Source organism: Flavobacterium sp. DW-iso2 (assembly GCF_058725285.1).
This window is the reverse complement of the sequence record NZ_JBZXDY010000004.1, coordinates 57,672-115,342: the sequence shown is the minus strand read 5'-3', so window position 1 is coordinate 115,342 and position 57,671 is coordinate 57,672. Positions and strand designations below refer to the sequence as shown.

At 34.3% G+C, this 57,671-nt stretch carries 46 protein-coding genes (2 of these 46 cut by a window edge); 42 read left to right on the top strand and 4 right to left on the bottom strand.

Translation table 11 applies throughout. The features are described 5' to 3' along the window. From AC4PRO_RS04385 to AC4PRO_RS04335, 11 genes are all read left to right on the top strand, one after another. Positions 1 to 317, top strand: the end of a protein-coding gene (locus tag AC4PRO_RS04385) for a Na/Pi cotransporter family protein (RefSeq protein WP_492116461.1). It extends 1,366 nt beyond the left edge of the window; the window shows 317 of its 1,683 coding nt (coding positions 1,367–1,683); its start codon lies beyond the left edge, outside the window; it ends in the stop codon at positions 315 to 317. Between the two features lie 215 nt (positions 318 to 532). Then, positions 533 to 5,497, top strand: coding sequence for a translocation/assembly module TamB domain-containing protein (locus AC4PRO_RS04380; protein ID WP_492116460.1), 4,965 nt, complete (start codon positions 533 to 535; stop codon positions 5,495 to 5,497). A gap of 22 nt (positions 5,498 to 5,519) precedes the next feature. Continuing rightward, the gene (gene tamL, locus AC4PRO_RS04375; RefSeq protein WP_074724655.1) at positions 5,520 to 7,808 is read left to right on the top strand and encodes a translocation and assembly module lipoprotein TamL; all 2,289 of its coding nucleotides are present in this window, start codon (positions 5,520 to 5,522) and stop codon (positions 7,806 to 7,808) included. Between the two features lie 229 nt (positions 7,809 to 8,037). Further along, positions 8,038 to 9,465 carry an L-serine ammonia-lyase gene (locus tag AC4PRO_RS04370; protein ID WP_074724654.1) on the top strand — a complete coding sequence of 476 codons (1,428 nt, stop codon included), beginning with the start codon at positions 8,038 to 8,040 and terminating at the stop codon, positions 9,463 to 9,465. A gap of 298 nt (positions 9,466 to 9,763) precedes the next feature. After that, positions 9,764 to 10,270, top strand: a complete 507-nt coding sequence (locus AC4PRO_RS04365; RefSeq protein WP_074724653.1) for a GNAT family N-acetyltransferase — start codon at positions 9,764 to 9,766, stop codon at positions 10,268 to 10,270. Between the two features lie 435 nt (positions 10,271 to 10,705). Then, positions 10,706 to 12,550, top strand: coding sequence for a PLP-dependent aminotransferase family protein (locus AC4PRO_RS04360; RefSeq protein ID WP_492116459.1), 1,845 nt, complete (start codon positions 10,706 to 10,708; stop codon positions 12,548 to 12,550). Between the two features lie 114 nt (positions 12,551 to 12,664). After that, positions 12,665 to 13,075, top strand: coding sequence for a hypothetical protein (locus AC4PRO_RS04355; RefSeq protein WP_074724651.1), 411 nt, complete (start codon positions 12,665 to 12,667; stop codon positions 13,073 to 13,075). Positions 13,076 to 13,123: 48 nt separating this feature from the next. Continuing rightward, positions 13,124 to 13,522: an NUDIX hydrolase gene (locus AC4PRO_RS04350; protein ID WP_492116458.1), complete on the top strand. Its 399-nt coding sequence runs from the start codon at positions 13,124 to 13,126 to the stop codon at positions 13,520 to 13,522. Positions 13,523 to 13,661: 139 nt separating this feature from the next. Beyond that, a complete protein-coding gene (locus AC4PRO_RS04345; RefSeq protein ID WP_492116457.1) occupies positions 13,662 to 15,233 on the top strand; it encodes a GMC oxidoreductase in 1,572 nt (523 codons plus the stop codon). An 18-nt stretch (positions 15,234 to 15,251) separates the two neighbouring features. Continuing rightward, positions 15,252 to 16,253 carry an alpha/beta fold hydrolase gene (locus tag AC4PRO_RS04340; protein ID WP_492116456.1) on the top strand — a complete coding sequence of 334 codons (1,002 nt, stop codon included), beginning with the start codon at positions 15,252 to 15,254 and terminating at the stop codon, positions 16,251 to 16,253. Positions 16,254 to 16,286: 33 nt separating this feature from the next. Beyond that, positions 16,287 to 16,817, top strand: coding sequence for a CIA30 family protein (locus AC4PRO_RS04335; RefSeq protein ID WP_492116455.1), 531 nt, complete (start codon positions 16,287 to 16,289; stop codon positions 16,815 to 16,817). 111 nt (positions 16,818 to 16,928) lie between these two features. Here the strand turns inward: AC4PRO_RS04335 and AC4PRO_RS04330 are convergent, their stop codons facing one another. Next, positions 16,929 to 17,255 (bottom strand): winged helix-turn-helix transcriptional regulator, encoded by a 327-nt coding sequence (locus AC4PRO_RS04330; protein ID WP_492116454.1) that lies wholly within the window; start codon positions 17,253 to 17,255, stop codon positions 16,929 to 16,931. A gap of 139 nt (positions 17,256 to 17,394) precedes the next feature. Here AC4PRO_RS04330 and AC4PRO_RS04325 point away from each other — a divergent pair, with 139 nt between their 5' ends. From AC4PRO_RS04325 to AC4PRO_RS04310, 4 genes are all read left to right on the top strand, one after another. Continuing rightward, positions 17,395 to 18,393 carry a YhdH/YhfP family quinone oxidoreductase gene (locus AC4PRO_RS04325; protein ID WP_492116453.1) on the top strand — a complete coding sequence of 333 codons (999 nt, stop codon included), beginning with the start codon at positions 17,395 to 17,397 and terminating at the stop codon, positions 18,391 to 18,393. Between the two features lie 155 nt (positions 18,394 to 18,548). Further along, on the top strand, positions 18,549 to 19,589 hold the full coding sequence (locus AC4PRO_RS04320) for a serine hydrolase domain-containing protein (RefSeq protein ID WP_492116452.1): 1,041 nt from the start codon (positions 18,549 to 18,551) through the stop codon (positions 19,587 to 19,589). A gap of 103 nt (positions 19,590 to 19,692) precedes the next feature. Further along, the gene (locus AC4PRO_RS04315) at positions 19,693 to 20,685 is read left to right on the top strand and encodes a phosphotransferase (protein ID WP_492116451.1); all 993 of its coding nucleotides are present in this window, start codon (positions 19,693 to 19,695) and stop codon (positions 20,683 to 20,685) included. Positions 20,686 to 20,934: 249 nt separating this feature from the next. Next, positions 20,935 to 21,333, top strand: coding sequence for a DoxX family protein (locus tag AC4PRO_RS04310; protein WP_492116450.1), 399 nt, complete (start codon positions 20,935 to 20,937; stop codon positions 21,331 to 21,333). A gap of 135 nt (positions 21,334 to 21,468) precedes the next feature. Here AC4PRO_RS04310 and glmM read toward each other — a convergent pair whose 3' ends face one another. Next, positions 21,469 to 22,857 (bottom strand): phosphoglucosamine mutase, encoded by a 1,389-nt coding sequence (glmM, locus tag AC4PRO_RS04305; RefSeq protein ID WP_492116449.1) that lies wholly within the window; start codon positions 22,855 to 22,857, stop codon positions 21,469 to 21,471. A 98-nt stretch (positions 22,858 to 22,955) separates the two neighbouring features. Here glmM and AC4PRO_RS04300 point away from each other — a divergent pair, with 98 nt between their 5' ends. The 7 genes from AC4PRO_RS04300 (at position 22,956) to uvrA (ending at position 33,702) form a co-directional block, all read left to right on the top strand. Further along, positions 22,956 to 23,540, top strand: a complete 585-nt coding sequence (locus AC4PRO_RS04300) for an acyl carrier protein phosphodiesterase (protein WP_492116448.1) — start codon at positions 22,956 to 22,958, stop codon at positions 23,538 to 23,540. Positions 23,541 to 23,671: 131 nt separating this feature from the next. Continuing rightward, a complete protein-coding gene (gene ggt, locus AC4PRO_RS04295; RefSeq protein ID WP_492116447.1) occupies positions 23,672 to 25,357 on the top strand; it encodes a gamma-glutamyltransferase in 1,686 nt (561 codons plus the stop codon). A 39-nt stretch (positions 25,358 to 25,396) separates the two neighbouring features. Then, positions 25,397 to 27,082 carry a gamma-glutamyltransferase gene (ggt, locus tag AC4PRO_RS04290; protein ID WP_492116446.1) on the top strand — a complete coding sequence of 562 codons (1,686 nt, stop codon included), beginning with the start codon at positions 25,397 to 25,399 and terminating at the stop codon, positions 27,080 to 27,082. Beyond that, entirely contained in the window at positions 27,060 to 27,761 is a 702-nt protein-coding gene (locus AC4PRO_RS04285) for a DNA alkylation repair protein (RefSeq protein ID WP_492116445.1), read from the top strand. The genes ggt (AC4PRO_RS04290) and AC4PRO_RS04285 overlap by 23 nt, the downstream gene beginning before the upstream one ends. 35 nt (positions 27,762 to 27,796) lie before the next feature. After that, positions 27,797 to 29,581, top strand: coding sequence for a chloride channel protein (locus tag AC4PRO_RS04280; RefSeq protein ID WP_492116444.1), 1,785 nt, complete (start codon positions 27,797 to 27,799; stop codon positions 29,579 to 29,581). Positions 29,582 to 29,649: 68 nt separating this feature from the next. Next, on the top strand, positions 29,650 to 30,603 hold the full coding sequence (locus AC4PRO_RS04275) for a Fic family protein (protein ID WP_492116443.1): 954 nt from the start codon (positions 29,650 to 29,652) through the stop codon (positions 30,601 to 30,603). Between the two features lie 267 nt (positions 30,604 to 30,870). Next, on the top strand, positions 30,871 to 33,702 hold the full coding sequence (gene uvrA / locus AC4PRO_RS04270) for an excinuclease ABC subunit UvrA (protein ID WP_492116442.1): 2,832 nt from the start codon (positions 30,871 to 30,873) through the stop codon (positions 33,700 to 33,702). Between the two features lie 313 nt (positions 33,703 to 34,015). Here uvrA and AC4PRO_RS04265 read toward each other — a convergent pair whose 3' ends face one another. Beyond that, positions 34,016 to 35,620, bottom strand: coding sequence for a hypothetical protein (locus AC4PRO_RS04265; protein ID WP_492116441.1), 1,605 nt, complete (start codon positions 35,618 to 35,620; stop codon positions 34,016 to 34,018). Beyond that, positions 35,610 to 36,614 (bottom strand): hypothetical protein, encoded by a 1,005-nt coding sequence (locus tag AC4PRO_RS04260; protein WP_492116440.1) that lies wholly within the window; start codon positions 36,612 to 36,614, stop codon positions 35,610 to 35,612. The genes AC4PRO_RS04265 and AC4PRO_RS04260 overlap by 11 nt, the downstream gene beginning before the upstream one ends. A gap of 392 nt (positions 36,615 to 37,006) precedes the next feature. Between AC4PRO_RS04260 and AC4PRO_RS04255 the strand changes: the two genes are divergently transcribed. The 20 genes from AC4PRO_RS04255 to AC4PRO_RS04160 form a co-directional block, all read left to right on the top strand. Then, the gene (locus AC4PRO_RS04255) at positions 37,007 to 37,735 is read left to right on the top strand and encodes an LOG family protein (protein WP_492116439.1); all 729 of its coding nucleotides are present in this window, start codon (positions 37,007 to 37,009) and stop codon (positions 37,733 to 37,735) included. A gap of 192 nt (positions 37,736 to 37,927) precedes the next feature. Continuing rightward, positions 37,928 to 40,675, top strand: a complete 2,748-nt coding sequence (locus AC4PRO_RS04250) for a gluzincin family metallopeptidase (RefSeq protein WP_492116521.1) — start codon at positions 37,928 to 37,930, stop codon at positions 40,673 to 40,675. 186 nt (positions 40,676 to 40,861) lie between these two features. Next, positions 40,862 to 43,270: an alpha-ketoacid dehydrogenase subunit alpha/beta gene (locus tag AC4PRO_RS04245; RefSeq protein ID WP_492116438.1), complete on the top strand. Its 2,409-nt coding sequence runs from the start codon at positions 40,862 to 40,864 to the stop codon at positions 43,268 to 43,270. Positions 43,271 to 43,383: 113 nt separating this feature from the next. Then, positions 43,384 to 43,650, top strand: coding sequence for a hypothetical protein (locus AC4PRO_RS04240; RefSeq protein ID WP_492116437.1), 267 nt, complete (start codon positions 43,384 to 43,386; stop codon positions 43,648 to 43,650). A 98-nt stretch (positions 43,651 to 43,748) separates the two neighbouring features. Continuing rightward, entirely contained in the window at positions 43,749 to 44,429 is a 681-nt protein-coding gene (locus tag AC4PRO_RS04235) for a peptidoglycan DD-metalloendopeptidase family protein (protein WP_492116436.1), read from the top strand. Between the two features lie 2 nt (positions 44,430 to 44,431). Beyond that, complete coding sequence (locus AC4PRO_RS04230; RefSeq protein ID WP_492116435.1) at positions 44,432 to 44,944, top strand: hypothetical protein; 513 nt, start codon at positions 44,432 to 44,434, stop codon at positions 44,942 to 44,944. A gap of 747 nt (positions 44,945 to 45,691) precedes the next feature. Then, positions 45,692 to 45,985, top strand: a complete 294-nt coding sequence (locus AC4PRO_RS04225) for a putative quinol monooxygenase (protein WP_074724234.1) — start codon at positions 45,692 to 45,694, stop codon at positions 45,983 to 45,985. A gap of 178 nt (positions 45,986 to 46,163) precedes the next feature. Then, positions 46,164 to 46,319 carry a hypothetical protein gene (locus AC4PRO_RS04220; RefSeq protein ID WP_175460301.1) on the top strand — a complete coding sequence of 52 codons (156 nt, stop codon included), beginning with the start codon at positions 46,164 to 46,166 and terminating at the stop codon, positions 46,317 to 46,319. Between the two features lie 884 nt (positions 46,320 to 47,203). Further along, the gene (locus tag AC4PRO_RS04215; RefSeq protein ID WP_074724235.1) at positions 47,204 to 48,568 is read left to right on the top strand and encodes an NAD-dependent succinate-semialdehyde dehydrogenase; all 1,365 of its coding nucleotides are present in this window, start codon (positions 47,204 to 47,206) and stop codon (positions 48,566 to 48,568) included. A gap of 108 nt (positions 48,569 to 48,676) precedes the next feature. Then, on the top strand, positions 48,677 to 49,675 hold the full coding sequence (locus AC4PRO_RS04210; RefSeq protein WP_492116434.1) for an NADP-dependent oxidoreductase: 999 nt from the start codon (positions 48,677 to 48,679) through the stop codon (positions 49,673 to 49,675). A gap of 346 nt (positions 49,676 to 50,021) precedes the next feature. Further along, positions 50,022 to 50,588 (top strand): helix-turn-helix domain-containing protein, encoded by a 567-nt coding sequence (locus AC4PRO_RS04205; RefSeq protein ID WP_074724237.1) that lies wholly within the window; start codon positions 50,022 to 50,024, stop codon positions 50,586 to 50,588. 14 nt (positions 50,589 to 50,602) lie between these two features. Beyond that, positions 50,603 to 53,605: a PAS domain S-box protein gene (locus AC4PRO_RS04200; RefSeq protein ID WP_492116433.1), complete on the top strand. Its 3,003-nt coding sequence runs from the start codon at positions 50,603 to 50,605 to the stop codon at positions 53,603 to 53,605. Then, positions 53,605 to 54,039, top strand: coding sequence for a response regulator (locus tag AC4PRO_RS04195; protein WP_074724239.1), 435 nt, complete (start codon positions 53,605 to 53,607; stop codon positions 54,037 to 54,039). Before AC4PRO_RS04200 ends, AC4PRO_RS04195 begins: the two co-directional genes overlap by 1 nt. A 213-nt stretch (positions 54,040 to 54,252) precedes the next feature. Beyond that, entirely contained in the window at positions 54,253 to 55,074 is an 822-nt protein-coding gene (locus AC4PRO_RS04190; protein WP_492116432.1) for an ice-binding protein, read from the top strand. Positions 55,075 to 55,249: 175 nt separating this feature from the next. Further along, a complete protein-coding gene (locus tag AC4PRO_RS04185; protein ID WP_317040297.1) occupies positions 55,250 to 55,417 on the top strand; it encodes a Thivi_2564 family membrane protein in 168 nt (55 codons plus the stop codon). Between the two features lie 61 nt (positions 55,418 to 55,478). Beyond that, positions 55,479 to 55,673 carry a hypothetical protein gene (locus AC4PRO_RS04180; RefSeq protein ID WP_074724241.1) on the top strand — a complete coding sequence of 65 codons (195 nt, stop codon included), beginning with the start codon at positions 55,479 to 55,481 and terminating at the stop codon, positions 55,671 to 55,673. A 322-nt stretch (positions 55,674 to 55,995) separates the two neighbouring features. Continuing rightward, positions 55,996 to 56,208: a hypothetical protein gene (locus AC4PRO_RS04175; protein ID WP_074724242.1), complete on the top strand. Its 213-nt coding sequence runs from the start codon at positions 55,996 to 55,998 to the stop codon at positions 56,206 to 56,208. Positions 56,209 to 56,318: 110 nt separating this feature from the next. Then, the gene (locus tag AC4PRO_RS04170; RefSeq protein WP_074724243.1) at positions 56,319 to 56,792 is read left to right on the top strand and encodes a Dps family protein; all 474 of its coding nucleotides are present in this window, start codon (positions 56,319 to 56,321) and stop codon (positions 56,790 to 56,792) included. 125 nt (positions 56,793 to 56,917) lie between these two features. Beyond that, complete coding sequence (locus AC4PRO_RS04165) at positions 56,918 to 57,361, top strand: hypothetical protein (RefSeq protein WP_492116431.1); 444 nt, start codon at positions 56,918 to 56,920, stop codon at positions 57,359 to 57,361. 286 nt (positions 57,362 to 57,647) lie between these two features. Continuing rightward, a protein-coding gene (locus tag AC4PRO_RS04160; protein ID WP_492116430.1) for a YihY/virulence factor BrkB family protein crosses the window boundary here: on the top strand, positions 57,648 to 57,671 show its 5' end (the start). Its footprint extends 879 nt past the window's final position; 24 of the gene's 903 nt are visible here — the first part of the coding sequence; it begins with the start codon at positions 57,648 to 57,650; its stop codon lies off the right edge, out of view.

Here is a 57,671-nt window from a genome sequence, read left to right as displayed (position 1 = left end):
TTTTCATCCATCACAGACAGGAAACGGAAGCACTATACCAGCAGTTTAATGCGCTTATGACCAAAGAAACAGCTGCCAGTTTTGAAAACCTGCAGGATGTTTTTAATTCGATAGAAGCCAACTATACTTCGGCACTTAACAACTTCTATTCAGAGGTACAAAATGCCCCTTTAGAAAAAATTGATATTACTACGGTTATTAATTTTAACAGGGAGCTATTTACGTCTAACAAAGCGATGCTGATGGCCGTAAAAGATTTTTTATTGAAAGAAAAACAAGCTCAGGAATTTAATGAAGTTCCAGTCTATAAAACGTAGAAAAGGAACTTAGTATGCTAACCTTACTGCAATTTGCGACTATAGCAAAAAACGTACAAAAGGAAAATTCTGTTTCCTATTATAAAAATCCAATAATTTTATAATATAAACTTACTTTTTTATTAAATAGTGCGGATATAAATTTTCATCTTTGTAATTAATTCAATTTTGAGTTTAGCATTTATTGCGTTTTTTGATAATAAAAACAGTACCATTTGAAAGAATATTTTAAAAAAGGTTTGAAAATTTTCCAGTGGACAGTAGGAACAATCATCGTATTATTCTTGCTGCTTTTACTGCTTATCCAAATCCCTTACGTACAGAATTACGCAAAGGATAAGGCAGTAGTATATATTCAAAATAAAATCAAAACTAAGGTTGTCATAGCTAAAATTGACATTGGGTTTCCAAAGAAAATAATCCTAGAAGGTGTATACTTTGAAGACCTAAAAAAAGATACCCTGTTAGGTGCTAATAAACTAGCCGTTGACATTAGTATGTTTCAATTGATCAATAATAAAATAGAAATCAATTCCATCGATTTTCAGGGAATTACGGCAAATATCAACAGAGATTCCACCTCCGTATTCAATTTTGATTACATCATAAAAGCTTTTGCGTCCCCTGATAATCAAAAGCCAGACACGGCCCCAATGACGTTTTCAATTGAAAATATCAATCTGGATACGATAAATCTGAGATATACCGATTCATTTTCCAAAAATGATCTGTATATCAAACTGAACCATCTGGAAACCCGAATAAAAACTTTTGATTTAGATGCCTTAGATTTCGAAGTACCCAAGATTAAAATAAAAGGTTTGAACCTTAAATTTAAACAAGGCATTACACAGATTAAAACTCAGGAGGACAATACTCCACAAAGTACTTATAAACTTCTGTTGGGTGAAATCGACCTTTCTAAAATAGCGTTGGATTATCAGGACGAAGTCAATAAATTAAGCGCTACTATTTCATTAAAAAAGGGACTAGCTAAATTTGACAAAACCGACTTTTACAACCATTTTTTCCTGATTGATGTCCTTAATTTATCGGATGCAAACGGAAAAGTAGCCTTTGGTAAATCAGAAAAAAAACCGAAAAAAAAAGAATCAGCCTTAACTGAGAGCAGGTACTGGGATTTTAAAGTCAGAGAATCCAATATCAAAAGGGTTGATTTTAACTATGACAATAACAATATTGCTCCGATAACAAAAGGATTTGATCACAACCATTTAAAATTACAATCGCTAAGTTTTAACGCTCAAGACATCCATTATAGTTCTGTAAGTACCTCCGGAAAAATAAGTGCTTTTAAAGCAAAAGAACACAGTGGTCTCGACGTTCTATCCTTTAAAGCAGATTTTTTCTATGGAAAAACGAATTCTTTTCTCAAAAACTTATACTTAAAAACACCACAGACTTTAATAAAAGACGAAATCCTTATCGGTTATCCCTCTATTGCATCCATTAGTGATAATTTAGAAGAATTAAGCATTAATGCCACTTTGAAAAAAAGTAGCGTAGGATTTAAAGACATTTTGCTTTTTGTTCCGAATTTAGCTAATACCGTGCCTTTTAAGGATAATCCAAATGCTATACTTCAGATAAATAGCAAAGTGTTTGGTAAGTTAGGAGCGATTGAAATTCCGAGTTTAGAAATCAGCGGCATAGGCAATACAAAAATTGTGGGTAGCGGAACCATCACCGGTTTACCAAACACCCAAAAAGCGTATTTTGATTTGGACATAAAAGAATTTGCATCGACCGCAACCGATTTTAATGTCTTCCTACCAAAAGAAACGATTCCAAATTCGATTAGTTTACCTGCAGCATTTACTGCCAAGGGAACTTTTAAAGGAACTATAAATAACTTCGCTACTGATTTGGTTTTAGGAAGTAGTTTTGGTCCTGCCAAAATCAATGCTCTATTTGATCAACGAATAAAGAACAAAGAAAAATACGATGTTAAAGCAACCCTCAAAAATTTCGATCTCGGAAAACTAATTAAGAATAATTCGATAGGAAAAATAAGTGGGAGTGCAACTATAAAAGGAACTGGATTAGATGCAAAAACAGCTGATGCCAATTTAAAAGGAACCATAGGAAAAATTAATTATAATAAATACAATTATAGCAACCTCGACCTTACAGGAACAATCAACAAGAGTATGTTCCAAGCCACTGCTAATAGTAACGATCCTAATTTAACGTTTGACTTAGTAAGCAGCGGGAGTTTTAAAGACAAATACCCTAGCGGGAAAATAAAGTTAAATGTCGATGTTGCCGATCTTGAAAAACTGAATCTACATGCAGGACCTATGAAGATACGAGGAGTACTAGATGCAGATATTCAGGCTGTTGATCTTGATTATCTTAATGGGAAATTTAATATTGTCAATCTTACTATTGCCGATGAAAAAGAGCAGTTTGTAATGGATTCCATAAGTATGATTGTTACTTCTGGAGCAGACAAAAATACGCTGTCGTTTAAGTCTCAATTTTTAAATGCTGAAATAGAAGGAAAATACAAGCTGACAACAATCGCAGATGCACTATCAAATTCAGTAGCAAATTATTATAATCCTACTCCATCTCGAAAAGCAAGTGCTGCTGAAAAACAACAATTAAAATTTAAAATTGGAATTGCAGACAGTCCTATTTTAGTAAAATTAATTCCTGAACTAAAGAGTCTTGAACCTATTTCCATAACCGGAATATACAATACGGTCAATGATTCCATCATATTGAATGGTGCAATTCCTAAATTAGTCTATGGCGGCAATACAATAACAAATGGAGTTTTAAAAATAGACACAAAAGACAATGCTTTAGTGTATACTCTTGTGGTAGATGACATTCAAAACAGCCAATTCCAATTGCCTTACACTTCTATTTCTGGAAAAGTGCAAGACAATACGGCCGATTATACCTTGCAATTAAAAGATTTAAAAGACAAAGAAAGATACCTAATTTCTGGAAAGCTAAAAGGGTCAGCGGGAAATAATGAACTTTGGTTTGACCCGAAAAATCTACTACTAAATTATGAATCTTGGAAAGTGGATGCGGATAACCTAGTTCGTTTTGGAAAAAAAGGAATTAATGTCAATAACTTTGAATTAAGCAACGCAGAAAGTAGCATTAAAATCCAGTCACAGTCTGAACAAGCAAATGCACCTTTGGCAATTGACTTCAAAGACTTTAAAATTGAGACCATCAGCAATATTGCCGTAAAGGGAGACATGGAAATAAGCGGAAACATCAATGGTAATGCAGTAGTTAAAAACTTGAATCAATCCCCTCTTTTCACTTCTGATTTGATTGTGGATCATTTTTCATTCAAGAAAGACACTGTGGGTACCATTACCGTACATGTTGACAATAACGTAGCTAATACTTACAATACCAGAGTTTCCTTAACCGGACAGGACAATCTTGTTGATTTAAACGGAACCTACAAAACAGCTGATGGAAATCTGAATATGAATTTGGATATTTCGAGATTAAATCTCAAAAGCATCCAGGGTTTCACATTAGATAACGTAAAAGAAAGTACTGGTTTTTTTACCGGAAAATTTAAAATTTCAGGAAATGTAGAGCAGCCAAAAGTAGTTGGTGATTTGCTTTTTAATGACATAGGGTTTAAGGTAACCCCACTCAATTCTACCTTTAAATCCCTCAACGATAAAATTGCCTTTACCGGTAATACCATCGTTTTCAATCATTTTATCATAAAAGATGAAAAAAACAATGATTTAGATATCAACGGAAAAGTCAATACTCAAAACATCAGCAACATCGGCTATGATTTAACGCTAGATGCCGTGAATTTTAAAGCCATCAATTCTCAGGAAAAAGACAATGATTTGTATTATGGCGAATTGTATTTAGACAATCATTTGAGAATTGGCGGTACATTCAACAATCCTGTTGTGGACGGGAATATCAAAGTGAACAAAGACACTAAGTTCACGATTGTTATGCCACAGTCTGATCCTTCGATTGCAGATAGAGAAGGTATTGTTGAATTTATAGACCAAGATAACCCACCGATGATCCATAAGACGTTAAGAGCCGATGAAGCATTAAGCAATCTTGAAATTACAGGCATCAATGCCTCTGTAAATATCGAAGTGGATAAGGACGCTGAATTATCAATTGTCATCGACAAAGCCAATGGCGACTTTCTCCAATTAAAAGGCGAAGCCCAATTAACCGGTGGTATTGATCCATCCGGAAAAACAACTTTAACTGGAAGGTATGAGTTGAAAGAAGGATCCTATGAAATGAATTTTAATTTGATTAAACGCAAGTTTAACATTAAAAGCGGTAGTTATATTCTATGGACTGGAGAACCAACGGCAGCTGATATAAATATCACAGCAGTTTATAAAAATGAAGCTGCACCGATTGATCTTGTGGGCGACCAATTAATCAATGTTACGGCTTATGTGAGAAACACGTACAAGCAAAAAATTCCTTTTGAAACCGAATTGAAAATGAAAGGCGAACTGATGAAGCCTACTATATCTTTTGATATTATCCTACCAGAAGGAAACAATAGTGTTTCTACAGAAATTATCAATACCACCCAATCTAAACTAACCCAATTACGTCAGCAACCAGATGAGTTGAACAAACAAGTGTTTGCTCTACTCCTACTGAACCGTTTTATAGGTGAAAATCCATTTGCCAGCGAATCCGGAGGAACTACCGTTTCGTCTCTCGCCAGAGAAAGTGCTAGTAAAATCCTGTCACAACAATTAAATAACCTAGCTGGTGATTTAATAAGCGGTGTCGAACTGAATTTTGATTTAGCTTCCTCACAAGATTATACCACGGGACAACTGGAAAATAAAACCGATTTAAATGTTGGGATTTCTAAAAAACTGCTAAATGATCGCCTGAAAGTTACTATAGGAAGCAGCTTTGGCCTAGAAGGACCACAACAACAAAATCAGGATGCCAATACCATTGCAGGTGATGTTACGATAGAATATCAACTCTCTAAAGACGGAAGATATAAATTAAAAGCGTATCGCATCAATAAATACCAGGTAGCACTTCAAGGCCAGGTGGTTGAAACTGGAATTGCTTTTGTAATTACTTTAGATTATAATGAATTTAAAGAGTTATTTAAAAAAGTAAATACAGAAAGAAAGAAAAATAAAGTCAAATAAGAACTTTCCAAACAGCAGTCTGATGAATAAAAATTCCATACTCTATCTTCTTTTTATATTGTTTGCAGTGAGCTGCAGCGGTACAAGAAATTTACCTGAAGGCGAATTTTTGTACACGGGTGCCAAAATAAAAGTGGAAGGCGATGCAACCCCAAAAAAAGAACGCAAAGCATTGAAAGCAGAATTTCAAGCGATTGTCAGACCCAAACCTAACTCTTCTTTTTTGGGCTTTAGACCCAAATTATTTATTTATAAAATTGCTGGTACTCCAAAAAAGCAAAAAGGATTTCGCTATTGGCTAAAAACTAAAGTTGGAGAAGCTCCAGTCTATTATAGTAAAGTAGATCTGGAATACAACAAATTAGTTTTACAAAACAATGCAGAAAACAACGGTTACTTCAACACCAGATCAACAGCTGACTCTACACGTAATGGTAAAAAAGTGAAGGCCGAATATACCGTAAACCCCAAAAGACAATACCGTATTAGAGAAATTAAATTCCCTCAGGATTCCGCAATACTTTCCACTGCGGTACTAGATACTAAGGACAGGACGTTACTAAAAAAAGATAATGGCTACAGTCTTACCACCATTAAAGAAGAACGACTGCGCATCGATGCGAGGCTTAAAGAAAAGGGATTCTACTATTTCAACGCTGACTATCTTAAAGTTCAGGTTGATAGCACGGTTGCAGACCATCAGGTTGATTTAATTGTCAAGGTAAAACAGGAAACCCCAGAATTAGCGCAAACGCAGTACAGAATCAACGATATCATCGTTTACCCCAATTATTCCATTAATGCAGATAGTCTGGTTGCTAATCCAAATACCGCGGTAAAACACAACGACATCACGATTATAGATAATGAGAATTTGTTTAAACCTAGAATTTTTGATCGCACCTTATATTTCAAAAAGGACGATTTTTACAACCGCACCAATCATAATTTATCCCTAAACCGATTAGTCAATTTAGGGACGTTTAAGTTTGTGAAAAATGAATTTAAAGTCGCTGATACCATAGGCAATTATCTCGATGCCTATTACTACCTCACGCCACTGCCTAAAAAATCGATTCGTGTGGAAGTATTGGCCAAAACCAATTCGGCTAATTATACAGGTACAGAACTTAATCTAAACTGGAGCAATAGAAACGTCTTCAAAGGCGCCGAATTGCTAACTATCTCTGCATTTGGCGGACTAGAAGTACAAGTCTCAGGTGTAAATAACGGTTTTAATGTATACCGTTTTGGTACAGAGGCTAATTTAATTTGGCCCAGAATTATAGCTCCATTCCATTTTGTGTCCTCTAGCGGTTTTGTCCCTAAGACCAAAGCGACTTTGGGATATGAATTCCAAAACAGAACCAAACTGTATTCGCTACAAACATTCAAAGGGTCGTTTGGCTATTTATGGAAAGAGAATGAACGCAAAGAACATCAGTTTAACATCACTGAAATCACCTATGCCAGTCCGCAAAACGTGACGCCTTTGTACCAAGAGCAAATAGATGCTAATGCCTCACTTGGAAAAGTAATCGAAAAGCAATTGATTTTTGGCCCTACCTACTCTTATACGTACACCAACACTATGGATAAAAGAAGGAAAAACACCTTTTATTATAAAGCTGGATTAGATTTAGCTGGAAATATAACTGGATTAGCAACTGGAGCCAACTTGAAAAAAGGAGATCCTGTAAAAGTATTTAGTGTGCCGTTCAGTCAATTTGTAAAAGTAGAAAGCGAGTTTAGACATTATTTAAAATTGGGTGGCGACAAGCAATTAGCCAGCAGAATTATTGCCGGTGCAGGATTTGCCTATGGAAATTCGAATGAAATGCCTTTTATAAAACAATTTTTCAACGGGGGAACTAATAGTATTAGAGCGTTTAGGGCGCGATCCATAGGTCCAGGAAGTTTTAATGGAAATACAACTATCAATACGTTTCTCGCCGATCAATCTGGAGATTTAAAACTAGAATTCAATACAGAATACCGAGCGAAGATTTATGATATCGTAAAAGGCGCCTTATTTGTCGATGCCGGAAACATCTGGTTGCTCAAGGACAATCCTGAAAAACCTGGAGCCCAATTTTCTAAAGACTTCTTAAAAGAAATTGCCGTGGGTGTGGGTGCTGGATTGCGATTTGACTTTTCTTTTCTGGTGCTAAGAACAGACCTCGCTTTCCCTATCCGCAAACCGTATTTGCCGGAAGGAGACCGTTGGGTACTGGATCAAGTAAGCTTTGGAAACAGCAGCTGGCGAAAAGAAAATCTGGTTTTTAATCTCGCCATTGGCTATCCATTTTAGTACTTTATTAAAATTATTTCAATTTGACTGCCTACTCCTGTTATGAATTCGAACCAGAGAATCACTGGGTATAAGGGAATTATAATTTATATAACAATGGCAACCTTACTTATCATTACATAATTATTAAAATTCAATACCAAATTCTATCATATAACTAACATTAGTCCACTTTTAGGATAAATCATTGCTAATTTCGGTTATATTTGTGGCATAAACGACTCTATTTATGGAAGAATGTATCTCTGTCTTTGACATGCTGAAAATTGGTGTTGGCCCATCTAGTTCACACACATTAGGTCCTTGGCGTGCTGGAGAACGCTTTCTTAAAGAATTGAGAAAGAAAAATATAATTGAGTCTGTTGTAAGAGTAAAAACAGATTTATATGGCTCTCTATCCTTAACCGGAATAGGTCATGCCACTGATTTAGCTGTAATGTTAGGCTTAAGCGGTCAGGATCCTGAGTACATTCCGGTAGAAAGTATAGATGGAATTATCAAGACTATCAAAGAGGAAAACCAAATCCATTTAGGAAATGAGTTTCTAGTTCCATTCTCCTTTTCAGAAGATATCGTTTTCAATAAAAAGTTCCTTCCTTTTCATTCTAACGGAATGAGATTTACCGCTTTTCTAGCTAATGGAAAAAAACATATCGCTACCTTCTACTCTATCGGTGGTGGATTTGTAGTCAAAGAAGAACGAATGAACGCTAAGAAGAAAATCGAAATAAAATGCGCTTTTCCCTTCCCTATAGATAAAGCAGTCGACGTCTTAGCGTACTGTAAAGCCGAAAACAAGAAGATATCTGAAATCGTTTATGAAAACGAAAAATCCATGCGTACCCCAGAAGTAATTGACCACGAGTTGATGCGCATCTGGAACACCATGCTAGAGTGCATGTACATTGGTTGCCATACAGAGGGAATCCTTCCGGGTGGTTTAAATGTTCGTCGTAGGGCTTTTGACATGCATCAAAATTTAATTGGATTATCAAATTACAGCGACCCACAAAGCTGGTTAGAACAAATCAGACTGACCGAAGTGAAATTTCGCCAAATCCTGAAATGGGTGAGCTGTTTTGCCTTGGCGGTAAATGAAGTCAATGCCGCTTTAGGACGAATTGTAACCGCGCCTACGAACGGCAGCGCCGGAGTAATTCCGTCCGTGTTAATGTACTATTTGGTGATTGAAAACCATCAAGCTGGTGAAAAAGAAATCAAACAATTCCTGCTAGTTGCTGGCGAAATAGGCAGTATATTCAAGAAAGGATCAACAATATCAGCGGCAATGGGTGGATGTCAGGCAGAGATAGGTGTTTCCTCCTCGATGGCTGCAGCGGCGTTGTGTGAGCTGATGGGCGGAACCCCAGAACAGGTTTTAATGGCCGCTGAGATTGCCATGGAACATCACCTAGGATTAACCTGTGACCCTATTGGCGGATTGGTACAAATTCCTTGTATCGAGCGCAATACTATGGGCGCTATAAAAGCCATCCATGCTGCAGAACTAGCCTTGGAAACTGATCCTAAACACGCCAAAGTCCCTTTAGACAAAGTAGTTGATACGATGTGGCAAACGGCTAAGGATATGAACAACAAATACAAAGAAACTTCTGAAGGTGGACTCGCCGTAGCGGTAAATATGTCTGATTGCTAAGACGGAACTTGTTTCAGTATCTCGCAATTTGTTTAATTATTCCTGTTATTGTTCAGTTGTTCCGATATCTTTAATCATAAGGGCATCTCCCGCTTAACAAAAACTATGGCCAAAAGCTATGTTCTTGTTAAGCGAAAGATTTTGCTGCTTTCTTTTACGCAAAAAATAAAACTTAATCGATATTATTTCATGACAACCACAAGAAATAGTACGACACAATAGAAATAAACCAACTAAGACCTACACTCACTTTAGTGCTTATTGTAAAGATCACCCATGTATAAATTGACAACCCAAAATGATGGAAACCGAACGACTTATTTTAACACCCCTAACCTGCGACCAACTCATAAAATATAGCAAGGCAGACAACTCTTTGGAAAATGAATTAAATCTAAATGAGACATCGAGGACAATTTCCGCTGAACTTAAAGAAGCTTTAGAAAAAACAATTTTACCGAACGTAGCAGATACAACCAAAGACTATTTATACTCAACACTTTGGACAGTAATTTCAAAGCAGGCAAACAAAATGGTTGGTGACATTTGTTTCTTTGGAGAACCTAATTCAGAGGGGGAAATTGAAATTGGATATGGTACTTATACCGAATTTCAAAAAAAAGGATTTATGACAGAAGCCGTTGGAGGAATAATAAATTGGGCAAAATCTCAACCCAAAATATTTTCAATACTTGCTTCTACTGAAAAAGAAAATATTGGTTCATTTACAATCTTATTGAAAAATAATTTTCTTAAAATTGGAGAAACGGAAACATTATTCAACTGGAAACTACAAATAAAATAATTCACAACTGTAACAGGCACAGCTCACTAAAGAGCATTTTTACATGGAAATCGTAAGCACTATTTCTATAGATACTTAATAATCTTATTTTTTTAAGTAATGATTAGTAATTATAAATTTAACAATCCGAATGTTTTGTGCTTTGTGCTTTTTACAATTTTAGAATGTTTATATGTATGTATCGGCACGGAGTACAAAGATTTGTTTATTGAAAGAGTATAATTATTTTTAATAAAGTAAACTAGTAGAAATTCATGCATGTTATATGTGGTGTTATCGTCTAATTTGTATTTTCGTTTTCCTTAAAATACTTTGCTTTAAAATCAACAAATTTGGTAAAGCTTGCGAATGCCAGCAAGAATCGAACAAAAATGCTGGCGACCCTCTTAAATAAATCTATTTACGTAAATTGCAGACTTATCTAAAGGTAAAATCATGAAAGACACTAAAATGCTACATTATATAAAAGAGGTAATAGAAAATATGCCAACTGGCTGGTTGAGCATAACAACACATCGACTAGATATTTATGATGAAAGATTGGCTAAAACGCAGTTCTTAGAACAGTTTGAGACCTTATTTAATGACAATAATTCTGAATCATCTGCTCTAAACGAATTACCCACTGCTTATGACTATATTCGATTAGGTCATCCGTTATCTTGTATACTAGAATGGGGAATTGCTAAGATAAATAATCTAAAACCAGAAAATGTAATTAGTTTTTCATCAAAGACGATTCCTATTTTGGCAGTTCTAAGAAAAAATTTACTAGATAATAAAAATAGCCACATAGTTTATACTGGCGAATTACCTGATTGTTTTAATGCTGAAGTAGTAAAAAACATTTATGGTTATCATTTTGATTTGAAGAAAGTTGAAAATATAGAAGCTATTCCAGCATTTGATGGTAGTACCGTCTTCATTTTACAAGAAGAGAAATTTGGCACAATTAATATCCCTAATGGAGTTGACTTTGTTATTAGTCTTCATGAGCACTTAGGAAGTGTTTTAGTTGTAAATGGAGAGCAAAACGAAAGTTATATTTCAGATATTCAACATGTAAGAAGAAGAGAAACTATTGCAATGACACCTGCTGATTCTCTTACAGCTTTGAGATCTCTAGTAGCGCAATCTCCCATTGATGTAACACAAAGCAATTTACAAGCAGATAAAAAAGAAGTTTTAGATGCTATTAAAACAATTACTAATACGAGTACAAATCCACTAGTTGCTTCTAGCGGACTCTCTATTCAGTATTCGATTTTAATGGGGCTAATTCATGATGCCGTTGAAAAACACAAGGGAAAAGCAATCAAAATTATCGTTCCTCCAAATTGTTATGGCGGTACAAATGATCAAGCAAGACGAGTTGCTGCTTGCATTGACAATGTTGAAATAGTTGATTTATTAGTTGATGGCGATAACGACATGGTTCAAAGCATTGATACCGTTTTAGCACAAATGGCTAATGAAGATGCTGTTCCTTATATCATTGCTGAGATTCCAACCAACCCAAGAGTTGAAGTTCCAAATCTGATAGATTTAAAAAATGTTTTAAGTAAACAACGTAAAACTACAACGGGTGCAATGGCGATAGATCCTGTTTTTATTTTAGATCAAACCTTTTGCCCTAATGTGCATTTTTTGGGCAAAGAGGACATACTTGCAACGGTTAGAACGATTTCATTTGCTAGTGGCTCGAAATTCCCAAGTGGTGGTCAATGTACTGCGGGCTACTGTGTAGGAAATAAAAAAACGGAAGCTTTGATGGAAAAAATAGCCATGCATCTACAACTTTGCGATAATGAGGCTACAGCTCTCCAATATGAAATATTAGCCAAACAATTGCCTTCAATGAATCAAAGAATTATTAATGCTTATAAAAACACACGTGATTTTGTAAATTTCATCCACGATACTTTACCAGAAGCAAAAATCAATTTTGTTTCTGAAGAACTGGCAAAACAAGGATTTACCCCATCTGTGTTTTCATTAGACCTACCTACTAAAGGGAATACTGCTGAAGAAAAAGAAGCACATAAGAGAGACTTAAATCTTAAATTAATCAATTTAATGATTACAGAAATTCCTAATGAAAGCAAGTTTTGTGTGAGCTATGGTCAGTTAAAAGGATGTTACTGGACAATCCCTGCAACCTCTACTCAAGGAACGACTAAAGAAGGAGACAAAGATTACATAGTGCGTGCATCGCTTTCTGCTACTATGGATCTTGAACTTCATAAAAAAGTCTTTTTAAAATTTATTGAAACTATCTAACGTTATCGATAATTCGACCTATAGTGTTATTGTATCTCGAATTTTGCGAAATGCGCTAAACCCTCAAAAGTATGTAGCAAGCCAACAAAATCTAAGTAATAAATTAATAGAAATATGTCAATAAAAAGTACAGCAATTACTAAAGGATTTATTATTTCTGGATTAATGAACGCATCAGTTTTAATTTTTTCAAGATTATTTACTAATGCCACAATTCCTGAATTTGATCCCACAGTAATGTCAAATTTTGGGTTATTAATGATTCTAATATGGGGACTAGCCTATATATCTGTTGCAAAAAAGTATCATGAAGTTAGATGGCTTGTTGGAATATTCGCCATTGAAAAATTAATTTACGGGCTTGTTTGGATAAATTGGATGCTAAATAATGATATTGCTGCGGTTTATGAAAAAGACCTAATGGCCGGAGTATTTTACTCGATTTATGGAATCAATGACTGGGTATTTTTCATCTTCTTTATATTAGTCTTCATACGTCTATCTAAATCGAAAAAAAATGGTTAAGTACTATAGATATCAGCGTAATGCGCTTGACCAAACACTATCTAAACTATGACCACAATCGACAAAATAGCTTTTATTGAAATCCAAAAAGGAAAAATATTGAGTACAAAATCTATAGGAAAAACTAAATATTACATTCCTGGAGGAAAACGTGAAAGCGGGGAAAGTGATGAACAAACGCTAATACGAGAAGTAGCAGAAGAATTAAGCGTTACTATAATCCCAAATACAGCTGAATATATTGGAACATTTTCAGCACAGTCTGACGGAGCACAAGAAGGAATAAATGTAATCATGACTTGCTACAAAGCAAAATATTCTGGAACTTTAAAAGCAAACAGTGAAATTGAGGAAATAAAATGGTTGACTTACAAAGACCTTGATATTATTTCTGAAGTTGATAAAAAAATATTCTCCTTTCTTATTAAAAAAGGAGAACTGAAATAAAAAATGAATTATAAAAACTGTTTGCAGATTCTTTGGTAAATATGAACATTAATTTTCATAACTTCGGTTTTTTCTAGGCGAAAAAAATAGCTTTGATCAGCGACAACATGTTACGGTAAATAATAATTGAATATCAAGAATGGAGTACGATTATATCATAATAGGAAGTGGTTTTGGTGGTTCAGTTAGCGCCTTAAGATTATCGAAAAAGGGCTATACCGTTTTGGTAATTGAAAAAGGAAAATGGTTCAAGGCTGAAGATTTCCCTAAAACTAACTGGAATTTTAGAAAATGGCTTTGGATGCCAAGTCTCCGTTTCTTTGGGATCATGAAATTAACCGTTTTTAAGCATGTTGCAGTTCTTTCTGGAACTGGTGTAGGTGGTGGCTCTTTGGTATATGCCAATACATTGCCCATTCCTAAATCCACATTTTTTAAAACTGGTAGCTGGAGTAAACTTAACGACTGGGAAAAGGAACTAGCTCCTTATTATCAGGAGGCACTAAGAATGCTTGGTGCAGCTAAGAACCCCAAATTGTTTGACGGAGATATTGGGCTCAAAAAAGTAGCTCAAAAATTAGGCATGGAAGATAAATTTGATGCTACCACTGTTGCTGTCTATTTTGGAGAAGAGAATGTTACAAAAGAGGACCCCTATTTTGAAGGCATGGGGCCAGAAAGAACCGGTTGCAACTTTTGCGGTGCCTGCATGACAGGGTGTAGAAATAATTCTAAAAACACACTGGATAAAAACTATTTATACTTGGCACAAAAATATGGAGCAGTAATCATGGCCGAACAGGAGGTTTATGATGTTAAACCTATAAACACAGAAAATGGTTCTAATGGTTATGAAGTTTCGATAAAAACAAGTACAAAATTATTTTCGAAAAAAAGTAAAATTAAAAGCAAAGGAGTCATTTTTTCTGGGGGTGTATTAGGAACGATTAAATTACTACTACAATTAAAGACTAAATCATTACCTAATATCTCTGATCGATTAGGGCAAGACATAAGAACTAATAATGAAACTTTAGTAAGTGTTTCTAGTCTTGAAAAAGATAAAAACTTTTCGAAAGGTGTTGCTATCGGAAGTATTTTAGATACTGATGAGAATAGTCACCTAGAAATATGTAGATATTCTGAAGGTTCTAATGCCTGGAAACTAATTCATTTCCCGTATGTTACGGGAACTAATGTTTTCATTCGTTTAGCAAAAGTTCTAGTATCATTAGTAAAATCTCCTGTCAAATATTTCAAAATTTATTTTGTGAATAGTTGGGCAAAAAAAACAGTTGTACTGCTTTTTATGCAAACCCTAGATAGTACGCTTAGATTTAAGATCAATATTCTTGGGTTTATGAACTCAACAATAAGTACAGGTAAAAAACCTACCCCTTTTATTCCAGAGTCAGTTAAACTGATTAAAGAATACAGCGAAGCTGTTAATGGTGTGAGTACCTCATTTACCCTAGAAACAATTGCAGGAATACCTTCAACAGCTCATATTTTGGGTGGTGCTGTGATGGGAGAAAATCCTTCAGAAGGGGTGATTGATAAAAATAACAAAGTTTTTGGATACGACAATCTTTATATTATCGATGGTTCCATGATATCAGCAAATCCAGGAGTGAATCCATCCTTATCAATAACTGCCATTGCGGAGCGAGCTATGGATCAAATTCCTACCAAAACAACTTTCGATACTTAAAATAAATAATATCCGTCAATGAAGTATTTAACTAAAAGTTTTAAAATAATTTTAAGCTTTGCCGCACTAATCATCATAGGTATTATAGTTTTTTTTGGACATCGAGATATTCCATTGAATGAATTAAAAGCAAAGTACACCAATACAGCTTCTTCCTTTATTGCTGTGGACAGAATGGATGTTCATTTTCGTGATGAAGGAGATCAAACCGACACTATTCCCATCGTACTTATTCATGGCACAGCATCCAGTTTACATACTTTTGACACCTGGACTGATAGCTTGAAAAAATCAAATCGAGTAATCAGAATGGATCTTCCTGCCTATGGCTTAACGGGTCCGTTTCCAGATCGCAATTATTCGATGGCGCATTACACACAATTCTTAAAAAACTTTTTGACAGCTTTAAAAATCAAGCAATGTGTGCTAGCTGGGAATTCCTTAGGTGGAGAAATAGCATGGAACTTTACGCTAGAGGAACCAGAAATGGTGAAAAAATTGATCTTAATAGATGCCGCAGGATATCCTCTAAGTTCGAAGAGTGTACCAATTGCTTTTAAAATAGGTAGAACTCCGTTGCTAAATAAGGTCCTTACTTATATAACTCCTCGTTTTATTGTGAAAGCTAGTGTTGAAAATGTATATTTCGATAAGTCGAAAGTAACTGAATCATTAGTTGATCGTTACTTTGAACTCACACTTAGAGAAGGCAATCGTCAAGCCTTTGTAGATAGATTCAAGATGGCAAAGGATACGAGTGCTTATAAAAATATAAAACACATTCAACAACCTACACTTATACTATGGGGAGCAAAAGATTTATTAATCCCAGCAGAAAACGCCAATAAATTTCATAAAGATTTACCAATTAATACTCTAGTTATTCTGGATAATAATGGTCATACTCCAATGGAAGAAAGCCCAATGGAAAGCCTAAAACCAGTACTTGACTTTTTAAAAAATAGCAAACAAGTTGGAATGAATATTAATGCGGAAAAGACTTTAAAACTTACTATATAGAAACCTTAAGCTGTAATTAAAAGCCGAGTTACTATGAAACACTCAATTTATATGATACTATTATTTTCTCTACTGACTCCAAAAGTAATTTTTGATTTTAACAAAAATTCAGATATTCAAAACTGGATGATTGTTGATGATGTGGTAATGGGCGGCGAATCAGCTGGGACTTTTAAATTAAATGCTGAAGGTTTTGGTGTTTTCGAAGGAAATATATCACTGGACAATAATGGAGGATTCTCTTCTGTGCGTTATCGATTCCCAAAAATAATAGTAAAGGAGTTCACTACCATAGTTATTAAACTTAGAGGTGATGGTAAAAAATATCAATTCAGAATGAAAGCTGCTTATGGAGATTACTACTCCTACATAGCACCCTTTTCTACCTCAGGAGAATGGCAAGAAATAGAAATTCCTATACAAGATATGTACCCTTCGTTCAGAGGAAGAAGACTTGAGCAACCTAATTTCAACAAAGAACATATTGAAGAAATTGCTTTTTTGATTGGGAATAAAAAAGCGGAAAAATTTAAACTCTTGATAGACAAAATAGAGTTAAAATAACACTACCCGGCGCAACAATGAAAAGCTCCGTCGCTGCTGCGAGCATACCGTCCGCAGCCGTAAATATTGTATTGGTTGTATCTTCGAATAAAATAAAAAAAACCTGAATAATCAGCTTTCGAAACTATCAATAACATTTTCAAAAAGCAATCCTCCCTTGTACATTCCTTTTAAAAAAGGGTGTATTAATTTTCCTAATTCGGTTAAGCTGTACTCTACCCTAGGTGGAACTTCAGGGAATACTTCCCGGTTGATCAAACTATCTTTCTCTAACTCTTTAAGTTGTTTAGTAATCATACGCTCGCTGATATCAGGTATTAGCTTTACTAATTCACTATATCTCTTATTGCCTTGAAAAGGATGTAAAATAATGGTACCTTTTCGTTTTCCTTTAATGGCATTTATAAAAGTATCAATCGGACAGTAACTTTTTTTCATCTTTTTTTATTTAAATCCGCACTGAATATACAAAACAGCACAAAATGTTCGTATGTGAATTATTTGTAAGTTGTTGTATATCAATATATTTTAATCGAAATTTGTCACAAAAGTAATCATATCATATAAAACATATACAATGAATAATCAATCAACATTTAAGGCTTTTCGAGTAGAAGAAAAAGACGGCAATTATATTTCTACAATTAAGGAAATGCCATTTAATGCTTTAGCTCAAGGCCAAGTACTTATCAAAGTACATTACAGCTCATTGAACTACAAAGATGCGTTATCTGCAAGTGGAAATAAAGGGGTCACTAGAAATTATCCACATACACCCGGTATTGATGCTGTTGGAACAATCGTTTCGTCTGAATCAAATAAATTTAAAGTGCAAGACAAAGTTATTGTGACAAGCTATGATTTAGGAATGAATACCGATGGAGGTTTTGGGCAATACATCCAAGTCCCAGAAGACTGGGCGGTTAAGTTACCTGAAAACCTAAGCATGAAAGAGGCCATGATTATTGGAACAGCGGGATTAACAGCAGGAATTTCTGTATTACGACTGACTGAAACTGTAAAACCTGAAGATGGACCAATCGTTGTTTCTGGTGCTACTGGTGGCGTGGGATCTTTGAGTATCGCTATTTTAAAAAAAATAGGTTATAAAACAGCGGCAATCACAGGTAAAGAAACGGAGCGTGACTTTTTAATAAAAATTGGAGCAGATGAAGTTATTATGCGACAAGATTTTGAAGAACCAGAGAAAAGACCATTGTTAAAACCAGCTTTTGCCGGAGCTATTGATACCGTGGGTGGAGTTATTCTTGAAAATATTATAAAATCCATTAGTCCTATGGGCGTGGTAACTTGCTGTGGTAATGTAGCCTCTCCAAAACTTGATTTAACCGTGTTTCCGTTCATTTTAAGAGGAATATCCTTAATAGGCATAGACTCTCAAAATTATCCAATGAATTATAGAGAGAAAGTATGGGACAAATTATCCAACGATTGGAAAACAGCTACATTAACTGAAACTTGTACTGAAATAACTCTAAATGAATTAGATAAAAAAATTGATTTAATGCTTAAAGGAAAATTAAAAGGAAGAACCGTGGTTAAGATGGATATTTAAAAATAGGTCAAACAACAGCTAGTAAAAAAGATTGCTTAATTGTATAAAAAAGAATATTTTTAAGATCTCAATTTAAATAGTAGAAAGTTGCGCTTTTAAAAACGCGGCTTTCCTGCCCAAAACTGTGAGTCTTCATTCAAAACCAGATACAATTAATGAAATTTAGTATTCTAATTTTAGCATTTGCTTTTTTAACCTCTTGTCAAACATTTGGACAGCAAAAAAACAAAAATTACGCAGACTTAACTACAAATATCAATTCCATTATTGCTAATAATAGCTTTAATGGAGTTGTTTTTTTAACGGAAGATTCGACAACACTATACTCTAAAGCCATTGGTTATTCTGATTTAAAAAATAAAACGCCACTTACGATTAACGATCAATTTGTTATTGGTTCGATAAGCAAACAAATAACAGCCGTATTAGTACTAAGAGAATATGAAAAAGGCAAAATTAGACTTGAAAATAAAATAAATGACTATCTGATCGATAGTAAACAACCTTGGTCAAAAGAAGTCACTATTCATCAACTGCTTACTCACACTCACGGAATTGTAGCTTTAGATGCGCCTTTAGAATTTAAGCAAGGTTCTCAATTTCATTATTCGCAATTAGGCTATGAATTACTTGCGCAGATTCTTGAAAAAGTAATGGGTAAAACATTCGAAAAGCTAGCAACAGAGCTCTTTAACGAATATGAATTAAAAAACACCTTCCACCCTAAAAACAAAAGGTATAAACATCTGGTAAAAGGATATGAGGAAAATGAAAATGGGGTTTTAGAATTCACGCCAAACAGTTTATCTAATTATGCCGCAGCAGGCGCATTCATCTCTAACGTTGCCGATTTAAATAAATGGAACCACCTACTCTACTCTGGAAAACTTGTCAAAAAAGAGACATTGGAACTAATGAAAACAAAATATGCTACGCGTATCCATCCTGTTTTTGGGACAATCGACTATGGATATGGATTACTATTTAAAGATGGCGAACAAAATTTACAAATTGGTGCTTTCGGTTATGCTCCAGGTTTTGTTTCTGCTTGTTATTTTTATCCTCAAACAAACAGGAACTTAATCATTTTGGAAAATACAGGCAATAATTTAGATGATTTCAAAAAGACATTTAAAGTGCATACTGAAATAATGGAATTAATAAAAAAACAAACGCCCAGCGCTGGCAATAAGTAATGATGTATCGTCATTTACTTTAAAAATATTGACCGATATTCGATTACCCATTTTTCGCAAAGCAAAATAAAAATAGTAAGCCATTCCAAAAATAAAAGAATAGATGACAAAAGAATTTCCAGTTACAAATTCAACCCTTTCTGCAACTAAACTTGGGGAATTATTACAAGAGAAATATAATTTAAGTGAGAATACGGAATGCAAACTTTTCAGAGCCGGAATGAACCACGTTTACATCGTTACTGATAATAATACCAAATATGTTCTTCGCATCTATACTTTTGATTGGAGAACAAAAAAAGAAGTTGCCGAAGAAGTACGACTGCTTATCCATTTGAACAAAAACAAAACTCCTGTTTCCTTCGCCATTGCTGATAATTTAAACGAATACATTCAAGAATTAAACGCTCCCGAAGGATTACGGTATGCTGTATTATTTTCGTTTGCAGAAGGCACAAAATCCGCAAAATTCACAGCTGAAACCAGTTTTTGTATTGGGCAAGCTTTGGCCAAAGTTCATAAAGAGACAGAAAGTTTTGCATTAAACAGAATCACATACAACAATGAAGTTTTGCTTATTGATTCCGTTAAACGAACACGGGAATTCTTTAAGAAAGAAACTGAAGAGACGCTATTTTTAGAAAAGCTGGCTCGTTTTCTACGAAAGGAATTTAGTACTGTAGCTAACGAACAAATACGTTTTGGAGCCGTTCATCTCGACGTATGGTTTGATAATATGCACTTTAATGAAGACAATAAAGTAACCCTTTTTGATTTTGATTTCTGTGGTAATGGCTGGTTGTGTTTAGATATTTCCTATTTTCTATTTCAGCTATTCTCTACAAATCTAAACGAGAATGATTACAAAGTGAAAGCAGCAAGTTTTCTTGAAGGTTACGAAACGATAACTGTAATTACTAAAGAGGAAAAACGAATTCTACCGCTCGCCTGTTTAGCAATTATGACCTATTATATCAGTATGCAATGTGACAGATATGATTATTGGACCAATGTTTTCTTGAATGAAGACCACTTAAAAAGGTTTGTAGGCAATTTAAAACGATGGATTATTTTTAATAAAATTGAATTAGAGTAGGACGAACTACTGGCTAAGAACCATGCTAAAAATATTAAAATTTCAAGTACTCATTCCGTTTTCCAAATAACAATAAACCACTTTTTAAATCAACTTTGAAAGGGCTTTAGTTCTAGTACGAAAGAGCAGCATTGTAATTTAATAAGTAAATGATTATATCTGCATTAAAAAATAGAATATATTTGAGATACAAAATTGTAGTGTTTGGTATAGCGTAATTATACTGAATGTTAACTTAAAACAAAAAATATGAATAAAAACACTGATTTAGGATTGTTAATCCTTCGTATTGCAGTTGGCGCCTTGATGTTGCTTCACGGAATTGCTAAATTAGGAGATGTCTCTTTTATTGAAGGCATGCTATCTGCAAAGGGACTTCCTTCTATTCTTGCCTATGGCGTTTATATCACTGAAATTGTTGCTCCGCTACTAATCCTTGCTGGATACAGAACCCGAATAGCGGCTGGTGTATATGTTTTTGGTACTTTATTTGCTTTTTTCTTAGTACACACAGCAGACCTGTTTACTTTAAACGAAAATGGTGGATGGCAATTAGAATTATTGGGCTTATACCTATTTGGTGCACTAACACTTTTCTTTACTGGCGGTGGAAAAATGGCCGTTTCTTCTTCCAATACATGGGATTAACTTTTGACAATACGAAATTAAAAAAAGTACGAAGCCTAATTTTTAATTTGGATTTTTAAGTACAAGAACCTAAAAGCAAAACCCCCTTTCAAAATCAAGTTTGAAAGGGGGTTTTATATTTTAGAAAACGCTGTTTTAGATTCCAGCTACTGCTTTTATTTCATCAATAATTCGCAAAGCTAGCGTATCAGCCTGCGCTTGTGAAGGTGCTTCAGTATAGATTCTAATAATAGGCTCTGTATTTGATTTTCTCAAGTGTACCCATTCATTAGCAAAGTCAATTTTTACTCCGTCAATGGTGGTGATATCTTCGTTCTTATATTTCTCAGTCATGGCAACCAGAATCGCATCCACATCAATTTGTGGAGTCAATTCGATTTTGTTTTTGCTCATGTAATACTCGGGATACGAAGCACGTAAAGCCGAAACGGTCATTTTCTTGTTGGCCAAATGCGTCAAGAATAAGGCAACACCTACCAAACTATCACGACCATAATGCGACTCCGGATAAATGATTCCGCCGTTTCCTTCTCCACCTATGATGGCTTTATTCTTTTTCATTAAATCTACTACATTTACCTCACCTACAGCACTGGCTTCGTAGTTTCCATTATGTCTGTTCGTCACATCGCGCAAGGCACGAGAAGAAGACATATTAGAAACCGTATTCCCTGGGGTTTTACTCAACACATAGTCGGCACAAGCTACCAATGTATATTCTTCACCAAACATTTCGCCATCTTCACAAATGAAAGCCAAACGGTCTACGTCTGGATCCACGACAACTCCTAAATCTGCTTTTTCCTTAACTACTAGTTCTGAGATATCAGTTAGGTGTTCTTTTAAAGGCTCCGGGTTGTGTGGAAAATGTCCGTTAGGTTCACAGTATAACTTCACTACTTCAACTCCCATTAATTCCAATAATTTTGGGATAATGATTCCTCCAGATGAATTCACACCGTCTACTACAACTTTGAATTTAGCCGCTTTGACAGCTTCAACATCAACTAAAGGCAAATTCAATACCTCGTCAATATGAATATCCATGTAAGCGTCATTCTCTGTAATTTGGCCTAAGCTGTCCACATCCGAGAAATCAAAAGCTTCGGCTTCAGCGATCGCAAGGATTTTTTCTCCTTCAATCCCATTAAGGAATTCTCCTTTTTCATTCAATAACTTTAAGGCATTCCATTGCTTCGGATTGTGTGAAGCAGTAAGGATAATTCCTCCATCTGCTTTCTCCAATGGAACAGCAACTTCAACCGTTGGAGTCGTTGACAACCCCAAATCAATCACGTCAATACCTAAACCAATCAAGGTATTCACAACTAAATTATGAATCATAGGCCCTGAAATCCGGGCATCACGACCTACAACAACCGTAAGTTTGTCTTTACCAGAATAGTTTTTTAACCAGGTTCCATAAGCGGAGGCAAATTTCACTGCATCAAGTGGCGTTAAGTTATCCCCTACTTTCCCTCCTATTGTCCCACGTATTCCTGATATTGATTTTATTAAAGTCATTCTTATATTTTTAAATTTTGAGTACTTTCTTTTAAATTTCCCACAAATATAATAATTGACAATTTAAATAAGTCATTTAGAATTCATAATTTAGGCGAATGAACTTCTTAGCACACATCTATCTTTCGGGCGACAACGATTTAATCAAAATTGGTAATTTTATGGCTGATGGGATACGGGGGAAGCATTTTGAAAATTATCCTTTGGAAGTACAGAAAGGAATTATTCTTCATCGTGCAATTGACACCTTTACGGATGCCCATCCTGTTTTTAGACAAAGCACTAAAAAATTGCATTCCAGATACCATCACTATTCTGGTGTTATAGTTGATGTTTTTTACGATCATTTTCTGGCAAAAAATTGGGTTAAATACTCAGACGAAGATTTGGAAACATATGTTACTGCTTTCTATCGGTCTTTGAATGACAACATCCCCATTTTAAGCGAAAGAACCATTTCAATTATGCCTTATATGATTAAACAAAACTGGTTACTCAGTTATCAAACCATTGCAGGAATTGACAAAATACTAACCCAAATGGATAGCCGAACCAAGAATGAATCAAAAATGCGCTTTGCTTCAGAGGAACTAACGCAGTTCTATACTGAATTTGAGCAGGAGTTTACAGGTTTTTTTGAGCAATTGAGGGCACATGCGAGACAAAAATTAATAGAAGAATAAAATTTAAAATATACAAAGCTATTGAAACATATAAGTTCTTTAAGTTTTTTACTAAAAAAGAATGCTGAGCGTAAACACTTTACTTATATGACTTATATGTTAAAAAAGAAAAACCAAACTACCATACCATAATGAAAAAAATAATACTACTCCTTTCCCTAGCATTTCTTAGTTGTAAATCAAATGAAAAAATCATGGTTCCAACAGGTTTAGTTACCGATAAAGCCATGGTCGTTTCGGCACGGGAAGAGGCTTCCGCAATCGGTGTTGCTATTATGAAAAAAGGAGGAAACGCTTTTGATGCTATGGTCGCAACTGAACTCGCATTGGCGGTATCTTATCCGCAGGCGGGGAATCTTGGTGGTGGTGGCTTTATGGTTTTCAGAAAAGCCAATGGCGAAACTGGAGCCCTCGATTACAGAGAAAAAGCACCGCTTGCCGCAACCAAAGACATGTATCTTGATGGAGCAGGAAATGTAATTGAAGGTAAAAGTACCGCTTCGGCAATAGCCTCTGGAATTCCAGGCACACTCGCCGGATTATTTGCGGTGCATAAAAAATACGGTTCTTTACCCATAGCCGAAATCATGGAACCTGTAATTGCGTTAGCTAAAAAGGGCGTTGTCGTTACGGAATTTCAAGAACAAAGTTTAGCTACTTACAGGGAAACGTTTATAAAAACGAATGGCCCAAACAGCTTATTTTCTCAAGTTTATAAAGCGGGCGATACCATTAAGTATCCAGCCTTGGCAGCCACTTTAAAACGAATTGCAAAAAACGGACGTGATGAGTTTTACAAAGGGGAAACGGCGAAAAAGTTAGTGGCTTTCCTAAAAGCGAAAGACGGCAATATGACAGCGGAAGATTTAAATCAATATAAAGCTAAATGGAGAGCACCTATCACTTTTACCTATAAAGATTTAAAGATAACCTCTATGTCTCCGCCCAGTAGTGGTGGTATTTGTTTAGACCAAATCATGAAAATGATCGAACCTTTTAATCTTGCCGAAATGGGGCACAACAGTGTGAAAGCAATCCAAGTCATCACCGAAGCGGAACGAAGAGCCTACGCGGACAGAAATGCTTTCCTAGGCGACCCAGATTTTGTAAAGCTTCCTATAAAAGAACTATTGGATTCCACTTACATCCAAAACAGAATGAGTGATTTCTCATTCGACCAAGCTTCAAAATCATCTGATATTAGCAAAGGAAAAATTCTAGGGTACGAAAGCAAGCAAACCACGCATTACTCTATTGTAGATGCCGAAGGAAATGCAGTTTCTGCAACGACCACCTTAAATGATAATTACGGTTCTAAAATATACTGTGATGAATTAGGTTTCTTTTTAAACAACCAAATGGATGATTTTAGCGCTAAAGCCGGAGTTCCTAATCTATACGGACTTACAGGAACCGAAGCCAACAGTATCGCTCCAGGCAAAAGAATGCTTAGCTCTATGACACCAACCATTGTAGAGAAGAACGGAAAATTGTTCATGGTTGTGGGAACTCCCGGAGGTTCTACGATTATCACTTCTGTTTTGCAAACCATTTTAAATGTGTACGAATTTGATATGAGCATGCAAGAAGCAGTCAACGCACCTCGTTTTCACCATCAATGGCTTCCTGACGAAATCACCTTTGAACCAAACTCTTTCGATAGAGAATTACTGGAAAAAATAAAAGCAAAAGGATACAAAGTCAACGAAACCAATAAAGAAATTGTAGGTCAAGTCGATGCTATTTTAGTCTTAGAAAATGGAAAACTGGAAGGTGGCGCCGATAAAAGAGAAGACAACAAAGCATTAGGTTTCTAATTCATTCTATTCCAAACAAATAATACAAATACAGCAGAAATGAAAAAAATTATTATTCTATTATGCATTATTACTTTTGGTTGTAAAACGCAAAACAGTGTTGTACAACCTACAGGACTTTTGGCGAATGAGGCAATGGTCGTTTCGGCACGGGAAGAAGCTTCTAAAATTGGTGTCGAAATCATGAAAAAAGGCGGAAACGCTTTTGATGCTATGGTCGCAACCGAATTGGCATTGGCAGTAGCCTACCCTTACGCCGGGAATCTTGGCGGTGGCGGATTTATGGTCTACAGAAAGGCAAATGGTGAAAAAGGAACTTTAGATTATAGAGAAAAAGCCCCATTAGCGGCCACAAAAGATATGTTTTTGGATCCCAATGGAAATGTAATTCCTGGAAAAAGCACTCAATCTGCTCTGGCAATTGGAATACCGGGAACAATCGCTGGTGTTTTTGCTGTACATGCGAAATTAGGTTCCTTACCTATCGAAGAGATTTTAAAACCCGTTATTGAGTTGGCGGAACGTGGTGTTGTTGTTACACAGAAACAGGAAGAACGCCTGAATGACTATCGTCAAGAACTTACAAAAATAAATGGTTCCAATTCAGTGCTTTCAAAAGTATATAAAGAAAAAGACACCATTAAATATCCCGCGCTGGCAGCAACACTAAGAAGAATTTCAAAAAATGGACGCGACGAGTTTTACAAAGGTGAAACCGCAAAAACTTTAGTGGATTATCTTCAGGCAAAAGGAGCTATAATCACCATGGAAGATTTGGCTCAATACGAAGCCAAATGGAGAACACCACTTAGCTTTAAATACAAAGATTTAAACATCATTTCCATGGCACCACCAAGTAGCGGCGGAATATGTCTCGCACAAATATTTAAAATGATCGCCCCTTTTGATTTGGCTACAATGGGACATAACTCCGCACAAGCGATACAAGTAATTGTTGAAGCAGAACGAAGAGCTTATGCGGACCGAAGTTACTTTTTAGGAGATCCTGACTTTGTAAAAATCCCTTTAAATGCTTTGATGGACGACAATTATCTGAAGCAAAGAATGGCCAATTTCAGTTTTGACAAAGCCACCTTGTCATCAGACATAAAGCAAGGGAACGCCACTTATAACGAGAGTATGGAAACAACGCACTACTCGATTGTAGATCAATTTGGAAATGCGATTGCCGCTACAACCACGCTAAACGCCGGTTATGGTTCAAAATTTTACTGTGATGAATTGGGTTTCTTTTTGAATAATGAAATGGATGATTTCAGTGCCAAAGCGGGAGTACCTAACATGTTTGGACTCGTAGGAAATGAAGCGAACAGTATTGCTCCGCAAAAAAGGATGCTGAGTTCCATGACGCCTACTATTGTCGAAAAAAACGGAAAACTATTGATGACCGTGGGCTCCCCTGGAGGGTCCACTATTATCACTTCTGTATTGCAAACGATCTTAAATGTGTACGAATACAACTTGAGTATGCAAGAAGCGGTTAATGCGCCCCGCTTTCACCATCAATGGTTGCCAGATCTGATTACATTTGAACCGAATACTTTTAGTACGCAAACCTTTGATGCGTTAAAAGCAAAAGGCTATCTCATTAACGAAAAAACAACTCCCGTTATTGGTAAAGTAGACGCTATCTTGGTTTTACCAAACAATAAACTAGAAGGCGGAGCCGATTTTAGAGGAGATGATACCGCAGTTGGATTTTAGAAGTATGGGATTTATTGCTGATTTAGAAACTGCCTTTCAAGAAAATAGCCAGAGCGAAAATGCTTTGGCTATGGCCAAATATATGAAGAATCATTTTGCTTTTTTTGGAATAAAAACAACCGAACGAAGACAACTTTTTAAAGAAGTCTGGAAAGCGAACAAAGAGGAAGTGGCCAAAAATGCAAGAGAAATTGCGATAGCCTTATATGCAAAAGACCAGCGGGAATTTCATTATTGCGCCATTGAAATTTTGATCAAAGAACTAAAAGGAAAGTATAAGCAGAAATATATTGATATCATAGAAAAACTGCTAACACATAATTCCTGGTGGGACAGCGTAGATACTATTTCAAAAAATATTCTTGGCGAATACCTATTGGAATTTCCTGAATCCATTACCGAAAGTATCAGTAAGTTTTCCAATTCAGAGAATATGTGGTTAAATCGAAGTGCTATTTTATTTCAATTGGGGTATAAAGACAAAACGGATTTTGACTTATTAAAGACAGTTTGTGACCAGCATAAATTCTCCAACGAGTTTTTTATCCAAAAAGCAATTGGTTGGGCTCTAAGAGAATATGCGAAAACAAATCCAGAGGCAGTAAAAAGATTTGTTGCTGATACCAACCTAAAACCATTGAGCAGAAAAGAAGCGCTAAAAAACTTATGGGATCATTAAAATAATAGTAAATTAGCACTTTTAAAAAAAAATAAATGCTCAAAAAATATCTTACTAAACTAGAAAATATTATTGCCTGGGCGCAATCTATGCTAACAGAAAAGCAATTTATTTTTTTATCCAGTGTTTTAGTAGGTATTTCTTCAGCATTTGCAGTAATCGTTCTGAAATCATTTGCACACCAAGTTTTCTCCTTTGCTACTTATATAAATGGAATTTTAAAACTGAGTTTCATAAATAGTATCTTACCTATTGCAGGTTTAGTGCTGACTGTATTTGTCGTTAAAAGAGTCCTTGGTGGCTCTATAGAAAAAGGGACTTCCCAAATTTTATACTCCGTGGCAAAGAAAGCTAGTATCGTTCCACAAAAACAAATGTATGCCCAAATCATCACAAGTTCCCTTACTGTTGGACTTGGTGGATCTGCAGGTTTAGAGAGCCCCATTGTGGTCTCTGGTGCCGCTTTTGGGTCAAATTATGCACAGCGCTACAAACTGAGTTATAAAGACAGAACTTTACTTATTGGTTGTGGAGTGGCCGCAGGAATCGCCGCTGCCTTTAACGCGCCTATTGCCGGGGTCTTATTTGCGATCGAATTTTTATTAGTCGATGTGAGTATAGCCGCATTTACTCCCATTATGATTGCAGCTGCAACGGGCGCTTTAGTGTCTGAAATTGTATTGGACGAATCTATTTTATTAAACTTTAAGCAACAACAGATCTTCGATTACCATAAAATCCCTTTTTATATCATTCTAGGTGTTTTAACTGGTTTAATGTCTGTGTATTATACCCGATATTTTCAAAGAACAGAACATTATTTTGCTAAACTAAAACTCAATCCGTATAAAAAAGCAATGGTAGGAGCTTCTATTCTGTCCATTTTAATTTTTATTTTTCCAACGCTATTTGGTGAAGGCTATGAGAGTATCAAAGTTTTATCAGAGGATAATCCCGGTATAATGTTAGAAAACACTCTTTTTAGCAGTTTTAGAACTAACAGCTGGGTCTTACTGATATTTGTAGGTATGACGATGATGGTAAAAGTTTTTGCTACTGGAATTACATTAGGATCTGGAGGAAACGGAGGTAATTTTGCCCCTTCCTTATTTGTAGGTTCCTATCTTGGATTTGTCTTTTCAAAAGCGATAAACCTAACTGGCTTGACCCAGTTACCTGTCAGTAATTTTACTATGGTAGGAATGGCCGGTATTTTGAGTGGATTATTTCATGCCCCATTAACAGCCATTTTCTTGATTGCTGAAATAACCGGTGGATACAGTTTGATGCTTCCGTTGATGATTGTTGCTTCAATCAGTTTTGCTATTTCAAAACGATTTGAACGACATTCTATGGATGTAAAAGAATTGGCTAAAAAAGGACACGCTTTCACGAGTAATAAAGACACGAATGTACTTGCTACATTAGATACCACTTCTATTATACAAACCGATTATTTAACGGTTACACCCGATGAAAATCTAGAGAAATTAGTTGATTTAATTTCGCACTCCAATCAGGTTATTTTTGCCGTAGTAGATAAAGACAAGCGTTTATTAGGTGTGGTTCATTTCAATAATATCCGTGAAATTATTTTTAATACGTACCGAGTAAAATACACCTTGGTCAAAAACATCATGGCCGTTCCTACTGAAATAATCTATCCGTTCAATACCATGGAGACGGTGATGAATAAATTTGAGCGATCAAAAGTCGCCTTTTTACCAGTGGTGAAAGATGATAAATACTTCGGATTTATATCCAAATCAGTGGCACTTGAAGCCTATCGTACCAAATTGAAATCGATGACGATAGAATAATACATAAATCTTAATATCGGATAGGGTGTTTTTTAATATTATCCGATAAATGTAGTATCTTTGTGGTTATGTGGAAGATAGATACAAACTATAGAGAAGAATTTCAATCAACCTTTGATCGATTGTATGAAAAAAAGCAAGTCCTGCAAACCAGCAGACCATTGCCCGCCATCGCATTGAATAAAATCAAGGAAAGTCTATCTATAGAATGGACCTATAATTCTAATAGTATTGAAGGAAACACAATGAGTTTAAGAGAAACCCAAATGGTGCTTCAAGAAGGAATAACCATCAAGGGAAAATCATTACGAGAACATTTTGAAACCCATAATCACGATAAAGCAATTGATTATTTATTCTCCATTGTAAATACTGATTATGTGTTGCGCAGTATTGACATTTTGTCTTTGCATGGATTAGTTTTACGTTCCATTGAAGATGATTTTGCAGGTCGTTTGCGCAATGGCGGCGTGCGTATATCAGGTGCAAATTTTGTTCCTCCAAATGCCAATAAAGTTTCGGATTTACTCGATGAATTGATTGATTTTATCAATACAAATCCGTTAGGACTTAATGACATTGAACTAGCGGCTGTCTTTCATCATAAACTCGTTTGGATTCATCCTTTTTTTGATGGAAATGGTAGAACGGTTCGCTTGGCTATGAATTTGTTATTGATGCGTTGTGGTTTTCCGCCCGCCATCATCTTAAAAAACGACCGCAAGAAATACTATGAAGCGCTTAATCAAGCCAATGGAGGTAATTATCAAAAACTAACCTTATTGATGTGTCAAGCTGTTGAGCGCACGCTTAACATATACTTAAATGCGCTTCCAGGAAATGATTCAGAATACATTGCCATTTCTAATTTGGTTCAGGAACCTGATATGCCCTATGGTCAAGAATACATCAGTCTACTGGCTAGGCAAGGTAAAATTGATGCTTATAAAGAAGGACGCAATTGGCTTACCACAAGAGAAGCCGTAGAAAATTACATGGCCACTAGAAAACGAAAACGCTAATTACATAATTAGCGTTTTTTTATGCGCAGTACCCATTCATTATTACAAGAACAAAGCGGACTAAATAGCCCCGATTGAAGTAAAAATCCTTATAAGGCAAGTGTTTTGCCTTATAAGATTGAAACGGAAAGCGGGAGAACTCTTTATTAAAAACAGTCGAAACAATGCTCTAAACTCCATTTTAAGGTATTGATTTTAACATAAACTTCTAAAGTGTTGTATCGAAAGAATAAATCAAAATGGTAACTTTGCTTTTTTGCAAAAATTATGTTAGACAAAGACAATACTATTGAGGTTCAAGGCGCTCGCGTTCACAATCTAAAAAATATAGATGTTTCCATTCCTCGTGAAAAACTGGTAGTAATTACCGGTCTTTCAGGATCCGGAAAATCATCCCTCGCATTTGATACTATTTATGCCGAAGGCCAACGGCGCTACGTAGAGACTTTCTCTGCTTACGCCAGACAGTTCCTTGGAGGCTTAGAGCGTCCTGATGTCGATAAAATAGACGGACTTTCGCCTGTTATCGCCATTGAACAAAAGACCACCAGCAAAAGTCCGCGGTCTACTGTGGGAACTATCACTGAAATATATGATTTCCTGCGTCTGCTTTATGCACGTGCGGCAGATGCCTATAGTTACAATACGGGAGAGAAAATGGTCAGCTACTCTGATGAACAAATCAAAGACCTGATTATCGAAGATTTCACTGGAAAACGAATCAATATCCTTGCTCCAGTTATTCGAGCCAGAAAAGGACATTATGGCGAATTGTTCCAGCAAATCGCTAAACAAGGCTTTTTAAAAGTGCGTGTGAACGGTGATGTACTCGACATAACTCCGGGAATGAAATTAGACCGATATAAAACCCACGATATCGAGATTGTTGTGGATCGAATGGTCATAGAAAAAACACCTGATAACGAAAAACGATTAAGCGAAAGCATCAATACCGCCATGCATCATGGAGAAAATGTGTTGATGGTTTTAGATCAGGATTCTCAAGAAGTACGCTACTTTAGTAGAAACCTGATGTGCCCGACTACTGGTATATCGTATCAAAATCCAGAACCCAATTTGTTTTCTTTCAACTCTCCAAAAGGAGCCTGTGATCATTGCAAAGGACTGGGAACGGTAAACGAAATCAACACGAAAAAGATTATTCCGAATCCTAAATTGTCAATCAAAGCAGGTGGTTTTGCTCCTTTGGGCGAATACAAATCCTCTTGGATATTTAAGCAATTGGAAATCATTGGAGAAAAATACGGTTTCAAAATTACCGACGCTATCGAAAAAATTCCGGAGGAAGCGATGGAAATGATTCTGAATGGCGGAAAAGAAAAATTCACGATCAACTCTAAAGATTTAGGCGTTGCCCGGGATTACAAAATAGACTTTGAGGGAATCTCCCATTTTATAAAAAACCAACACGACGAAAGCGGTTCTACGACTATCAAACGATGGGCTAAGGAATTCATGGATGAAATTCCATGTCCAGTTTGTGAAGGTTCTCGTTTAAAAAAAGAAGCTCAATTCTTTAAAATCGACGAACAGAATATTACGGAATTATGTGCGATGGATATTTCTGATCTGACCGCATGGTTTCATGATTTAGACAGCCGTTTATCTGATAAACAGCAACGTATCGCCACTGAGGTAATCAAAGAAATTAAGGATCGACTGAACTTTTTAATGAACGTAGGTTTGGAATATTTGGCTTTAAGCCGAAGTTCAAAATCACTTTCTGGTGGAGAGGCACAACGCATCCGACTAGCAACTCAAATAGGTTCTCAATTGGTTGGCGTACTCTATATTTTAGATGAGCCAAGTATTGGTTTACACCAAAGAGACAATGATAAATTGATCCATTCATTGGAACAATTGCGTGATATTGGGAACTCGGTTATTGTAGTCGAGCATGACAAAGACATGATTGAACGGGCCGATTATGTGATTGACATTGGACCAAAAGCAGGGAAATTTGGAGGCGAAATCATTAGCATTGGAACTCCGGCGGAAACCTTGAAATCAAATACCATTACCGCACAATATTTAAACGGCGAGATGAAAATCGAAGTTCCGAAAAAACGACGTGAAGGCAATGGAAAATTCATGAAACTAACTGGAGCCACAGGAAACAACTTAAAAAATGTTTCCATTGAACTGCCATTAGGGAAAATGATTTGTGTGACGGGAGTTTCCGGAAGCGGTAAATCGACCTTGATTAATGAAACCCTCTACCCTATTTTGAATGCCTATTATTTTAATGGGGTCAAGAAACCACAACCGTACAAAAAGATTGAAGGTTTAGAACTTATCGATAAAGTAATAAATATTGACCAAAGCCCGATAGGGAGAACGCCACGTTCTAATCCTGCCACTTATACTGAAGTATTTACGGAGATTAGGAAATTATTCACCATGACTTCAGAGAGTATGATACGCGGCTATAAAGCGGGACGTTTCAGCTTTAACGTAAAAGGCGGACGCTGCGAAACCTGTCAAGGTTCTGGTGTGCGAACCATAGAAATGAACTTTTTGCCAGACGTTTATGTAGAATGCGAAACCTGTCAAGGAAAACGTTTTAACAGAGAAACCCTGGAAATCCGTTTTAAAGGAAAATCTATTTCTGATGTATTGAATATGACGGTAGATGAAGCGGTTCCGTTTTTTGAAATGATCCCGAAGATACATAGAAAAGTAAAAACCATACAAGATGTAGGTTTGGGATATATTACACTTGGTCAGCAAAGTACCACGCTTTCTGGCGGAGAAGCACAACGTATTAAGCTTGCAGGAGAATTATCAAAAAAAGATACAGGAAACACCTTTTATATATTAGACGAACCCACGACGGGGCTTCATTTTGAAGATATCAGGGTATTGATGGGCGTGATTAACAAATTAGTAGACAAAGGAAATACGATCCTGATTATCGAACACAATATGGACGTGATCAAACTGGCGGATTATATTATTGATATTGGTCCCGAAGGAGGAAAAGGCGGTGGAAAAGTCGTTGCCAAAGGAACTCCCGAAGAAATCGCCGATAATAAAAAAAGCTATACCGCGAAGTTTTTGAAAAAGGAATTGGAGTAGGTGTTTTTAATTACCGCAAATTCGCAAATTATTATCTTTTAATTAGACTTTGAAATAAAACGAAAAAACTACTGTGTGATGCAGTAGTTTTTTTTTGTATTGGTTTTTTAGCACGAACTCTGAAGACTTTCTAAGCCATCTGGACTTCAATAGCGTTTAATATAGAATTCGCAGAGGAGGCGTTTTTGCCTTTTGAAATCATCCAAACAATTATACAATATCTAGATACCAACGGACTTATGATCGGTTCCTTTTAACCGCGCTTTCATTGTTGGCTTTACAAGCCCAGCGAAACCTTACCTATTGGTGGCAGTTATTCTTTTACGTTAAACTTTATAAGTAGTTCACTAAAACTAGCTACATAACTCTCTTGCAATATTTTACTATCCTGAAAATTAGAGTAATCTAAAACGTTTAATTTATCAATGTTGAAATATTTATCTGCGGAATATTCTTCTTTTTTAACTGTAGAAGTTAAAATGACTTGTTTGTTTAATTTAAGAAACTCATCAAGCATTATCATTTCTTTGGTAGTTGATAGTTCTCCTTCTCTAAATGAATCAATAATAATTGGAAATTTATGGTCTAATATTGAGTTCAATGCCATAATCTTGCAAAAATAATATTCTTGTCCCTCACTACCTGAATATGTTTCGCTGGCTTTGGTGAATAAATCTTCAAACTGAAGTAGACCTTGTGGATCAATAATATTATAAAATCTCTTCATTTCTTTTAAAGTACTTTCTAAAATGTCTTTTTGGCGTTCTTTATCAGAAGAAATTTTACTTTCATTATTTTTTAATTTTTTTTCAATTTCACTTAATTTATTCTGTAATTCAAGTACTACTTTATCAGTATCTTTTGATTCAAAAATTTCATCTTGAAACAGAATATAATTTTTGATATCTGGTGTAGAATCTTCTAAAAGTTTATTTATTTGATCTTGTTCTTTAATAATTTCATCGTTAAACTCGGAAATGATTTCTTCTTTAATATTAAGACTAGATTTAATCGATGTCAAAATATTTTGTTTTACGTGAATATTACTTACTTCAAATTCAAAATCTTCATTTGTAAATATAATTTTAGAACTACCACATTCACCACATTTAACTTTTCCTTCATTAAGATTCCTATTCAATGAATTAAGTTCAAGAATCAAAGCTTCAAGTTTTGCTCTTCTATTTTCCTCTCTATTTCTTTTTTTCTTTAGATCAGCAATATTTTGATGTATTTCTTTAATTTGATTACCGAAATTTTTATATTCTAAATTATTTGCTGATGCACTAATGAACGTTGATATTTCAGGGTTTTGTTTTATTATTTTTATTTTTCTTATTTCAGCTTTTATTTTTGAATCTAATTGTATCTTTTCTTTTTTAAGATTTTCAATATCATACTTATTGAATGTTTCAATAGTTATTCCTTCCATTGAATAAATCATATTCAAGAAGTCAACTTTATTGTTTTGTCCTTTGACAATAAGATTTGAAGTATTCCTTTTGTCTTGACCTAAAAAGAAAATCTCAAAGAGAAGAGTTAAATCAACAGCCCTTTGTTTTCCACTTTTGTCAATTTGTGGCAGAGTATAAATTTCTTGGTCAAAATAATACTTAAATTCAGTAATACTATTGAATATAAATAATTTTTCTTGATTTAAAACCAAAATGGAATTTCCTTTTCTTAAAAACTCAAATTTTCGGTTTTGAATTTCGATTTCAGTATAAAAGAAATATTTTTTAGTGTCAAATCCACTAGGGAAAATTGATTCGTAACCTAGTGAATAAGCTATACTTTGTAATAGTAAAGTTTTCCCTCGATTATTCTCGTTACTATAAATTATGTTAGTTTTATTAGTAAAGCGATTTTCTATAAATGCTTCATTTTTATTTCCAAAAGCTATTTTTTTAATTATCATCTAGTCCTTCTATAATTATTGAAATTAAGTACAGTATTGTTTCTTTGGTTAAGTATGAATTTTTTTTAAAAGCATATTCAACAAATAATAGTTCATATATGTTTTCAACATTATTATCTGTAGTGTTTGTTATATATTCTACAATCATTTCGCAAACATTCCAAAAAATTTTATTTTGGTTTTTATTAAAAAAAGCTTTCGAAAGATTAGAATTACATTCTTGTAACAAATCTTTTTTATCTTCAATATCCATTCCAGCAAGAATTGGAGAAAAATAAATTGGAATAGATTTATATTTAAAAATTTCACAACCAATTATACGACTTATAATTAAGGTCTCAATGTCTTTAGTTGAAAGATGTCTTCTAAAATTAAGAACTTCTCTGATTTCTGTTATTGATGTATTTTCAATACAACTGTTTTTTTTTGTTGTTTGGATATCTCTTAAGTCCTTAAAGAGACTGTTATAAAAATCATCACTTTTGAGATTAGTATTTTTAAATTTGGTTACTGCTTTTATATAATCATTATCAGTGATACTATCCTCTACTATTAAAACTTTTTTTAGAAAGTTTTCTATATTCAATTCTTGTGTAATTGAATTTTTCTGGACTCTTTCTATTTCTTCTGTTAAACCGTTTTTTATTCTTTCGAAAGTTTTTACAATTATGTTATCTAAATTATATGTCGTTTTATTTATATCAATTTTATATTCTGGTTTTAATTTTGGGCAAAAGAAAATAAACTCTTCAAAAGAAAATATTGACGTAAAATTGTCGAAAAGAGTGTAAAGATATGTCCCTATTTTTTTTGGATTTAAACTCTTTTCGTTTTTTGATTGAATATCCCATATTTTATCAAATTTTTCACTTAGACCATTTACATCATTGAAGCAGTCAAAAGTTACGTAGAGAACATCTTTACTATCCATACGTTGTCCAATTAAATATAATAATGATTTTGTTTCAAAATTTGAAGCTTTCTCATTATTCATTTCAGTATTTCGGAATGTATATATCATCTTATTTTTTGTGAATTTTACGACTCTGCGGTATAATTGCCACCAACTTCTATATAAACCAAATATACACCTCTTTTTGAATTTTACATTAACAATTTTAAGGCTTTTCTTATTTATTTGTGTTTATAAAAAGGCCGTTGCATTTAATTTTCTATCGAGACAGCAATTCAAAAAAGATAGACCCTTTAAAAAAATAATTAAACTATACCGTGCCGTATTTGAAAAAAGAGTTACTTTAGTATCTTGGATATCTAGCCCAGATAGAAGTGGTATCTTTTTATTTTTTATCTTTCAAAAAATAAAAAGATACAAGCGGATAGCTGGATAAGGCTCCAGAAAATAATAGTTAATAATACAATACGAATATGAGATTAGAAGATTTTGACAATGACGAGGATAAAGTAATCCAAGATAAATTAAAGCAAAAAAACTGGAATGAGATCCGGACTAATGACAGCTGGGCGATTTTTAAAATTATGGCCGAGTTTGTAAACGGTTATGAAAATATGGGACGTATAGGTCCGTGTGTGTCCATTTTTGGATCGGCACGAACTAAGCCAGAAGATCCGTATTATTTACTTGCAGAAAAAATAGCTTACAAAATCAGTAAAGCCGGTTACGGTGTGATTACTGGCGGAGGCCCCGGAATTATGGAAGCCGGTAACAAAGGTGCGCATCTGGGGGGAGGAACTTCGGTAGGATTGAATATTGTATTGCCGTTTGAGCAGCATTTCAATCCGTACATTGACGGAGATAAAAACCTGAATTTTGATTATTTCTTTGTTCGAAAAGTAATGTTTGTAAAATATTCTCAAGGATTTGTAGTAATGCCTGGTGGATTTGGAACTTTGGACGAATTGTTTGAAGCAATGACATTGATTCAGACAAAAAAAATAGCAAAATTCCCTATTATACTGGTAGGAACTGAATTTTGGTCTGGATTAATCGAATGGGTAAAAAAAGTGTTAATCGAAAGAGAACATACTGTTGGCCCCGACGATTTGAATCTGATACGAATTGTTGACACCGAAGACGAAGTGGTAGAAGTTTTAGATACTTTCTATAAAAAGTACAATTTGCAACCCAATTTTTAAGAAAGGAAGCTGTTTTTACGAACAGCTTTTTTTTATGCCTTTTTCAAAAAAATAATTTATTTTGTATCCAAATAAATGTATATTGTGCACTACTAACCAGTTGAATAAAAGTTGAAACCATTTTATAAAATAGCGATTTGTATCTTCGTTTTATTGATACCGATAAAACAATATGCCCAGCATCATTCCCAAATGTTTGTTGAAGTCAATGGGGATGATAAAACTTTGAATATTGAGCAAGAACTCACCTTTTTTAATGAGTCTAATGATACGCTGACTTCAGTAATTTTAAACGATTGGAATAATGCCTATGCAGATGTTAACACTCCTTTGGCGAGACGATTTTCGGATGAATTTTATCGTGGTTTCCATTTGGCCAAAGAAAACGAACGAGGCAGTACAAAAAATCTAACGATTGTTGATTCTGAAAAATTATTTCTTTCTTGGGAAAGAACGACTACAAATCCAGATATCATTAGCGTCCAATTGAGAGAAAAACTCGCCCCAAATGAGAAAATAAAATTGCGACTTACTTATACCACAAAAATTCCAAGTGATAAGTTCACAAAATTTGGTTACAATGCCGATGGTGGTATGAATTTAAAAACATGGTACCTTACTCCTGCCCGCTATGAAAACCATGCTTTTATAACATACAGCAATGCTAATTTAGATGATATAGCCAATGCGGTGTCTGACATTGATATCGAATTAAAAGTGACCAAAGGTTTAGAAGTCACCACTGACTTAAACAGCGGGGAAGCCATTCAAAAGGATAACTATTCAGTTTTTAAACTTACAGGGAAAAACAGAAGCAATTTTAGTTTATTTATAGAACCTAAATCTAGTTTTTCCAGTTTTAAAATAGATGATCTTGAAGTGGTGACTAATTTGAAGGAAGAAAAAATAAGTCCAAAACAACAAGCTTACGCTATTGAATGTATTGTAAACTATGTCGATCATTTAATTGGGAAATACCCTTTTGAAAAAATTGTGGTTTCCCAAACTGATTATGATCGAAATCCATTTTATGGATTAAATCAACTACCTTCTTTTATCAGGCCGTTTTCGGATGAATTTACCTATGAGATTAAATTTCTAAAGACTTATTTGAATGCCTATCTAAAAAATAGTTTGCGATTAGATAATAGGAAAGACAACTGGATCTATGATGGAATTCAAGTCTATGTGATGATGAAATATATAGAACAGAATTACCCAAACACAAAGATGCTGGGTAGCGCCTCTACCTTTCTATTGTTAAAAAGTTACAATCTGACCAATCTGGATTTTAACGAGCAATACAGCTATTTCTATATGCTAATGGCTAGAAAAAATCTGGATCAGCCACTGGGAGATCCTAAAAATTCTCTGATAAAATTTAACGAACAAATCGCGAGTAAATATCGCGCCGGATTAAGTTTTAGGTATCTGGATAATTACCTTGGAGGTGCTGCCGTTACAAATAGTATTCAACAATTCTATGCTGAGAACAAGGAAAAACAGGTCTCTAGAAACGATTTTGAAGCCACTTTAAAAAGAAGTACCGACAAGAATATTGATTGGTTTTTTAGAACAATTATTGAATCTCGGAAAATCATTGATTTTAAATTTGCAGATGTTGTAAAATCTAAGGATAGTGTTTCGTTTACCATTAAAAATAAAACTGGGGTTATCGTTCCCGTGCCTGTTTATGGAATTAATAAAGGCGAAATTGTATTTAAAAAATGGTTGGATCCCCAGATAGCCGACAGTGTATTTACTTTAGATAGAAAAAATGCTGATAAAATTGTTTTAAATTATAAGAATGAAGTTCCTGAATACAATTTAAGAAATAACTGGAAATCGCTAAAGTCTTTTTTTCCAAATAACCGTCCCATAAAATTTGTGTTTATGAAGGATCTTGAGGATCCGTATTACAATCAGGTTTTATATGTACCCACCCTCACCTACAATTTATATGATGGTCTCTCGCCTGGATTGCGACTACATAACAAAACGATTTTAGACAAACCCTTTATTTTTGATGTCAATCCGGCTTATTCAACAAATGCAAAAACATTTTCAGGATCTGGTTTTGTGGTTGTCAATCAAAATTATAGAAACAGCCTTCTTTATAACGTACGTTATTCACTATCGGGCGCGTATTTTCATTATGCAGCAGACGCCACCTATTTGAAAATCAACCCGATGATTCAATTAAAAATTAGGGAAGATGACATTAGAGACAACAAAAAACAGTTAATCTTATTGCGTCAAGTGATGGTGAGTCGAGAAAAGAGTGCCTTAGTTATTGACAATTCTACAGAAAATTATTCTGTATTCAATGCAAAGTACTTCAATTCAACAACAGAAATTACCAATCATTTCAGCTTTTCGACTGATCTACAAATAGCAGCGAAGTTTGGAAAAACCGCTGCAGAATTAGAATACCGACAACTATTTGAAAATAATCGTCAGATCAATTTGCGCTTTTATGCCGGTACTTTTCTATACAATACAACTAATTCTGATTTTTTTAGTTTTGCTTTAGACCGGCCCACAGATTACTTATTTGATTATGGCTACTATGGAAGATCTGAAAACAGTGGCTTTTTTAGCCAGCAGTTAATCGTGGCTGAAGGTGGTTTTAAATCAAAACTGAATACGCCTTACGCTAATCAATGGATGACTACTGTGAATGCGAGTTATGCCATTTGGAATTGGATAGAAATCTACGGTGATGCCGGACTATTGAAAAATAAATACCAAAACGAGAAATTTTTATACGACAGTGGTATCCGGTTGAATCTGGTTCCTGACTACTTTGAAATGTACCTTCCAGTGTATTCTTCTAATGGTTGGGAAATAGGGCAAGACAAATACAATGAAAAAATTCGTTTTGTAATTACGTTCTCGCCCAAAATATTAATCAATTTATTTAATCGAAAATGGTTTTAATCGAAAGTATTAACACTTTTTAATTGTATTATTTTCAATAAAATAACAACTAAATTCCGAATAACTAAATTTTACCTTTATTTACAGCAATATAATTGACAATAATTAAATCTTATTTCTTTCACTGTATTATGATAATAGATAGTTTTTGAGTAAATTTGTTCCTTTAAGTGATACTTTTCAATTATGATAAAAGAAAAAACCAATACCGCATTGACATTTGAAGATTTTCAAACCGAAGTGTTGAACGACTATAGAATCGCTATGATCAGTAGAGAATGTAGTCTATTAGGGCGTAGAGAGGTGTTGACCGGAAAGGCAAAATTCGGAATTTTTGGAGATGGAAAAGAAGTGCCTCAATTAGCCATGGCTAAATTTTTCAAAAACGGTGACTTCCGTTCTGGATATTATCGTGATCAAACATTTATGATGGCTATAGGCCAAATGACTGTTGAAAATTTTTTTGCTGGACTATATGGTAATTCAAACATAGAACAAGAGCCTATGTCTGCCGGTAGACAAATGGGAGGCCATTTTGCTACACATAGTTTAAATGAAGACGGTTCTTGGAAAGACTTAACGAAACAAAAAAATTCCAGTGCTGACATTTCTCCTACTGCAGGGCAAATGCCAAGATTATTAGGACTTGCGCAGGCATCTAAAATATACAGACAAGTTAAGGGAATCCCTAATACAGCTAATTTCTCTAATGAAGGGAATGAAATCGCTTGGGGGACCATTGGTAACGCAAGTACTTCTGAGGGTTTATTTTTTGAAACAATTAACGCTGCTGGTGTTTTACAAGTGCCAATGATAATAAGCGTTTGGGACGATGAGTACGGTATTTCAGTTCATGCAAAACATCAGACGACCAAAGAAAATATTTCAGAAATCCTAAAAGGATACCAAAAAAATGATACTGAAAAAGGATATGAAATCCTTAGGGTAAAAGGTTGGGATTATACTGATCTGATTGCTACTTACGAAAAAGCATCTACTATTTCACGTGAGCAACATGTTCCCGTTTTAATACATGTAAATGAACTGACGCAACCTCAGGGACATTCTACCTCTGGATCTCATGAACGATACAAAGATGGAGATCGTCTGGCTTGGGAAAGAGATTTTGACTGTATAAGACAAATGAAATTATGGATGATTGCAATTAATATTGCTTCTCCGGAAGAATTAGCCGAAATTGAAGCAAGTGCCAAGAAAGAAGTTTTAGCAGGTAAAAAAGCTGCATGGAGCGCCTTTATTGAGCCAATTGTTGAAGAACAAAAGGAATTAATTTCCTTATTAGAAAAAATTGCAAATTCAAGTAATCATAAAGAAGCCATACTAAAATATGCTTCGAGCTTAAGTAGTGTAAAAGACCCAATAAGAAAGGAAATTCTAATTGCGGCACGTAAATCTTTACGTCTTGTACTTAATGAAGGCGGAAAAAGTGAATTATCAAACTGGATTACTTCATATACTAAGAAAAATCAGGAAAAATTTAGCAGTCATTTACATTCTGATTCTGAATTAAATGTGTTTTCGGTAAAACAAGTTTTGCCGCAGTACGCTGAAGATTCTAAAGAGGATACAGATGGTAGAATGATTTTACGTGATAACTTCGATGCCATTTTTACAAAATATCCTGAAGCATTAATCTTTGGAGAAGATGCAGGAACTATTGGTGATGTAAACCAAGGTTTAGAAGGAATGCAAGAAAAATATGGTGCACTACGTGTCGCCGATGTAGGAATACGTGAAGCCACTATTATAGGACAAGGTATTGGAATGGCATTAAGAGGTTTACGACCTATTGCTGAAATTCAATATTTGGATTATCTACTGTATGCTATCCAAATTATGAGTGATGACTTGGCAACCCTACAATACAGAACAGTAGGAAAGCAAAAAGCACCATTAATCATCCGTACAAGAGGCCATCGTCTCGAAGGAATTTGGCATTCTGGTTCTCCTATGGGAATGATTATCAATGCTATTAGAGGAATTCATGTGTTAGTTCCAAGGGATATGACAAAAGCAGCAGGTTTTTACAATTCGCTATTAGAGTGTGACGAACCAGCTTTAGTTATAGAGTGTCTAAACGGATACCGCTTAAAAGAGAAAAAGCCGCTAAATTATGGTGAATTCAAGACTCCTATTGGTGTTGTTGAAACGATGAAAGAAGGTTCCGATATCACGTTAGTTTCTTATGGTTCCACATTAAGATTGGTGGAGCAAGCTGCCCAAGAACTTCTTGAAATAGGTATTGACTGTGAAATTATAGATGTACAATCTTTGCTTCCATTTGATATCAATCATGATCTTGTAAAAAGTATCACTAAAACAAATCGCTTGTTAGTAATTGACGAAGATGTTCCTGGAGGTGCTTCTGCTTATATTTTGCAACAAATTATTGAACAACAAGATGGTTACAATTATTTAGACAGCAAACCACAAACTTTAACTTCAAAAGCACACAGACCGTCTTACGGAACTGATGGTGACTATTTTTCTAAACCATCTGCAGAAGATATTTTCGAAAAAGTATACGGAATGATGAATGAGGTTAATCCTTCAAAATATCCAAATTTATATTAAAAAAATAATATTGTAATAGGAAATCCCAGCTGTATACGCAGTTGGGATTTTTTTTGTATTAATAAAAACAGTATCTTGTCAACTAATTAGTTACAAACTCAAATACAATAAAAATGAAAAAAACAGCAATGTTCATAGGAGTACTGTCAGTTTTGGCAATCGTTTCTTGCAAGGAAAAAGAAGAAACTAAAGAAACTCCAGCAGCTACGACTAATCAAACTATTGAAGTTACTACAGAAACTCCTGCAGTGGAAAAAAATCCTGATGGAACCTCTATAAGTGTAGGAACAGATGGCGTTGATGTTAGTACTAAAAACGGAACAAAATCAACGAGCGTTAATGTTTCAGGTGGTGAAGCTGAAGTTCAAGTTAAAAAATAATCTTATTTTTTAACGCTTAAAATAGTAAAGCCAATCTGGATTCGTTCAGTTGGCTTTTTTTTATACTATTGAAACTAAAAATTACAAAATAGCAAAAAATGACAAGTTTAGAAACCGTTATAAGAAACATCCAAAACGTAAAAGTAATAGCTGATTCAATTTCTTTAAATCAATATATCGCTTTAGACTTATCTGTTTTAAATCACAATCTAGCTAAGGAATCATTAGCGGATTCAGCTGATTTTGAAAAATACATTGAAAGTTACTTGACTTTAAATAATTCAAAAGTGGCCTATGGAGGTTATAATGAGGAGCGGAATCTTTATAAGCGAAGTACTATTTTTAAAGATGAGGAAACAGAGGAACGAAATATACATATTGGACTAGATCTTTGGATAAAAGCTGGAACACCTATTTTAGCAGCTCTTGATGGTACAGTTCACAGTTTCAATTTTAATGCCGGTTTTGGAGATTATGGTCCCACAATCATTCTGGAGCACCACATCGAAAATCATACATTTTATACTTTATACGGACATTTATCGTTAGATAGTTTAGAAAAAATCGAAATAGGAACTGGTTTTAAAAAAGGACAACAAATAGGATCATTAGGTGATTCAGCAGTGAATGGAGACTATTCTCCTCATCTGCATTTTCAAATTATAAAAAACATTGGTGCTAAAGTTGGTGATTACCCAGGAGTTTCCACAAAAAGCGAATTAGACTTTTATTTAGATAATTGTCCAGATCCTAACTTACTATTAAAAATAAAATCTTAGCTATGAAAAAACTAATCCTCCTCCTAAGTTTAATTGTACTTATTGGATGTAAGTCAAAAAAACCAGATACAACGACTGAGGTAAAACCAGAAGAAGTCCAAATCACGAAATTAGCCGTCGCCGATGTTGACACTAATCTAAAGTCAAAAGCATATGAATTAGGCAAACGCATTTTAATGACCTGCAATACTTCTAAGTTTAAACCATTTAATCAAAGCGAAGCAACAAAATCCGTAATAAATAACATTACGGAAACAAAACTATCAAAAACATGTGCTAAATTCAGACAGTGGTATGGACCGTTTCAGGATCTTAAACTAATGGAAATTTACAAAGACAACGAGACAAAAACAACGATATTTCGTTTTAAAGCACTATATAAAAAGGCTGTAGCCAATAAAGAACTTCGTGTTTATATGAACGAACAAAATCAAGTGTCAGCAATCAAGTCAATGGACTGGAATGATGTTTTCGAAAAAAAATTATTTAGAAACACCGATACAGATACTGAATAGCTTTAGATGATTTGCTATTCAACAGTAATCCAAATAGAAAATGACTTAATTTCATTTTCTATTTGGATTTTTTGTTTTAAGTTCATAGCTAGTAATATGGTCAAAACTCCTTCCCTATACCTGTCATTTTAACATAATATCAAAGAGTAGCACATTCCTAATAAAATTACATACAGAACCAACCCATTTATTAATTATCTCAAATCAAAGTATCTGTTTCGAATTGTTTTAACACTTCCAGAATTAATGTCTATTCAAATAACAAACCCTACCACGAACAAGGTATTAAAAAAATTCGATGAAATGACTGACGAACAAGTTCAAGCCACAATCGAAAAGTCTAATCGCTTTTTCCAAGAATAGAAGAAAACTTCTACTGACGATCGAGTAAAAGTATTGCATAAAATATCCGATATTTTGCGCAAAAAGAAAAAGCTAGTTTACCGAGTTAATCAACCTTGAAATCGGGAATGTTTTAGCCTAAGGGGAATAGGAATACAACCTAAATTATTATATGGTAGATTACTAAGTCGATAAAAATGAGGTCTTTCTTGCTGATAAAAACTTAAACGCTAAATCTGGTGAGGCATTAATCAGAAACAGTCATCCTGCGTTTCTATTTATTGTTATGATTTTTGATTCTGCTAAAAGTACTATACTGTTAAATTTCAGGTTGAACAATAGTTAAACTATGCAAACCTAAAAACTAATAACACTACTTTTATTACCTAAATAAAATTTATCATTATGGAAAAATATGCTTTATTAGCACGATTAGAAGCTAAAGTAGGAAAAGAAGACGAAGTTGCTGCATTTTTAAAAAGTGCTTTACCATTAGTACTAGACGAGCCAGACACTGTAAATTGGTACGGATTACAAATAGGACCATCAACCTTTGGGATTTTTGATACTTTTGAAACTGAAGAAGGTAGAAAAGCACATCTTGCAGGTAAAATTGCAGAAGCTTTAATGGCAAACGCAGGAACATTACTTTCTAAAGATCCTGTAATTGAATTAGTAGATCTATTAGCCGTTAAATAATCGGAAAGTAGTTAGTCAACTTTTAAGTTGCTCGATATAGTCCGAAAGTAATTTATATCGAAATCTAATCTCAATAAAACAAATTTTACCTTTTAAAGCCAACATAAACATTTTATGTTGGCTTTAATTTTTTTGTTTTATTATTCTAATTAAGACACGGTACATTATCATTTTAGAAATGATATTGCATAATCCTTCAGATGTTGCCGTAATTCAAGGAAGGACCTCTGAGAATAAATACACGCCAATAGATTTATCGGTTACAAATAAATCATTGGAAAAGAATATCATGGCAATACTATCGATTTCTAAAATTTCATCGAAAAGCAATTAGCACCTAATTTAGCTAAAGTTGCTTATAGAGGACATTACGAAGACTGCAATCTACATTCACGCAATACTATTTTTAAAGATGAGCAAACAAAAGAGTAAAATATACATATTGGACTAGATCTTTGGATAAAAGCTAGAACCTATATTTTATCAGCTCTTGGTGGCACAGTTCATCGGTTTAATTTCCATGCTGGTTTTGAGGATTACGATCCAAACATTACAATAGAAAATCAAGTGTTTTATATGGACATTAAACGTTAGATAGTTTAGCGAATATAGCGATTCGAGCTGTTTTAAAAAAAGGCAACAAATAGAATCGTTCAGTTATTCATCGTTGAATGGCGATTATTCTCCTCATCTCCATTTTCAAATTCTAAAAAAAAATAATACTAAAGTTGGTGATTAACTAGGAGTTTGTTCTAAAAATGAATTAGGCTTTCATTTATAAAATTGTTCAGATCCTAGCTTACTACTAAAAATAATTTCTTAGTAATGAAACAAATAATCCTCTTACTAAGTTTAATCGTCCTCCCCTACCCTTATCATTTTAACATAATAACTGAATACACCATAAAAACCAATTAACTGACAAATAGAGCGCTACATTCATTAATACCTTACAATACATACCATAAATAATTACGTGTTAAAATTTATGAATTAATTAATAGTACTGTTTTTTTCTTTTAACATTTAGTTGCAACAAATTGAGTGAATTTCGACTTAATTTTATAAAACAAAATTTAATCTGTATAAAAGTTGTTTAAAAAATGTCGAAATAGATACTGTAGTTCTGAATATCTAAAATCACAGTATCTATTTCTACTCCTTTTAAAACTCTAAAAAGCAAGATTAAATCTATTTTAATTAATTAAAAATAAATTTATGTCTATTCAAACAACAAATCCCACCACAAACAAAGTAGTAAAATCATTCGATGAAATGACTGACGAACAAGTTGAAGCCGCAATCAGAAAGTCGAATGACTTTTTTCAAGAATGGAAGAAAACATCTTATGAAGATCGAGCAAAAGTGTTACATAAAGCAGCCGATCTGATGCGTAAAGGAAAAAGTGATTTAGCCAACTTAATCACCCTTGAAATGGGAAAAATCAAAGCACAAGCGGAATGGGAAGTTGATTTAAGTGCTGATATATTGGATTACTACGCTAATAATGGTGCTGCCTTTCTCGCCGATAAAAAATTAAACCCTGAATCTGGCGAAGCGTTTGTTCGCAGTAGCCCTATAGGTGTTCTCTTTGGTGTTATGCCTTGGAACTTTCCGTTTTATCAGATCGTACGATTTGCTGCGCCAAATATCATGGTAGGAAATACCATTTTATTAAAGCACGCCTCGATAGTACCACAATGTGGTATCGCAATTGAAGAATTATTTAGAGAAGCAAAAGCTCCTGAAGGTTTATACACCAATTTATTGATTTCAGGAAAGCGAAGTACAGCCTTGGTAAGTGATGAGAGAATCAAAGGGGTGTCACTAACGGGTAGCGAAGGTGCAGGTGCAAGTATCGCCGAAGCTGCAGGAAAACATCTAAAAAAATCAGTGCTTGAATTAGGAGGTAGTGATGCCTTTATAATTTTGGAAGATGCAGATATCGATACCGTCGTTGAAATGGCTATTGCAGGAAGATTTAGCAATACTGGACAAAGTTGTGTCGCTTCAAAAAGATTTATTGCTGTAGGAGCAATAGCAGACGAGTTTTTAGAAAAATTTACCAAAAAAGTTGCCTCCCTTAAAGTAGGCGATCCTATGGACCCTAATACACAGGTTGGACCGCTTAGCAGTGAAGGGGCTTTAGTCAACTTATTGGATCAGGTGAAAAGATTTGAAAAAGCAGGTGCTAAAGTTGTAGTTGGTGGTAAAAGAGCTTTTGAAACGGGAGCCTTTATGCAACCTACCATTTTAACTAATCTAAAACGTGGCGTTCCTACTTTTCAAGAAGAGTTATTTGGACCCGTAGCTTCTTTTTACAAAGTTGCCAACGAACAAGAAGCTATTGATCTTGCAAATGATTCTCCTTTTGGTTTAGGAGGCTCGATATTTACAAAAGATATAGAAAGAGCCATAAAAATTGCCGATCAAATTGATAGCGGTATGGTTTTTATCAACGAACCAACAGGTACGCAAGCTGACTTGCCGTTTGGAGGAACCAAAGGTTCTGGTTATGGACGTGAATTATCTGAACAAGGAATTCATGAGTTTGTAAACAAAAAACTAATAAGAGTAAGCTAACACTAACATAATGTGTAAAGTAGCACTTATTTTTAAAACAAGGAAATCATTTTTCCATTTTAAAAATAACTGTTTTATTCTCTATTAAATAATTAAAAGTAAAATAATATGACTACAAGACAAATTATATTGCAATCAAGACCTTCGGGAGCACCCACGCTACAGAATTTCAAGCTTGAAAATACCACATTAGATCAATTAAAGTCAGGGGAAGTGCTGTTAAAAGGGCTTTATTATTCGGTAGACCCTTACATGCGTGGTCGAATGAATGACGCTAAATCATACGTGGCTCCGTTTAAGATTAATGAACCCTTGGAAGGTGGTGTCGTTGCTACTATTATAGAGAGTAAATCCGATAATTTTAAAGTTGGTGATACAGTGGTAGGAAGATTTCCGTGGAAAGAAATGTTTGTATCAAAAGATGACCTTCTACAAAAAGTAGATACTAACGTCCCCGAGTTGAGTTACTACTTAAGTATATTAGGAATGACAGGCTTAACCGCTTATTTTGGATTGATGGATATATGCAAACCAAAAACAGGTGAAACGGTAGTGGTCTCTGGTGCAGCCGGAGCCGTAGGAATGGTCGTGGGACAAATTGCTAAATTACAAGGCTGTCACGTAATAGGGATAGCAGGCACGGATGAAAAAGCAAAGACGTTAATCGAAGATTTTGGCTTTGATCAGGTAATCAATTATAAAACATCCAAGGATATTTATAAATCCGTAAAAGACGCTTGTCCAAATGGTGTAGATGCTTATTTTGATAATGTAGGTGGGGAAATTTCAGATGCAGTTATTAGTGTCATTAATTTTCATGCCCGAATTGCATTGTGCGGGCAGATATCCTTATATAATAGTAAAGAAACACCGATGGGCCCAAGAATTCAACCGATGTTACTAACAAGAAGTGTTTTAATGCAGGGATTTATCGTCGGTAATTACCAAGATAGATTTCCTGAAGGAATGAAACACTTAACGAGTTGGGTTAAAGAAGGAAAACTACAATTCACACAAACAGTTGTAGAAGGGTTCGACCAATTGCCCACGGCATTACTCGGTTTGTTTGAAGGTGTAAATACCGGAAAAATGATTGTCAAAGCTTAAATTATAAAGTGACTTTGAAGGAAAGAAGCTGTTAGCTGTATTATTTAAATACCGTTAACGGCTTCTTTGGTTTGTTATTTTAAAGCTAAAAAAATCGAATAAGACTAGAGAACCTCAAATCGACAACATTCCATTGCTACATAAGAAATAGCAATACCAGATCCTTAATTTTAAAAAACATCTTCTGTTATCGCTAATTATTCCCTATTTTTGGCACAACAAAAGGCAAAATAATCTGTGAATTATACAACTAATTTATAAATTATGTAATTCTTTTTTGAGAAAAAAATGCAAATTTTACAGAATCAGTTAAAAAATAAATAATTTGAAGTTATATATCAAATACATGGTCAGCAATCGCTGCAAACTAGCAGTTAAAGAGGAATTAAAAAAGCTTGGATTGCATTTTATTGTTGTTGATTTAGGAGAAGTGGATGTAATGGAAAACATTACCATGGCACAAAGAGAACTTCTTAAAGAAGGATTACTTAGTGCAGGCTTTGAGCTTATGGATGATAAAAAATCCATGCTGATAGAAAAAATTAAAAATGTAATTATCCAAATGGTTCATCATTCGGATGAAGTAATTAAAGTAAATTTTTCTATTTACCTAAGCGAAAAGTTGAATCACGACTATACTTATTTATCCAATCTGTTTTCTGAAGTGCAAGGAACAACAATTGAGCATTTTATCATTTCGCATAAAACAGAACGGGTTAAGGAATTGATAATTTACGGAGAACACAATATCACTGAAATTGCATGGAAAATGGGCTATAGCAGCGTAGCGCATTTATCAAGTCAGTTTAAAAAAGTAACAGGCCTTTCCCCTTCTCACTTTAAAAATTTGAAAGATAAAAGGCGATCCCCTATTGAAGAAATTGGTATGAAAAATCAAAATAATCTAAGTTAAGTTTTAAAAACATCATGAAATTAATTTTAGAAAAAAGGTTTCAACTCTACTACATCTTGGTTTCCATCATATTGGCTTCTGTACTAGGGATTTTTTACTATAATAACCTTCAGGTAAAGTCCAGTAGCGACTCTGCGGAGCATGCTCAAGTGATTCTACATAAAAACGCTAATGTACTATTAGACATTCTTGATATTGAGACTGGTGTTAGAGGATATATAATCTCTGAAAACGACATTTATTTAGAGACATTTAATAACGCTGTAAAGGCCATGAAAGGAAACTTAGCGGCCCTGTCAATGCTAACTAAGAATAATGCTCCCCAAAATATTCAGGTTGATTCTTTGAAGATGATGACTTCGAAAAATTTGTTTTTATTACAAAAAATCATCGACGACCGAAAAATTGGTTTATTAGATGAAAATGAAAAGATTGCAATACTAGAAGATGGAAAAGTAATCACGGATAAGATCAAGAGCATCATTGCAAAAATCAATATTGATGAATACAATGTTCTTAAACTTAGAAAAATAGAAAACGAAAAAAGCATTCAAAATGCTGAGATACTATTCTTCCTACTTTTAATCTTAATATTTGTTGTTTTTACACTTGTATTTATTATAATTAAAAGTTTAAAAGTTAGAAATCAAGAATTAGAATTATTTACCACTTCACAAAAATTACTTTCTAATTACTCCCTAAGCCTTATCGAGGCTAGTTTAGATCCATTAATTACTATAAATATTGATGGTAAAATTACCGATATGAATGAGGCCACGGTCCAAATTACTGGTATCAACCGCGAAAAATTGATTGGGTCTAATTTCTTCGAATATTTTACCGAACCACAAATGGCACGTGAAGTATATCTCGAGGTATTTGATAAAGGATCAGTTGCTGACTCTCCCTTAACAATTCGTCACAGAGAAGGCAAATTAACAGATGTTTTATTTAATGGATCTGTCTATAAAGACGATAAGGGCGCAGTATTAGGAATTGTTATTGTTGCCCGCGATGTAACCGCCCAAAAACTACTGTCCAATTATTCGTTGAGTCTAATTGAAGCAAGTCGAGATCCATTGGTTACCATTAGTATCAAAGGAAAGATTACTGATATGAATGAAGCGACTATCAAGATTACGGGTATGGAGCGAGAGCTTCTTACCGGTTCCGATTTTTTTGATTATTTCACAGAACCTCAAATGGCAAGAGAAGTATATCAAGAAGTATTCGCAAAAGGATCTGTCGCTGATTCTCCACTCACCCTTCGACACAAGAACGGTAAATTAACAGATGTCCTATTCAACGGATCGGTTTATAAAGATGATCAAGGAAATGTACTAGGTGTTGTTGTAGTAGCACGAGATATCACAGACCAAAAAAGAATTGAGACAGAACTAATTGAAGCTAAGGTATTTGCTGAACTCGCAACGGGAATTGCCGAAGAAGAAAAACGAAATGCTGAAAATGCTACTTTAATTGCCGAGAATGCTGTAAAAGCAAAACAGCAATTTTTATCCAATATGAGTCACGAAATTCGTACCCCTATGAATGCCATTATTGGTTTTACAAAGGTAGTTCTAAAAACCGATTTGACTGAGAAACAAAAAGAATATCTGAATGCCATAAAAATGAGTGGTGATGCACTTATTGTACTTATTAATGATATTCTTGATTTGGCAAAAGTAGACGCTGGGAAGATGTCTTTTGAAAATATACCTTTTAAGGTGAAATCCTCCATTACGTCGATGCTTCATTTATTCGAAACAAAAATACAAGAGAAAAATTTAAAATTAGCTATAGAATATGATTCCAATATTCCTGCAGTAATCGTAGGTGACCCTATTCGATTGCATCAGATTATTTTAAATTTAGTTAGTAACGCTGTCAAATTTACGATCAAAGGGAAAATCACCGTTAGTGTGCGTTTAATTGATGAAAATGCAGAAAATGTTACCATCGAATTTGCCGTGACTGACACCGGCATTGGAATCCCTGAAGATAAAATAGCGACAATATTTGATAATTTCCAACAGGCCTCAAGTGGAACTTCTAGAATTTATGGAGGAACTGGACTCGGATTAGCCATCGTAAAACAACTAGTGGAACCTCAAGGCGGTAGTATAAACGTCACAAGCAAAGTTGATGAAGGAACTACCTTTAGTTTTAGATTGAGTTTTCAAAAAACAACTGCCGATGCCGAAGTGGAAACCGAAATAATTGAAGTAGAAAAACTCAACAAAAACATCAACGTTTTAGTAGTGGAAGACATTGCTCTGAATCAATTATTGATGAAAACACTATTGGATGATTTTGGATTCGAACGAGATATTGCCGAAAACGGGAAAGTAGCAATTGAAAAACTAGAAAATAATTCCTATGACGTCATTTTGATGGATCTCCAGATGCCAGAAATGAATGGATTTGAAGCTACGGAATATATCAGAAATACGATGAATTCTGAAATTCCTATTATTGCATTAACAGCTGATGTGACAACTGTAGATTTAGCCAAATGTAAATCGGTCGGAATGAATGATTATATTGCAAAGCCCGTGGACGAGCGCTTGCTCTATAGCAAAATCTTAAATATAGTTAGGAAATCATCTTCCAAAAAAGCAAAAGAGATTAAAAAAAATAGTGTAGTTAAAACTAAAAAATATACTGATCTAGCCTATTTAGAGTCCCGTACTAAATCGAATCCTAAATTAATGATGGAAATGATTGATGCTTACTTACAGCAAACACCTGCTATAGTAGCTACAATGACGGAGAGTTTAAGAAACAAGGATTGGGAATTACTGAGAGCCTCAGCTCATAAAATGGTACCTTCCTTTTCTATCATGGGTATCAGTACTGAATTTGAAGAAATGGCAAAAAAAATCCAAAGCTACACCGCTGATAGCGAAAATCAAAAGGAAGAAATAGCTGATTTGGTGCTGCAACTTTCAAATGCATGTAATCAAGCATGTGCAGAATTAGAAATAGAATTTAATAATATAAAAAACAAAAACTGATGAAAAACGAAGAAAAAATAAAACTATTTTTAGTAGATGACGATGCCGTTTTTCTAAAGTCATTAGAAATCGAATTTCTTCATCACACTGATTTCGTAGTCGAAACCTATGCAACTGGTGAACTTTGCCTAGCTAATTTAGAGAAAAAACCAGATGTAATCATCCTTGATTATCATTTGGATGGAATTGATAAAAACGCGATGAACGGGATTGAAACTTTAGATAAAATCAAAGAATTTGATCCAGATATTCCAGTTGTAATGTTATCCTCTCAAGATAAAATTGATGTCGCCATCAGTTGTATGCACCACAAAGCTTTTGATTATGTCGTAAAAAGTGAAACTTCTTTCTTGCGACTTCAAAAAAACATTACTGCCTATTTCCATTTTGAAAGAATTGAAAAAGAGTTAAATTGGTACATGGCTAGAATGTAATGATCTGATTTATTGCGCAACTTAAACAACACACCATAAAAAAGCTAAGCCTGTCAAATGACAGGCTTAGCTTTTTTTACATTAATCACAAAAAATTTAATTGTTCAAATCATGTTAATTGTATAATGTTTAAGCATATTAACATAACTTCTTTGGTAATAATATCATCAAATTTGGATAGTGATAATTAATTCACAATATAAACCCAAATTTATGAAATTAGTAAAAGTAATACCAATGATAGCGATGCTATTAGTTGGAGTACTATCAAGTTGTAGTGCAGATGCCGAAACCTCTGAACTAGTAATAGCAAATTCTAAATATGAAACCACGCCTATTTCATCTCCAAAACAGGAAGCTAGTACTTCGTCACAAGTTTCGGAATTGAAAGGCATAAATCTTGGTGTTGCAGAGAATTTTGTGATTCTGTCTAAAACAGGAATTACTGATGTCTATAAATCTGATGTTACAGGAGATATTGGCGTAAGTCCTATAACTGGAGCTGCTATTTTATTGAAATGTAATGAAGTAACTGGTACAATTTATACAGTTGACGCTGCTGGACCACTTCCTTGTAGATTAACTAATGCTACGAGATTAACAACAGCCGTGGGTGACATGCAAACTGCATATACGGATGCCGCAGGACGTTCTAACCCTAATTTCCTAAATTTAGGGGCTGGAAGCATTGGAGGTAAAACACTTACACCAGGACTATATACTTGGACAAGCGACCTTTTGATCCCTACCGACATCACAATTTCAGGAAGCCCCACTGATGTATGGATATTCCAAGTCGCAGGAAATCTTGATATGAGTAATGCAGTGAGAATTACACTTGCTGGTGGCGCTCAAGCTAAAAATATCTTTTGGCAAACAGCTGGTGCAGTTACACTAGGAACTACAAGTCATTTTGAAGGAATCATATTAAGCAAAACCGGAATTAATCTAAAAACAGGAGCTTCAATAAATGGGAGAATGATGGCTCAAACTGCAGTTACATTGCAAATGAATACTGTTAAAAGACCACAATAAAAAAACCTATATTTTTAAGAAAGCACCAGATGCCCTATGGCAAACGGTGCTTTTTTTTATATCGAATAATATTGAAGAAAATCTGTGAATGATGAAACTTTTCATCCAAATTATATAAAACATACTGCCTATAAGAGCTTTACCTTTGATTATAATATAATTAGAAATTATCATCATGTCATTAATTAGCATATTGTTAGCTTTTATTGTTATCGGAGCTGTTCTTTGGCTGATAAATACTTATGTTCCTATGGATATTACAATAAAAAATATATTCAATTCACTAATTATAATTGTGACTATCATATGGATACTTAATGCTTTTGGGCTTTTCAGTTCTTAATTCAATTGATCCTATCTATAAAAAAAAGTTATGAAATTTATAAATCTAAAAAAATAAAATTATGAATCTTAAAAGAATCTTTGGGGCTTTACTTACAGCCCTTGGTATCGGAGCGCTAATATATGCGGCAGTATTATTTATGAATACCTCAGGCGGTAATCAAGATATTAAAGCGTTAATAATCTACGGAATACTAGGACTAATATTCTTTACATCAGGAATAAGTCTAGTTAGAACTACAAAGGACGAATCATAAGTAATATCAAAATTGAAATAGCCTCATTGCTATTACTGGAGGAATCAATTGGAACTGATTAATCATAATTAGGCTGTATGTGATTGTAAATTTATTAAAATTAGAAAGAAATACAATTTTTATTTGATTACAAATTTTTGAATGGTATCTTTAGATAGTTTGATAAATCAATTTTTTACATAAAATTAGCTGATTTAAATATTTACGATCAGATTTAAAAATGTACTGTTTTTTGAATGGATTATTAAATACAGATACACCTACCATATAGCATTTTAAAAAACAGGAACAGTCAAATTTTAACATCAAAAACGTAACATCGATGAATGCAAAAAACATAGGAATACTAATAATAATCATTGGAGCTATTATGGTGTTTTATACCGGATTTAATTATGTGACTACTGAAAAGGTCGTAGACATAGGGCCAATAGAGATAAACAAACAACAAAATCATCCTGTTCAATGGTCACCAATCGTTGGCGTTGTACTAATCATCGGTGGTGTTGTCCTTGTTGCAAAAGATAAAAAATAATTATTTTTAAAATTTTTAAATCAGTTTAAAAGCTTTATGCTGCACAATAACTATTAAAATTCAAAATGGTTACTGATTCAATACACTATTAAAATATAAAATTTAGCATTATGAAACCACAAATTGGAATTACAGAAAATCATTTAGCAAACAGCGTTACATTGCTATCCTCCGTTTTAGCAGATGGGATGACGCTGTATATTAAAACAAGAAAATTCCATTGGAACGTTTGCGGAGAGAGCTTTATGGAAATACACAAATTGTTTGAAAATCAATACAAACAATTAGAAGAAAGTATAGATGAAATTGCTGAACGCATCAACAAACTTGGAGGTAAAACAATTGGAACAATGGCAGAGTTTTCTAAACTTACCCACCTTAAAGAATCACCTAGTAAGTATCCATCTCAAAAAGAAATGTTAGCAGAGTTATTAAATGATCATGAAACAGTTATTGTTTCGCTTCGTACTGGAATCGAAGTATCTGAAAAAGAAAACAAAGATATTGGTACTGCTGATTTTCTAACGGGAATGTTACAAGAACACGAAACAATAGCATGGATATTAAGAAGGTATTTAAGCTAGACAATTTATACTCGCTCCTTCTTATTTATTGAAGGAACCTTACGGGACTCGTTTTAACTAAGGAGTGAATTTTCAATCAATTTTTATAAAAATTTATTAAATAGCACATCAAAATTACAAACATCATGAAAAAAACTACTTTAAGTACAATTACAAAAAACTTCTTTTTAGGCCTATTATTAATCCTGTTTACAGCCTCCTTTACTTCTTGCTCCAAAAAGGTTGCTTTTCAAACTTCAACTATTGTTCCAGCAGCGCGTGGTGATGTCAAGATAACAAAAGATAATAATAAGAACTACCTGATTCAAATTAAATTGGAGAACTTGGCAGAAGTAAAGAGACTTGAGTCATCAAAAAAGGCTTACGTCGTATGGATGGAATCAGACGATTCAATGGTTAAAAATATTGGTCAGATAAAAAGTGATTCAAAATTTTTGTCTTCAAAATTGAAAGCGACTTTTGAAACAGTTACTCCAATAAAGCCTACGAAAATATTTATAACTGCTGAAGAAGATGCAGAAGTTCAGTACCCTGATAAGGAAATAATCCTTAGCACAAGAAATTTATAATATCTAGAAAAGATATTAATTAGGAAAGTCACGATAAAAAGATTGTCGCTTTTTTACATAAATTAAAAAAGCGGATCATTTTAATAATTTTTTTTGGTTTGGTTTGGTTAAAGGGTTGCAGTAAAATGCAACCCTTTTTTAGGTAGAGCTATTTTTATTTTCGAATAGAAGAAAACATTGTATAATAAAAGTGTAAATAGTATAATTTATTTAGAAAGTTACACAATACTTTAAACGCCTAAAAAAAGACCTTTGTAAATTTTAAAAATCCTATAAACAGCAAAAAATGCAATTTAAAACTAAGGATACA

What these genes read in the sequence shown, in the direction of transcription:
- AC4PRO_RS04255 (WP_492116439.1), top strand. Translation starts at nt 37,007, where the DNA reads ATGAGATTAGAAGATTTTGACAATGACGAGGATAAAGTAATCCAAGAT.
- AC4PRO_RS04240 (WP_492116437.1), top strand. Translation starts at nt 43,384, where the DNA reads ATGAAAAAAACAGCAATGTTCATAGGAGTACTGTCAGTTTTGGCAATC.
- AC4PRO_RS04230 (WP_492116435.1), top strand. Translation starts at nt 44,432, where the DNA reads ATGAAAAAACTAATCCTCCTCCTAAGTTTAATTGTACTTATTGGATGT.
- AC4PRO_RS04335 (WP_492116455.1), top strand. Translation starts at nt 16,287, where the DNA reads ATGAAACACTCAATTTATATGATACTATTATTTTCTCTACTGACTCCA.
- AC4PRO_RS04180 (WP_074724241.1), top strand. Translation starts at nt 55,479, where the DNA reads ATGAATCTTAAAAGAATCTTTGGGGCTTTACTTACAGCCCTTGGTATC.
- AC4PRO_RS04185 (WP_317040297.1), top strand. Translation starts at nt 55,250, where the DNA reads ATGTCATTAATTAGCATATTGTTAGCTTTTATTGTTATCGGAGCTGTT.
- AC4PRO_RS04170 (WP_074724243.1), top strand. Translation starts at nt 56,319, where the DNA reads ATGAAACCACAAATTGGAATTACAGAAAATCATTTAGCAAACAGCGTT.
- AC4PRO_RS04355 (WP_074724651.1), top strand. Translation starts at nt 12,665, where the DNA reads ATGTCAATAAAAAGTACAGCAATTACTAAAGGATTTATTATTTCTGGA.
- ggt (WP_492116447.1), top strand. Translation starts at nt 23,672, where the DNA reads ATGAAAAAAATAATACTACTCCTTTCCCTAGCATTTCTTAGTTGTAAA.
- AC4PRO_RS04175 (WP_074724242.1), top strand. Translation starts at nt 55,996, where the DNA reads ATGAATGCAAAAAACATAGGAATACTAATAATAATCATTGGAGCTATT.
- AC4PRO_RS04325 (WP_492116453.1), top strand. Translation starts at nt 17,395, where the DNA reads ATGAATAATCAATCAACATTTAAGGCTTTTCGAGTAGAAGAAAAAGAC.
- AC4PRO_RS04215 (WP_074724235.1), top strand. Translation starts at nt 47,204, where the DNA reads ATGTCTATTCAAACAACAAATCCCACCACAAACAAAGTAGTAAAATCA.
- AC4PRO_RS04205 (WP_074724237.1), top strand. Translation starts at nt 50,022, where the DNA reads ATGGTCAGCAATCGCTGCAAACTAGCAGTTAAAGAGGAATTAAAAAAG.
- AC4PRO_RS04190 (WP_492116432.1), top strand. Translation starts at nt 54,253, where the DNA reads ATGAAATTAGTAAAAGTAATACCAATGATAGCGATGCTATTAGTTGGA.
- AC4PRO_RS04330 (WP_492116454.1), bottom strand. Translation starts at nt 17,255, where the DNA reads ATGAAAAAAAGTTACTGTCCGATTGATACTTTTATAAATGCCATTAAA.
- AC4PRO_RS04370 (WP_074724654.1), top strand. Translation starts at nt 8,038, where the DNA reads ATGGAAGAATGTATCTCTGTCTTTGACATGCTGAAAATTGGTGTTGGC.
- AC4PRO_RS04280 (WP_492116444.1), top strand. Translation starts at nt 27,797, where the DNA reads ATGCTCAAAAAATATCTTACTAAACTAGAAAATATTATTGCCTGGGCG.
- AC4PRO_RS04225 (WP_074724234.1), top strand. Translation starts at nt 45,692, where the DNA reads ATGGAAAAATATGCTTTATTAGCACGATTAGAAGCTAAAGTAGGAAAA.
- AC4PRO_RS04360 (WP_492116459.1), top strand. Translation starts at nt 10,706, where the DNA reads ATGAAAGACACTAAAATGCTACATTATATAAAAGAGGTAATAGAAAAT.
- AC4PRO_RS04260 (WP_492116440.1), bottom strand. Translation starts at nt 36,614, where the DNA reads ATGAATAATGAGAAAGCTTCAAATTTTGAAACAAAATCATTATTATAT.
- AC4PRO_RS04200 (WP_492116433.1), top strand. Translation starts at nt 50,603, where the DNA reads ATGAAATTAATTTTAGAAAAAAGGTTTCAACTCTACTACATCTTGGTT.
- AC4PRO_RS04310 (WP_492116450.1), top strand. Translation starts at nt 20,935, where the DNA reads ATGAATAAAAACACTGATTTAGGATTGTTAATCCTTCGTATTGCAGTT.
- AC4PRO_RS04265 (WP_492116441.1), bottom strand. Translation starts at nt 35,620, where the DNA reads ATGATAATTAAAAAAATAGCTTTTGGAAATAAAAATGAAGCATTTATA.
- AC4PRO_RS04245 (WP_492116438.1), top strand. Translation starts at nt 40,862, where the DNA reads ATGATAAAAGAAAAAACCAATACCGCATTGACATTTGAAGATTTTCAA.
- AC4PRO_RS04210 (WP_492116434.1), top strand. Translation starts at nt 48,677, where the DNA reads ATGACTACAAGACAAATTATATTGCAATCAAGACCTTCGGGAGCACCC.
- AC4PRO_RS04285 (WP_492116445.1), top strand. Translation starts at nt 27,060, where the DNA reads ATGATACCGCAGTTGGATTTTAGAAGTATGGGATTTATTGCTGATTTA.
- tamL (WP_074724655.1), top strand. Translation starts at nt 5,520, where the DNA reads ATGAATAAAAATTCCATACTCTATCTTCTTTTTATATTGTTTGCAGTG.
- AC4PRO_RS04320 (WP_492116452.1), top strand. Translation starts at nt 18,549, where the DNA reads ATGAAATTTAGTATTCTAATTTTAGCATTTGCTTTTTTAACCTCTTGT.
- AC4PRO_RS04220 (WP_175460301.1), top strand. Translation starts at nt 46,164, where the DNA reads ATGATATTGCATAATCCTTCAGATGTTGCCGTAATTCAAGGAAGGACC.
- AC4PRO_RS04235 (WP_492116436.1), top strand. Translation starts at nt 43,749, where the DNA reads ATGACAAGTTTAGAAACCGTTATAAGAAACATCCAAAACGTAAAAGTA.
- AC4PRO_RS04250 (WP_492116521.1), top strand. Translation starts at nt 37,928, where the DNA reads ATGTTTGTTGAAGTCAATGGGGATGATAAAACTTTGAATATTGAGCAA.
- AC4PRO_RS04300 (WP_492116448.1), top strand. Translation starts at nt 22,956, where the DNA reads ATGAACTTCTTAGCACACATCTATCTTTCGGGCGACAACGATTTAATC.
- AC4PRO_RS04275 (WP_492116443.1), top strand. Translation starts at nt 29,650, where the DNA reads ATGTGGAAGATAGATACAAACTATAGAGAAGAATTTCAATCAACCTTT.
- AC4PRO_RS04165 (WP_492116431.1), top strand. Translation starts at nt 56,918, where the DNA reads ATGAAAAAAACTACTTTAAGTACAATTACAAAAAACTTCTTTTTAGGC.
- AC4PRO_RS04365 (WP_074724653.1), top strand. Translation starts at nt 9,764, where the DNA reads ATGATGGAAACCGAACGACTTATTTTAACACCCCTAACCTGCGACCAA.
- glmM (WP_492116449.1), bottom strand. Translation starts at nt 22,857, where the DNA reads ATGACTTTAATAAAATCAATATCAGGAATACGTGGGACAATAGGAGGG.
- AC4PRO_RS04340 (WP_492116456.1), top strand. Translation starts at nt 15,252, where the DNA reads ATGAAGTATTTAACTAAAAGTTTTAAAATAATTTTAAGCTTTGCCGCA.
- AC4PRO_RS04345 (WP_492116457.1), top strand. Translation starts at nt 13,662, where the DNA reads ATGGAGTACGATTATATCATAATAGGAAGTGGTTTTGGTGGTTCAGTT.
- AC4PRO_RS04195 (WP_074724239.1), top strand. Translation starts at nt 53,605, where the DNA reads ATGAAAAACGAAGAAAAAATAAAACTATTTTTAGTAGATGACGATGCC.
- AC4PRO_RS04350 (WP_492116458.1), top strand. Translation starts at nt 13,124, where the DNA reads ATGACCACAATCGACAAAATAGCTTTTATTGAAATCCAAAAAGGAAAA.
- ggt (WP_492116446.1), top strand. Translation starts at nt 25,397, where the DNA reads ATGAAAAAAATTATTATTCTATTATGCATTATTACTTTTGGTTGTAAA.
- uvrA (WP_492116442.1), top strand. Translation starts at nt 30,871, where the DNA reads ATGTTAGACAAAGACAATACTATTGAGGTTCAAGGCGCTCGCGTTCAC.
- AC4PRO_RS04315 (WP_492116451.1), top strand. Translation starts at nt 19,693, where the DNA reads ATGACAAAAGAATTTCCAGTTACAAATTCAACCCTTTCTGCAACTAAA.